Source organism: Bacillus sp. FSL K6-1218 (assembly GCF_038006445.1).
GTDB classification, from domain to species: Bacteria; Bacillota; Bacilli; order Bacillales; family Bacillaceae_G; genus Bacillus_A; species Bacillus_A thuringiensis_S.
The window spans coordinates 155,001-212,671 of the sequence record NZ_JBBOVE010000001.1 but is presented as its reverse complement, the minus strand read 5'-3'; the positions used below and the strand labels follow the sequence as shown (position 1 = coordinate 212,671).

Genomic DNA, 57,671 nt, shown 5'->3' with positions numbered 1-57,671 from the left:
TACCAAAAAGGGGGCGAAAATATGGACAACCTATTCCAATACGTCCTGCACTACGTATTATTAACAATTATGATAGTCGGGGCGCTATTACTATTCCCGTTCTTCCCAAAGTTCGTCCTCTTTTTAGCTTTTTTTATCATGCTCGGGATCGCTATTATAATTTCAACAAGAGAAGATGCCACGCAGAAAGAGAGCAGAGTTCAGCGCGTAAAGCTGTAACTTTGCTCTCTTTTCGTTTTCAATCACTAGTCTCTGTTACACATATTTATCCCGCTATTTGCCGGGCAGTAAAACCCCCACTGATTAAAGTTTCACTTTATCTCTCGGGAAATAATTAGCCTTTGTTTTTGTGATTACTCCTATTGAAAAGCCACTAATGACATTTATTTTTCACCTTATCATTTCATACGCTTCACAAGCTATGCAAATTGAGGAACACGGATTTATCTAAGTTACTGTTTCACGTGAAACACATCGCTTCATTTAATCTTTAAAGCAAAATATCATTATGAAAAAGCCACTTCCTCCAGCAAAACTGAAAGGAAGTGGCTTTCTACTCTTTACTCCACAATATTCTCTAACTCACTATATAACTTCGCTCGTAACAACTCTTTCATCGTTTTTTCCTCATATAATTTTTCAAGTCTTTCAACATCAGCTACATGTTCCATTTCACATTCTATTGCATATATATCTTCTTCTACATGCATTAACTCATTTTCAATCTCTTCAAGATTCCTAGCTTTTTTCTCTTTTACTGGAACCATTTCAACACTCTTTCTCCCTTGGCGTTTCTGCTTTATTACTTGCTTCTCAAGCTTTTCTTCCCATTTTTGACGAGCCCATGCATAGTTTCCTGCAAACTCAAATAATTTACATTCATCAATCCAGTACGTCTTTTCAAATAACTTATTTAAAAAATAACGATCATGTGAAACAGCTAGGATTGTTCCATTATATTGCTCAAGGGCTTCCTCTAAAACTTCCCTTGATTCAATATCAAGGTGGTTTGTCGGCTCATCTAAAATTAGAAAATTGATGTCTTGATACATAAGTTGCGCAAGTCTTAACCTCATTTTTTCTCCACCGCTCAGTTGCGTTACTTTCTTAAATACTGCTGGACCATAAAATAAAAACTTAGCCAATATATGTCTTGCTTCTCCTTCGGTTACAGCTACATACTCTCTAAACGCTTCCAATACATTACTCTTCACATTTCCATACGTATGCTGTGATAAATAACCAATTTTGACACTACTACCAATTCGAATTTCACCAACGTCTGGATTTATTTCTTCTAATAGTAGTTTTAATAATGTAGTCTTTCCTGTACCATTACGACCAACGATAGCCGCACGCTCTTGAAAACGAACATGTAAATTCGCTTGTTCAAATAAAGGTCGGCCAGCAAAACCTTTACTCACTTCTTTCATTACAACAACATCTTTCCCGCTTCTCTCTTGCCCTTCAAACTGAAGACCCATCTGTTTTCGTTCTAAAATTGGCCTCTTTAATTTCTCTATACGTTCTAACGCACGTTCCATATTTCTCGCTCTTTTATGCAATCCTTCATTCGGAGGGTTCGCTTGATTTGCCCATTCACGTAGACGCTTAATTGCTTCTTTCATTTTCTTTATTTTCTTTTGTTGCTCCTGATAAGCTTGAAACTCTTGAAGTAATTTTTCTTCCTTCTCCTCAACGAACTGAGAATAATTCGTATGGTACACGTGAATCTCTCCATCTTCCAAATCAAAAATTTTCGTTACAACTTCATCAAGGAAATAACGATCATGTGAAATAACCATAACTGTTCCAGTGTATTCTTTTAAAAATTGCTCTAACCATTCAACTGCAAATAAATCTAAATGATTTGTTGGTTCATCTAATAGAAGTAAATCTGGTTTCTGCAATAGCATATATGCAAGGCTTACTTTCGTCTGTTCTCCTCCACTTAATTCCGTAAACACTCTTGAAAATAAGTCTGTCACTTGTAAGCCATTTGCTACCTTCATTATATTTGCCTCGATTTCATAACCACCGAGAAACGCAAATTTTTCTTGAATGACTCCATACCTCTCCATTAACTTTTCCAAAGCAGATTGTTCCTGTTCCACCGCCATATTTTTTTCTAAAGCATGCATTTCTTTTTCTAATTCCTTTTCTACTTTAAAAGCAGAACTCAATACATCATATACAGTCATAGCCTCATCAAACTTCGGAATTTGTGCGACATGACCAATACGTGTACCTTTCTTCATATGAATGGCTCCTGCATCCAAACTCTCCCTTCCCGTCAGAAGCCCAAAGATTGTTGTCTTCCCACTACCGTTACGACCAACTAATCCAACACGTTCACCATTCTTTATTTCAAGCGATATATTTTCAAATATGGTGTTTCCACCAAAAGATTTCGTTACATTATTTACACTACAAATAGTCATTTTCCGTACTCCTTTCAATATAAAAAACCATGAGAAAGAAACATTCCCCATGGTTTTCGGCATAGAAAAAGGAAGCCAAACAGCTCCCTTTTCACACGTTTATTAAAAATGGGTGAAGAGATTTCTATCGTTCAATAGTCACTATGCAATTGTTAAAAAAGGGCATACGTATCCCGTTAACAACTACATCATGAAAAATCGCACGACAAAAATAGATAAAATCTAAAAATTTGGCACGTGCAGCTAAAGAACGTTTCATCTCATTCACCCCTTTCGTACGGAATTTAATACTTACTTCTTTATTATACTTTCCAATTTCATGTTTGAATAGTCATTTTTCTGAAAATAATGAAGATAGACTAAACATTTCAATAAGTGACATCAAATCTTACAAAACTGTTATGTTCACGTAATGGAAAGCGATAGTACGAAAAGATGCCTCCCTATACAATAAAGATGTAAACAAGAGAGACAAACAAAAGGAGGAAACAAACATGATGAAAGAAATCGTAAAAGCAATCTTTGAGGTATTAGTGAACGGACAAGCAGTTGTAAAAGAACTAAATGAACTATAAAAAGGAGTGAAGAAATATGATGAACATGGTGAAAATGATTTTACACGCTTTAGTCGATGCAAAAGCAGTTAGCCAAGAATTAAACCAACAATAAAAAGGGGTATATGAATATGAAGAAAGCCATTATTATAATTGCAAGCACAGCAATTACTTTATACACAATAAAAAATAGAAAAAAGAAAAATACTGAAAATGTTCTATATTATCCATACACACTATTAGAGAAAAAATAAAAGACAAGGTACCCTATCGTAATGAGGATATCTTGTCTTTTATTTTTTCCATATTGCCTTTAGAGGATTTCCTCCTCCTTTTCCCGAATGTATTAAGCGGGATTTTTACACATATTTTAAAGGGGCATATATACAAATGGATACACAACAACTATATTTTTTAAACGATATCGGTAAACAAAAACCAGAAAGTATTCGGAATAGAAGCGCTGCATGTCCATTTTGCGATAAAGAACATTTAACGGATATTTTAGCAACTGATGGTTCTATTATTTGGTTAAAAAATAAATTTCCTACATTACAAGATACATTTCAAACAGTGTTAATCGAAACCGGTAATTGCGAAGATCATATCGCAACATATACAGAAGAACATATGCGGAAATTAATGCAATTTTCTATTCAACATTGGTTACACTTACAGAAGAAAGAAGAGTTCGCATCTGTGATTTTATACAAAAATCACGGTCCATTTTCAGGTGGAAGTTTGCATCATGCACACATGCAAATTATCGGAATGAAATATGTAGATTATCTTGAAAATATTGAAGAAGAAAATTTCCAAGGGGTAATTGTTCAAAAAAACGAACGCATTGAGCTTAATATTTCAGAGCGTCCCATTATCGGCTTCACTGAATTCAATATAATCATTGATAATATTTCATATATAGATGATATGGCAAATTACATTCAGCAAACTGTACGTTACATACTGACAGATTTTCATAAAGGATGCAGTAGTTATAACTTATTCTTCTATTACTTAAATAGAAAAATTATTTGTAAAGTTGTTCCTAGGTTTGTCGTTTCACCGCTGTATGTAGGATATAAAATACCTCAAGTTTCTACAAAACTAGAAGAGGTGAAAATACAACTCACGCAGTATTTTACGAAAGAAAAGGCTGAAATTATTCATAAAAAAACAGAGTAGGTATCAAAACCTACTCTTTAATTACACCTTTATTTCGATAGTACACATCTTCTAATCCGATGTTATACTTCATGTTATTATCCGTCCACTCTGGCCCTAAATTCCCTGGCCACCCAGATGTATTCGCTATATATTTCAGTAATGCAAAATCAGTTAAACCTTTTTGCACCCCGCGCTTATATCCTTTCATCAAATGCGGCATTGCAATTTGTGCATTTGTACGTGGATCTTTCAGCTCATCATCAGTTAAATGTTCTGGTGCAAGCCCGCCGCCGCGGTGTAGTTGAAACAATCCGAATGAAGTTCCATTATCTCCAACACTTCTTGGATTTAATCGACTTTCATGCTCAGCAATTGCAAGAGGTATCCATTCCGGAAGATTTACTTTCTTAGCTTCCTCTATAATGATTTGTTTCATCTGTTTTGCTTCTTCTGAATCAACATAGCTTGTTCCATTCACTAGCTTATCCATTCCTTCAGACTTTCCTTGGAAATATAAATATACCCCAAGAACAACTAAAAATCCTACAAAGAATTTCTTCACTACCTCTACCTCTTTCTCCGCTGAAATTTGTCCCCTTTCAGCCTTCCCTTTACAATTACCTACATTCTACTACTCTTTTATCATAGCAAATAACTATACATATTATCATCATGCTTTAGACCGATTTTGTGAAAAAAAAGCTGGTAAATACGTACAAAAATGTAACTTTCATAGACTATAACGCATTCATTGTATATAATTGTAAATTGAATTCTAAATATAAACTAGGAGAATAATAATATGAAAAAATGGCTGTTACTCTTATTTAGTTTACTACTATTAATTCCTGTCCCTATTTCTGCACAAAAAACTGAACAACCAAAAACCCTTATTTTATACAGTTCAAACGATGATCAAATTACAAGCGATATCCAAATACTTAATACACAAGTAGGGCATTTCACTAATAATATAACAATTAAAAACATAAAACAGTTAGCTGAAATAACTGATAAATCTTCGTATACACATGTTATTTACATGGGTGAAAAACAAGAAGAACTTTCTACTGAAGCAAAGGAATTTCTAGAAGGCTTCCCAGGACCATTACTAGTTTTAGGTCAAAATATAGAACAGTTATCTACTCGTTTTTCATTTATCACACTTAAAAATGAAGATATAAACTCTGATACAATTGAATATCCAACACGTAAACTAAAGAATATATTAGAAGAAGAAAGATCAATTAAACAACTTGATACAAACGGCACAATTCTCGCACATGCTTTAAGAGGAAATAATACTTATCCATTAATTGTACAGCAAAATAATTCTTATTATGTAGCAACTTCTAACCTCTTTGATTGGATATCTTATTATATTGGCGAAAGCCTATTTTCTTATTTTCGGCAAAAACCCGAAACCAATAAAAAATTAGCTTATTTACGTCTTGAGGATGTTCACCCAGCAGCAGATATAAATCAATTGAAAGAAATTGCTGAATTACTAAAAGAGAAGAAGATTCCTTACATGATCACTGTTATTCCTGTATATACAGATCCAGATACAGGTAAAACACTACATTTAAAAGATAAACCCAAACTAGTCGATCTTTTACGCTCTATGCAAGATGATGGCGCAGCGATTATTATGCATGGTTACACTCACCAATTTTATGATAGTGAAACTGGGGAAGGTTTTGAATTTTGGGACGTAAAGACGGATCAACCAATTCGCCAACCGAAACATGAAAAACCGAAGTCAAAAGATGAATTTCCAAATATAGAGTCATATAACCAATATGTAAAAAAAGGGGAAGAGTTTGAGGAAAAATATACGACAGATCACATCGAAAAGGGGATTCAAGAACTTGTAGATGCTAAACTATATCCTGTCGCCTTTGAAGCACCTCATTACACAATGTCTCAAAAAGGGTATGAAATATTATCAAGATACTTTTCAACTTATGTAGGACAACTACAGTTAAGTGATACAACTTGGAAATCCATGCACTCTCCAGCATATAGAAGTACACCATCATTTCTACATGGAATGAAATTAACGCCTGAAACAGTCGGTTTTATTGAAGAAGATAAGCCACAAGCTATTGCTAAAATGAAAGCAAATGCTTTATCTGTTGCTAAATTATCCGATGGGATTATTGGAGCATTCTATCATCCTTACTTAGGTGTGAAACCATTAAAAGAAGTGTTAAAGGATCTAGAGAGTATTCCAAATATAGAATGGATTGATTTACAAAAGGAAAAGAATGAAGTAAAAATGAAAGGTATTCATATTACTACGAATAAAGACGGCATTCACGTTAAAAAACCAACAAGTGCAAATGACATAATTGATTATATAAAGCAATATGGCTTCTTCCTTATACTAGGATTCGTTATTATTGTCTTTCTTTTATTATTAAAACGCGCGAAAAAATTAGAATCCTAATACAAAACCATCGAGCGGAACGCTTGGTGGTTTTTTGTCCTATATCAAACCGTGGCATTTTATTAAATACATTCAATTTTTACTTTTTCCGTTACATGATTAAAACTATAATTCTCCTATCCTTTCAAATAAAATCGACTTGTATTTTCATATATTGTTTCTGCAACCTTATCAATGGATATGTTTTTTATAGAACTAATTTCCTTTAATACCTCTCGAATCATTCTTGGATGCGTTACAACACCCTCTTGAAATTCCCACGGTCCATCTGTTTCTACCATCATATATTCAAGCGGATAATACGAAACGATTTTTCTAATCTTCTCCTTATGTAAAACATCCGGTGTAATCGAAATATAATAACCATTTCTCATCATCCGTTTCATTGTTTCATCGCTTCCTTTAAACCAATGGAAGTGTGCACGTGAAACTTTATATTTCTCTAGCAAATCACATACAATGTCAGCATCTTCATAAACTGCATGTAATACAATCGGCAAATTATACTTACTAGCTAGTTCTATAAATTTTTTCAATACAGCTATGTATAGACCTGCAGCAATTCTTTCATCTTCTTTTCTCAAATAATAGGGCAAACCTACTTCACCAATCGCAACAATTTCCTCTGCGTTCTGTTCAATAAGTTGATAAATCTGTTCACACTCTTCTTTATGAATCTGTTGCTCTGGATGAAACCCTATCGCTGGATATATAAAGGGATACTTCTTCGCTAAAGATAACGTTTCCTTACAAGATTGATAATTCATAGATACCGCAATAAGCCCCTTTATTTCATTACTATTTTCCACCTCTTTTAGTAATCTGCTCTTCTCTTCATCCTTATATTGATCAACATGTATATGACTATCAATCCATTTCATCTTTATGCCCCCATAAAAAAAACAAGAAAGGACTTCCTTTCTTGTTTTAGCATCTATATTATTTAACAATTAAGTTTGTTATGATATCAAATAATCCAATACACACTACGGCAACAGTAAAGTAGCTACAGAAATCTTTAATTGGTAACTTCACTACTTCTTCTTTACTCATCCCATTTTTCTCCCTTCTTACTAGATCCCTAATTATTTTTCTATTTGTATCTATTATGCAAAAAATATGACAAATTTACTATCGAATTAACTTACGTACACCTTACAATGTTGTAAGGTTTTAAAAAAGATCCCCATCTTGATTCAGATGAGGATTATTAAAAATTAGTTGGTTTTTCATTCTTCATTACAAACAGAAAGTAATACATTGAGACTTTCTAGTTACACTATATGAAAATTACTATCTTTTAACTATCGAATTACATTACAGAAGGCTTACATGTTTGTAAGTTATGTGTAATGTAATTCGATAGTTCCCCTTACTTATATTTCGTACAATAAAATTAGAAAGTAAGCCAAATAAGAAGAACAATCACATAACCAAATTACATTGCTAGTAGCTACTCTTCTTATACCTTTCACCCATGCTACTACAATGTACCCCCTTCCCCTTTATATAAGAAAAAAGCCTTAGTCTATATGGACTAAGGCTTTTTTGCTAACCTTAAAAATACCCTTACCCAGTATTTTTATTTTCGACAAAAAATAGCTGGGGGTATATTTCTCTATCTCACCGTTAAAAGTTTACTCTTCGCATTTATAGGAATATTTGCAACCTCAATCTCTTCAATGGACTCACCGTAACGCCCTTTTGCAAAAACCTTTAATGCTTCATCTCTCTTTAACATATGCTTAACCGTTTTCTTTATTTTCTGCTCTCTACCACGTTCATCGAATGCAATGAATTCATATTCATACCACTCATCACCGATATGCTGACCAATTGTATTCACAACCGTATAGTATTCTTTCGTCTTATAAAATGGATTATATTTATCGATAACCGGTCCAAGTTTCGTAGGCAGTAACATTACTACTATCACTATCATCGCTATTATAGTAGTGATCATTTTTTTCTTCATAATAAACATTCCTCCTCTGCAGGATATATATACATCCATTTTAAAAAGGGGGAATAAAATCTACTATTGAATCTCATTACATTACACTTACATTTTTGTAAGAATTAAAAAAGGTGAACGAATTTACTCGTTCACCTTTTAGCTTGCTTTAAAGCCACCGCCAAGTACATCACGTACATCGTGTATAACAACGAAAGCATCTTCATCTACCCGGCTAATAACTTGTTTTAACTTAACAAGCTCTTGTTTATTAATAACAACATATAAAACTTCTTTATTTTTACCAGTATATCCGCCGCGCCCTTCCAATACAGTAACACCGCGTGTCATATTTTTCGTAATGGCCTCACGAATTAAATCTGGTTGATTTGAAATAATCGTAACAGCCGTTTTTGTATCCATTCCTTCTACAATGAAATCAATCACCTTCGCTCCGATGAACACAGCTACAAGTGTATACATTGCCTTTTCTTGCCCTATTATAAATACAGAACCAGCAATTACAACAATATCAATAATTAGTACGCCTTTACCTACACTCCAACCTAAATATTGATTTGCTAACCGAGCTAAGATTGCTGATCCTCCCGATGTACCTCCGGCTTTGAACATACAGCCTAATCCAATACCCACAAATAAACCAGCAAATAAAGCTGCTAATAATGTATCACTATTTACATGATACTCAATATGTTCTGTAACGTATAAAAACAAAGATGTTTCTACAATCCCTAAAATTGTATAAATCATTGTTTTCTTATCAAAAAATTTATAACCAACAGCTAGTAAAATTGCATTTATAGCAAAATTCACAATCCCTGGTGACCAATCAAATAAGTAGTACGTAACAACCGTTAAACCAATAATTCCACCTTCCGATAAACGGTTTGGAATTGCAAAGTAATTAATACCAATTGCGAATAATAATGAACCAATTGTAATTAGTGTTATTTCCTTTATACGTTGATTAACCATAGTTCATACCCTCCCCCCATTTGACATTGTATCACTATCTCCTAGAGGTTTAGAAGTGGTTTTTATTCCGCATTTTCCCTCTTAAAAATTGAAATATTATGTTTAAACAGAGGGTTGATTAATTATTCATATTTGCTCTAACTACATGGACAAATCGCTCCACATTCCCTTTCTGAATATGCTTAACTCTAACCGTTTCATGATTATAAGTAAACTCAAAGTACGGATGAAAATCTATGCTATCTATATGCAAATATGAGTACTCTTTAAATGTTGAAGGATAGTACGGAAATTTCCCGTAAAACAGGAGACGTCTAGTAGTGGCAACAAAAATTCCATGTTGATAACATAACATGAAATTATCCTTCTCAAAGATCCCTACTACAAAGGCTAAAATTTTTTCGTCATCCTCTATATACTTGTTCACACTTAATAAAAGTTCATTCATGCATATCCCTCCAAATACTATTCTTGAAAAGAATCCATGGATTATTACAGACCGGTTTAACTCCTTTATAAAGTATGAAACGCGTTTCCTGTCAAAGATATTTCAAAAAAATAATCCGTTATGCGATTATACACATAACGGATTAAGATTAAACTGTAGAACGTTCCACAAGTTCGTATGGAATTTCCAGCTTTTCTTGTTCAGAACTCTCATCATTCACTTTTCTATGCAACATTTCAAAAGCAGTTTTCCCTATCTCCTTTAAATTTTGATCAATAGTTGTCAATTGTAACACTTGCGAGATAGGTTGATTATCCAAACCAATAATTGCTAAATCTTCAGGAACTCGAATACCTAATTTCCCAACTTCCGTCATAACCCCAATCGCAACTTCATCGCCTGCTACTATTAATGCTTCAGGAAGATCCTGCATCTCTTTTAACTTATGAGCCACTTTTACACCGTCTTCTAGTGTAAAACATTCTGTAAAAATCCATTCTTCATTAACCTCTTCGTCTATAGATTGCAATTGCTGTTTATAAACATCAAAACGCTTTTGACTACTCGGCCCTAATTTTCTTCCCGTACAATAACCAATTTTTTTATAACCTTTCTCAATCAAATAATCCATTCCTAATTGAAAGGCCGCTGAATGATTCGTATATACACTTGAGATGTTTGAAATATCATTGTCTTCACAAGCAATTATTGCGCCGTAAGAAGCATACGGTTCTATCGTTTCCCAATCATTTGCACGTGAACAAATAATAAGACCATCCAATTGTTTTGTTTTTAACATATGTAAACTTTTCATTTCTTCTTTTTTATTATAATTCGTTTGGCAAAGTAGCACCCTGTAATTATGAGTTAACGCTCCCTCCATCATTCCCCCTACCATTGCATCAAAGCTCGGGTGATTAATGTAAGGTAGAATTACACCAACAATATTCGTCTTTCCTTTTGATAAATGAACAGCATTTGCGTTTTGCGAGTAATTCAATTTCTCAACTATCTCTATAACCGCTTTCCTTTTTTCTTCACTTACATATGGGTGATCATTCAACACTCTCGAAACAGTCGTAACTGAAACTCCCGCCATCTTTGCAATATCTTTAATATTAGCCATACACTCACCTCTACCTTTAACTTAATGAATCTCATGAACATATGTCAAATCTTCTTATCATTACACCTTCATTCGTTTCTCTTACAAAAGTGTAATTTTTCTGTAAGCTAATTCGATAGTTACTTTCCGCAACATTTCATACAATTGAGTCAGAAACAGGGTAACAACTATTCGAAAAGGAGCGGATTAATATGATGAACAAAATGAAAACGAACAATTTCTTAAATACAATGGGCATGGTATTTTCCGCTCTTATCGACGCAAAAGCTGCTGCTTCTACATTAAACAAGTAAGGAGAATATATTATGAATAACATCACTTTTAACAAATTAGATTTTTTAGGACTAGCTAGTGGCTCTCTTCTTCTTACTGCTTTTATTTACGCCGCTACGCTTGTATAACTTTGTGTCCCCTTTCCCCTTTATTATAAATAGCAATAGAAAAGACGACCGTCTATGCCCGGTCGTCTTTTCTTATTTTTGATTTGATTGCAAAGCTTCTTTTAACTCCTCAAACTTCTCATTTAATTGATCTGTCATCATTTTCATAGCGGTTTTTCGATCTATTTGTTCTCCAGCCTCAATTTGAATTGGATCTCCAAAAATCAATTGTGCCTTTTTTCCCTTTATTAATTCTTTTACACTTGATGGACCAACATAAGCTGCTGGTACTAACGGAACATTAGAACGCATCGCAATTGTCACAGCACCCGCTTTTAATGAAACATCTTCCGCTGATCTTGTTCCACTCGGAAAAATCCCTACTACCTTTCCTTCTTTTAATAAACGTGATGGAATTTTAAGTGTACTTGGTCCTGGATTCGCACGATCTACAGGGAATGCATTTACATTTTTAAAGAACCAATTTTTGAATTTCCCTTCAAATAATTCTTTCTTGGCCATGTAATGAATTTGAGTTGGATACATCCCTGTAGCTAACATTAATACATCCATAAAACTTGTATGTGTACATGCAACAACATACGGTCCACCTTCTGGTAGCTTTTCTCTTCCTTGTACTTCTACTTTCCCAGCTGTTTTAAATATATATTTCAACAAAAATGTAATTGGTTTATACATTTGTTTCGTTCCTTTCTAAACATCCGAAGTATAATCATATTCTTACAATAATTATAACACTAAGTTTTAGGAGTTGGTAATAAAATTAAGAATGAATTGTTAAATTTCAATTCTTACAAAAGTGTAATTTTCTTGTAAGCTAATTCGATAGTTACTTCTTACTATATTTCATACAATTAAGTCAGAAACAGGGCAACAATTATTCGAAAAGGAGTCGATTAATATGATGAACAAAATGAAAACGAACAATTTCTTAAATACAATGGGCATGGTATTATCGGCTCTTTTCGATGCAAAAGCTGTTGCTTCTACATTAAACAAGTAAGGAGAATGTATTATGAATAACATTACTTTTAACAAATTAGATTTTTTAGGATTAGCTAGCGGCTCTCTTCTTCTTACTGCTTTCATTTACGCTGCTACGCTTGTATAACTTTGTGTCCCCTTTCCCCTTTATATAGAAAAAGACGACCGTCTATGCCCGGTCGTCTTTTTAATTTTTTCTTTCTTTCAACTCTTTTAAAAGCTGTATCAGCTCAGCTTGTTGTTTTATCTTTTTACGACCATTTCGATTAATTGCTGCAAGCTCACAGGCAACTCCGACGGCGAAGAAAAACAATAAACTTTCTAACATGTGAAATCCTCCATTTGCCTATTAAACAGCTTGACGTAATTGTTCTTCTTGTAAAACTCTCTTATTTATATTTTCTTCTTTTCTCTGGCAAACGTTATTGCGAATAAGTGCTGCAATAACAAGTACAGTCCCTATAATATCAAACATTGTGATCTGATACCCTTGCATCATCATAATAACTAAAGTCGTAATTGGTACAAAATTAATAAATAAAATCCCATTAATGGATGATAAAATTTTCACACCGTAGTTCCAAGCAAGTAGCGCTACAATACCTGGCAATGTCATCATAAATAACAAATCATACTTCACAATAGAAATCGTTCCCATACTAGGAACTGAAACATATCCAAGCGACGTAATAATTACCGTTATAATTCCTGTAACAGTCGTACCGAATACACACGTCAACGTAGAATAACGTAATGTTGACCAATCACTACACGTTTGACCACCCATCGTATAAATAACCCAGCCTACAACACCAATAAATATAAATGCTAATGAGAACATATTATCTTTCAATGTTACAAAGAAACTCATGTCACCTTTTGTAATAACAAACACAGCTCCTACAAAAGCAATAACCATACTCGTTATCATATACTTCTTCGGTTTTATATGCTTATATCCCCATAAAATACAAATAGAAATCATCGGCATAAGTGATTCCATAATGGAAGCTACCATTACACCCGACTTACCCATTAACATTTGCCCTAAAAATATGAGGACATTATATACTGTAAATGCCATCGTTCCAAAAAAGACGAGTAACTTTCCTCTTCCCTCTAAACGAAATGCCTGTTTTCCTTCTTTCATTAACAACAATACAATCAGCATTATCGCCACTGCTCCATAACGAATAAGCGAAAAATAAAATGGATCTATGTATTCTAGCGCATGATCAGCAACTGGAAACATCGCTCCCCATGACATACTCGCAATTAAACACGCTAAAGCCCCTATTATCATTTGACCTCTTCTCACCGCAATCCCCCGTTTCTTTCTATTTGCACAAAGAGAATTGTAAAAGAAAAAATATATCACGTAAAATGATTCAAAATGATGTTAACTATCATTTATAATGATAGTTAACATCAAGGGGGATTACAAAATGGAATTACGAGACTTACAAATCTTTAAAAGCGTTGCCGACCAGGGTAGTGTAAGTAGCGCAGCAAAGGAATTAAATTATGTACAATCAAATGTAACTGCACGTATTAAACAACTAGAAAACGAATTAAAAACCCCACTCTTCTACCGCCATAAACGAGGAATGACTTTAACAGCTGAAGGAAGAAAAATGCTCGTTTATGTTAGTAAAATTTTGCAAGATGTCGACGAACTAAAACAAGTATTTTTAGATAGCGAAACACCCTCCGGTATATTAAAAATCGGTACAGTCGAAACAGTAAGTACACTGCCTACCATTTTATCTTCTTACTATAAAAGCTATCCGAATGTCGATTTATCATTACAAGCGGGTCTAACAGAAGAATTAATTAGACAAGTACTTGATCATCAATTAGATGGTGCCTTTATATCAGGTCCTATTAAACATCCACTAATCGAACAATACGATGTTAGTACAGAAAAATTAATGCTTGTAACACAAAATAAAGCTTTTCATATAGAAGAATTTACAACAACGCCTCTACTCGTTTTTAACCAAGGATGCGGATACCGTTCCAAACTAGAACGATGGCTGAAAGACGAAGGTTTGCTACCAAAAAGAATTATGGAATTCAATATATTAGAGACAATATTAAACAGCGTTGCACTCGGCCTCGGAATTACACTCGTACCACAGTCTGCTGTCCATCATCTTTCTAAAGCAGGTAAGGTACATTGTCATGCAATTCCTGAAAAATACGGCAGTATTTCAACGGTTTTCATACGCCGTAAAGATAGCTATATGACGAATTCAATGCGTAGTTTTTTAAAAACAATTGAAGAACATCATCATATCAATATGCTGTGAAAGACATTCTTACATGAATGTCTTTTTTTCTTACAAAAGTGTAAGTCTTTCGTAAGCTAATTCGATAGTTGCAAGTGGACATATTTCCTATAATTAAGACATAAGCAGGGCAACAACAATTCGAAAAGGAGCGGATACGCATGATGAACAATATGAAATCAAATAAATTTTTAAATACAATGGGCATGGTGCTATCCGCACTTGTCGATGCAAAAGCTGTTGCAACTACATTAAACAAATAAGGAGAGATTATAATGAACAACATTACTTTCAACAAATCAGACTTCATCGGACTTGCAAGTGGAGCTACTCTTCTTACGGCTTTCATTTACACACTTGCTCAAGGTCTTGTTTAACACTTTGTATCCCCAAACCCCTTTATATAGAAAAAGCTGCTCGTCTTATAGACAAGCAGCTTTTTAGTTTGTTTCATATATAATTTGACCTGTTTTCGTAATATCATATCCACCAATCGCATTTAATTCATTATGAAATTCTTCCGATTGCAGAATGTCTTTCACGACTTCAATCAGCTCTTCATTTTCTTTATTCTTCAAAATTACTAAATCATACTGTTCTTTCATGATTGGAATAAAGTCCACATTTACAATTTGCGAAAACTTTTCTGAACCTACTCCTACATCAGCTTTTCCATTTGCAACTTGCGTGGCAACACCCAGATGATTCGATTCTTCCCATTCATATCCACTAATATCAGCTTTATTTAATTTTTGGATTCGTAATTGTTCATCCACTAACACTCTAATACCAGAACCCTTTTCTCGATTTATAAACTTTATAGTGGATCTGGATATGTCGGCCCATGTCTTTATTTTCTTCGGATTTCCTTTTTGGACATAAAATCCTACATTTCTGGACAATAAATTAATCATAATACATGGCTGGCCTACTAAAATGCGTTTTACATAAGGAACATTATATGTACCCGTTTCACCATCAAACAAATGCAAACTAACGATACTTCCTTCTCCTTGATACATTTTCACTAAACTTGTTAAGCTACCTTGATACGCTCTTAAAACATTAGAACTTGGCAAACGATTTTCTATACGTTTAGCTAACATATCTAACGTTAGTTCTTGACCACTAATAATACACGTGTTCAAGATACTACTACCATCGTTTTTTACAGGAGTAACTTGTACCTTTCCTGTTTTCATTTGTTTTATATATTGATCTAAATCTGCTGCATCAATGCGCATCTGTCTACCAACTCTATAAGAAGGAAGTTCTCCTTTTTTAATTAAGTCGTATACAGTTAATTTTGATACTTTTAATCGCTTTGCTACTTCTTCCGTTGTGTAGGAATGATGATCCATAGACGATTCCTCACTTTCTTCTTTCATTGTAACAAAGAAAAGAATATTTCTCCTATTTTTTAAAAATAGATATATGTTCAAATTATATTCAATTATAACTAGTTATATTTAGTTATATTTAGTTATAATTAGATGTGTCAAAACGAAAGGGGATTTTTTTATGAATAAATTTACATTACGTTCGATTGGGGCACTTATACTTTCTTTTCTTCTTATATTTAGTGTTGCATGTACAAACGGAGATAAGAAAGAGAAATCAACTGCTAAAGAAGGAAAAGCAGTTGAACTTACTATCTCAGCTGCTGCAAGCTTACAAGATGCATTAAAAGAAATTGAAAAACAATATAAAGAAAAAGAACCCAATATTAAACTTTCTTTTAACTTCGGTGCTTCTGGAGCACTTCAACAACAAATTGAACAAGGTGCACCTGCTGATTTATTCTTCTCTGCAGCAGAAGATAAATTCCAAACCCTTGTAAAAAAAGGATTCATTAATGAAAAAGAAGGGAAAAATCTTCTTGGAAATGAACTAGTTCTAGTCATCCCTAAAGATAGTTCTCTTACAAAATTTCAAGATTTAAAAGATGAGAAAATCAAAAAAATTGCACTTGGTACACCTGAATCTGTACCTGCTGGAAAATATGCAAAGGCTTCTCTAACACACGAAAACCTTTGGAATGATGTTCAAAATAAAGTCGTATTTACAAAAGATGTTCGCCAAGTGTTAACATATGTAGAAACAGGGAATATCGATGCTGGTATCGTATACAAAACAGATGCTCTCATTTCAGATAAAGTAAAGATTGGTGAAACAGCAGCAGCTACTTCTCATGAGCCAATCCACTATCCTTTAGGTGTTATAAAGGAATCTAAACATAAGAAAGAGGCGACTTCATTTTATGAATATTTGCAGTCAAAAGATGCACAATCTATCTTTAAGAAATATGGATTTACAGTCCTGTCGTAATTACTATGAGCATTGATGCTATTATATCGCCTGTCTTTCTATCTTTAAGAGTAGCTGCGTGTGCCACTATTCTCGTTACAATTTTAGGGACGATTGTCGGGCGAGCACTAGCTCGCTCCTCATGGCGATATAAAGTACTATTAGAAACTATATTTTTATTACCAATGGTACTTCCACCAACTGTTATCGGCTTCTTTCTCATTATCATCTTTGGAAACAACAGCCCGATCGGAAGGTGGGTTGAATCATTATTTCAGCAGTCTATTATGTTCACATCTACCGCTGCGATCATCGCTTCTACAGTTGTTGCATTTCCGCTTATGTACCAATCAGCGAAAACGGGATTTTCTATCGCAAATGTACAAATTGAAGAAAGTGCTCGTGACCTTGGCGCAAGTGAATATCAAGTTTTTCTGCACGTTACACTTCCGCTCGCATTTCCTGCATTACTAAGCGGGATGATTTTGAGCTTTGTCCGCGCGCTCGGTGAGTTTGGTGCTACACTCATGTTTGCCGGGAATATCCCTGGTAAAACACAGACAATCCCGACTGCAATTTACATGGCCATTGACGCAAGTAATATGCAACTCGCCTGGACACTTGTGGTTATCACTATTAGTATGTCACTCCTATTTCTGCTATGTATTCAGCTTATTAACAAAAGAATTACTAACCCTTAAAGCAGCTTTTTTGGAAGCTGCTTCTTTATTTCTTAGGAAATAAAGAAGCAGTCGGGAAATAACTGAATTTTACCTCTTATTTAAATATACATTTTATTTGAATTCACTTTCTAAAATAGGCAATTTCCTGTTATTATATGGAGGTGTTTCAAAAAATGAAGAAATGAAAACGCATTTATATCGTGAATTCTTCATCCTGTTTTAGCGATCGGTAATCTTCTACTCTATTAGTGGGGCATTACCGATCGTTAGAACAATATGTAACTATATTGGTATAGCAAACCGAAGGGAGTCTTGTAATGGACATTTTATTAGCGCTTCTTCCTGCAATTGCATGGGGAAACATCTTATTAGTAAGCGTAAAAATGGGCGGTGGTGCATATAGCCAAACGGTAGGTATGACAATCGGTGCTCTATTCTTCGCAACAATTATGTATGTATTTACTCAACCAGCTTTAACAATGACAGTCTTAATTGTTGGGTTTATTTCAGGTTTATTCTGGGCTTTAGGACAAGTAAACCAATTAAAAACAGTTGAAAAACTAGGTGTTTCAACTACCGTAACAATTTCTACTGGTATGCAACTTGTTGCAACTTCTATCTTTGGGGTTATCGCTTTCCGTGAGTGGACTACTACTACAACGATTATTCTGGGAACGATTGCAATCCTATTAATCGTAGTTGGTGTTGTATTCACATCATTAGATGATAAAGAAAATGCTCAGCCACCAGGACGATTGAAAAAAGGACTTCTTACTTTAATTGTTTCTACTTTCGGCTATCTTGTATATGTAATTATTATTCGTTGGTATAATATCGATGGTTGGTCTGCTATTTTACCACAAGCAGTTGGTATGTTTGTTGGTGCGGTTGTACTGACGTCTAAACATAAACCATTTAACAAATATGCAATCCGTAATGCTTTATCTGGTTTACTATGGGGAACTGGAAATTTATTCTTACTCCTTTCATTACCACGTGTTGGAGTAGCAACAAGCTTCCCATTATCTCAAACTGGAATCGTTATCTCAACATTCGGTGCGATTGTATTCTTAGGTGAAAAGAAAACAAAACGTCAATTGATCTTTATTGCACTAGGTAGTGTTTTAATTATCGGCGGCGCTGTATTACTTGGTATGACAAAAGCATAATCTTACATTCTATTAGTAAACCCCTGAAGCATATGTGCTTCAGGGGTTTTTTAATTCTAATTATTTTCTAGATATAATTATTTGTATGTTCTTGCTCCTTATAATTGCTCTTCCACTCTAGCAAACCAGCTACACATATAAAGAGATTAATAATAGCTAATATTAGCATGACGTATAAAGTAATAGCCCTTTCCTTTACCATGAATTTCCGCCTTCTCATTATCCATTCCACCTACGATAAGTCTTTTCTTTTTACAAAATTCCCTTAAAAATGATATCGTTTTTATAACATATCTCTACTAGAAAGGAATAAAGGATATGGCAACTAAACATCGAATTTTATTTATTGGCGCCGGTCGTATGGCAGAAGCTATATTTTCCGGATTACTCAAAACAAGCAAAGAATACATCGAAGAAATTATCGTCTCTAACCGAAGTAACGTAGAAAAGCTCAAACAGTTACAACATCGATATAATGTGTCTACTGCAACAGATTGGAAGCAGCATATTACATCTGTTGATACGGTTGTTTTAGCAATGCCACCTTCTGCTCATGAAGAGTTATTAACTGAGCTATCTCCGTTAATATCAAATCAACTTGTCGTAACAGTAGCAGCTGGCATTGGACCATCTTATTTAGAAGCTAGACTCCCAAAAGGCACGCCTGTTGCTTGGATTATGCCTAATACAGCTGCTGAAATTGGAAAGTCTATCTCCTTATATACAATGGGACAATCAGTAAATGAGTTGCATCAAGAAACCCTGCAACTGCTTTTAAGAGGCATTGGTACTTCACAGCTTTGCACCGAAGAAGAAGTTCATCAGCTTACTGCAGTTACTGGAAGTGCGCCAGCCTTCCTTTATTACTTTGCTGAAAGCTTAATTGAAGCAACAAAAAGTTATGGAGTCGATGAAGAAACCGCAAAACATCTTGTCATTCAAATGATTTCTGGCTCTGCTTCTATGCTTGAACAAACGCAAAATCCAGCTAACCTCCGAGAACAAGTAACAACACCAGGTGGTTCCACAGCTGAAGGTCTCAAAACTTTATATGAATATAATTTTTCAGAGGCAATTCAAAAAGCAGTAGAAGCAACAAATAAAAAAGCTAGGGGGAAATAATATGAATTTAACAAATTTAAAAGACTATACAACATTACATAATGGTGTGAAAATGCCTTGGTTCGGTTTAGGTGTTTTTAAAGTAGAAGATGGTTCAGAAGTAATTGATTCTGTAAAAGCAGCAATTAAAAATGGCTACCGCAGCATCGATACTGCAGCAATCTATCAAAATGAAGAAGGCGTTGGACAAGCGATCCGTGAATCCGGTGTTTCACGTGAAGAATTATTTATTACATCAAAAGTATGGAATAGCGATCAAGGCTATGAATCAACACTTCAAGCATATGAAACTACATTAGAAAAATTAGGGCTAGAATATTTAGATTTATATTTAGTACATTGGCCTGTAAAAGGGAAATATACTGAATCATGGAAAGCGCTAGAAAAACTTTATAAAGATGGCCGTGTTCGTGCTATCGGTGTGAGTAATTTCCACATTCACCACTTACAAGACGTATTTGAAATTGCTGAAATTAAGCCAATGGTCAATCAAGTGGAATATCACCCACGCTTAGCACAAGAAGAATTACATACTTTCTGTAAAGAACATAACATCCAGCTTGAAGCTTGGTCACCATTAATGCAGGGCCAACTATTAGATAACTCAACATTACAAGAAATTGCGACAAAATATAATAAATCAACTGCGCAAATTATTTTACGCTGGGATTTACAAAACGAAGTTGTAACAATTCCTAAATCAATTAAAGAATATCGCATTATTGAAAATGCAAACATCTTCGACTTTGAATTAAGTGCTGATGATATGAAAGTAATTCAAGCTTTAAATGAAGATCGTCGCGTTGGTCCAGATCCAGATAACTTTAACTTCTAGTAGAAAAACCACTGCCATATGCAGTGGTTTTTCGTTTAAGAAAACTGAAAATTTAAACTATATTTTATTTAGTTGACACTTCATTATTCAAGGTGTAAGATTTTGAATTATCAAAGAAACACAAAAATTAATAAAATTTATTCGTTTACTCATTGTATCAAGAGAGGTGGAGGGACTGGCCCTTTGAAACCTCGGCAACAGGTTCATTTTGAATACTGTGCCACTTCCTGCAAGCTTTATGCTTGAAAGATAGAATGAGGGACTTCGTTTATATACGGGTGCATAACTTGTACGTAAAAATCCCTCTTTCTCAATATGAAAAGAGGGATTTTTTATTTTTCATTTCCCTCATCATCATCCAAACTTAATTATTTAGGAGGAAAATCAAATGAAAAAGAAGTTTGTACCCGGTATTGCATCAGTTGTAGGAGTAAGTATTTTATTAGCTGGTTGCGGTAGTTATAAAAACGAAGCAAGCGGAGCAAATGCAAAAGACGAGGCACCTAGTAAACAAGTTTTAAACTTATCTTCACCTACTGAAATACGAACAATGGATACGGCTCGTGCTACAGATACTGATTCTGGTCAAGTAATGAGAAACGTATTTGAAGGTTTATATAATCTTGGTGAAGGTAACAAACCTGTTCCTGGTGTTGCACAATCTCATGAAGTAAGTGGCGATAAAACGAAATACACATTCCATTTGCGAGATTCAAAATGGTCAAACGGCACTCCTGTTACAGCTAAAGATTTTGTGTTCGCTTGGCAAAGAGCCGTAGATCCAGCAACAGCCTCTGAATATGCATTTCTATTCTTTGATATTAAAAACGCAACAAAAATTAACAACAAAGAACTTCCAGCCGACCAACTTGGTGTAAAAGCAGTTGATGACCATACGTTTGAGGTAGAATTAGAGCGTCCTGTTCCTTATTTTATTAGCTTAACAGCGTTCCCAACATTTCTACCAATTAATGAGGAATTCTTTAAAGCACAAGGTGATAAGTACGCTTTAGAAGATAATACAATCTTGTACAATGGAGCTTTTACACTAAGCGATTGGAAGCACGAACAAAGCTTTAAATTTAAGAAGAACCCTACCTATTGGGATAAAGATACTGTTAAACTAGAAGAAATCAATTTTAACGTCGTAAAAGAAAAATCAACAGAAGTAAATTTATTCGAGTCAAAACAATTAGATCGTATAAAACTAACATCTGACTTCGTTGATAAATATAAAAAAGATGCTAACTTTAAAGAACGTCCAAACGTAGGCGTACAATTTTTACGTATGAATCAACAAAACAAAGTACTTCAAAACGTTTCTGCACGCCAAGCAATCGATCAAACAATTGATAGAAAATCCTTTGTAAATACGTTATTAAATGATGGCTCTACACCAACATTTGGTCTCGTTCCAAAAAACTTTGCAAAAGGACCTGAAGGAAAAGACTTCCGTACTGCAAACGGCGATTTAACAAAAGTTGATACAAAATCTGCACAAGAGTTATGGAAAAAAGCTAAACAAGAGCTTGGTTCTGAAAAGATAACATTAGAATTATTAACGAGTGATGCTGACCTTGATAAGAAAACTGGTGAATTCTTAAAAGGACAACTAGAAAAGAATTTAGATGGCTTAACAGTAAATATAAAACCGCAGCCGCGTAAGCAACAAGTTTCGCTTTTATTAAAAGGTGACTACGAAATCGGAATTGATGGCTGGAGCCCTGACTTTGCTGATCCAATCACATTCCTTGAGCTATTTACAACGAATAATCCTTACAACTTAGATCATTACTCTAATAAGGAATTCGATGAAACAATAGCAAAAGTGAAAACAACCTTAGCTGGTGATGAAAAAGCTCGCTGGGAAGCATTACTAGAATCAGAGAAAATATTATTTAAAGACTCTGTTATCGCTCCTCTTTATCAAAAAGGAGAATCTTATTTAGAACGTTCTTACGTAAAAGGAATTGTGCAAGTAGATTTTGCTGGTCAGTTAAACTTCAAATGGGCAAAAATTGAAAAATAAAGTGAAACTTTAATAATTGGGGTTTCTTCATCCCCAATTATTATTAGCCCACACCAATTGTTTTTTTAGCAAAATATATTAAAAGCAGATTCTCTCATACAAGAGAATCTGCTTTTTTAATATATTATTCTAAGAAATTAACAATCTGTTTTTATTATTGACATATAGTTCTTTCCAGTGTTAATATTCTAAATAATCAAATAAACAAAATATTTCACCATCAAAATATAACGTCCACTACGTTAAAAGATATAACGATAGATTATAGTTCAACATGTATATACATATAGAACACCTGATTACCTACATGCACATATCTATAATGGGTTTTATCTCCTTCTATAGCTACTTCAAGACATGGACATTATGACGTTACGAACAACACATTTAGGGAGGACCGAACAATGAAGAAAAAAATTGTACCTGTTGTTGCATCTGTTTTAGGGGCAAGTCTATTACTAACTGCTTGCGGGGGAAATAAAGATAATACAAGCGGAGCGAAAGCAAACGATAAAGCACCTGATAAACAAGCAATTAACTTATCATTTGCTTCAGAAATTCCAACAATGGATGTTGCCAAAGCAACGGATGGGGAATCCATGAATGTAATGCGAAATGTTTTTGAAGGTTTATATGCAATGGGAGAAGATAATAAACCTATCCCTGGTGTTGCTGAGTCGGTTGACATTAGTCCCGATAAAACAAAATATACATTCCACCTGCGTGATTCAAAATGGTCAAACGGTACTCCTGTTACAGCAAAAGACTTTGCCTTCGCTTGGCAACGTGCCGTAAGTCCTGAAACAGCTGCCGAATATGCATTCTTATTCTTCGATATAAAGAATGCAAAACAAATAAACCAAAAACAATTGCCAATTGATCAATTAGGTGTCAAAGCTCTTGATGATAAAACGTTAGAAGTACAACTAGACCGTCCTGTTCCCTATTTCTTAAGCTTAACGACATTTTCAACATTCTTACCAATTAATGAAGATTACTTAAAATCTCAAGGCGATAAATACGGTTTAGAAACAAATCATTTAATTTACAACGGTGCTTTCACATTAGATAACTGGAAACACGAACAAAGCTTCCAATTAAAGAAGAACCCTAACTATTGGGATGCTAAAACTGTAAAATTAGAAGAAATCAACTTCAATGTCGTTAAAGATAAGTCTACAGAAGTTAACTTATATGATTCAGGACAAATTGATCGTGTTGCTTTAACTGCAGAGTTTGTCGATAAATATAAGGGCGATCCAAACTTCAAGGAACGCGCTGAAGTTGGCATTCAATTTTTACGACTAAATCAAAAGAATGAAACATTAAAAAATCAACATGCACGTCTTGCTATTAACGGCGCTATGAATAAAAAAGCTTACGTAGAAACAATTTTAAATAACGGCGCTATTCCAGCTGAAGGAATGGTTCCTGCGAAATTCGCAAAGAGTCCTGAAGGCACTGACTTCCGTAAAGAAAATGGAAACCTAGTTAAAGATGATGTGAAAACAGCAAAAGAAAACTGGAAAAAAGCAAAGCAAGAACTTGGTACTGACAAAGTAACAATTGAGCTATTAACAAGTGATAATGCTTTAGCTAAAAAGACTGGTGAATATTTAAAAGGTGAATTAGAAAAGAACTTAGATGGATTAACAGTGAATTTAAAACCGCAACCACGTAAGCAACAGTTGAAACTACTATTAAGTGGTGACTATGAAATCGGAATTGACGGCTGGGGCCCTGACTTCGCTGATCCAATTACATTCTTAGATTTATTTACAACAGATAGCGCTTATAACTTCGATAAATACTCTAACAAAGAGTACGATGAGCTAATTCATAAAGTAAAAACAGATTTAGCTGGTGATGAAAAAGCACGCTTTGAAGCAATGAAGCAATCTGAAAAAATCTTATTACAAGACGGTGCTGTCGCTCCGTTATACCAACAAGGTCGCTCTTACTTACAACGCTCTTTCATTAAAGGACTTGTAACGACTGACTTCGGCGGTGAATTTAACTACAAGTGGACAGAAGTTGCAAAATAATAAGTACTAATAAAAGGTATCCAATTGAAGGATACCTTTTTATTTTATGCTTCTTTAACTACAGAGCTTCTTCTTCCCTTTACCATTCCTTTTATAGCTAAAGTCGTCACTGCTACTAATTGTGTAACCAATACAATAACTAATAATGAAATAATATTTCTCTCTAAACTAACTCCTCCGAATATTATTGTATAATAGCCATTTGCTGCATATGTTGCGGGAAATAATTCACCGATCGTTTGATATGTTTTAGGAAGCATTTCAGTACCTCCTCACAAATTCAATTTACCATATACATACAAATCGTTTTTGATTTAAATTGCGGATTAGCCCTTGTGACTGCAGGATAATAATTTATTTTCAACACATACATAATTACATGTTTTTGGGAAAAACTTGTATAGAACGAATTTACATAAGGAGGAATTTATAATGAGAATTCTACTATCAGTTTTATTAGCTCTTATGCTAGTACCTGCATTAACAGGATGTAAAGCTCCTGCAAAAGAAGACACAACTTCTAATAAAAAGACGACTGAAGAAGCAAAAAATGAGGCTCCTGCAGATTTAAAACTAAACTTCAATGAATTCGATTTAAAGGCAGACTACCAAGATACAAAGAAAGACTACGAAGCAGACTATAAAAATGTAGCAGCTGATAAGAAAATGGAAGCAAAAATTGAAGATCATAAAGCAGATGTAAAATTAACAGGAGACGAGGCTATCACAAAATTAAGCCCACTTCTACAAGAATTAAAATTTGATAAAGATACTGCTGACCAAGAAGTAATCGATCAAGTAGTAAACGTGTTCAAACTTGATAAAGACTATCAAAAATTCGATTTAGAAGTTGTCTTCTCTGATGGAACGAAAAAAGAATATAAAAGAGAAATAAAATAAAGAAGTAGGCGATTGCCTACTTCTTTATTTTTTAATTTTTGCGTATCTTAGTTCTGGACTAGAACCGATAATGAACTGAACACCAGATACTGATGGTTTTTGTAAATATGAAGCACTTGGGAAAATAATTGGGATTAATGGTGAATCTGTAAACATAATATCTTCCGCTTTATGCAATAAGTCAAAACGCTTATCTTCGTTTTGTTCAACTTTTGCTTCTTTTACTAAAGCGTCAAATTCTTTATTATGCCATTTTGCATAGTTATTCGGACCATCACCTGCATATAAATCTAGTTTGGTAATTGGATCTAATAAAGAGCCGCCCCATCCCATATAAGCTAATTGGAAATCACTTTGCTTGTATGTGTCGATGTAACTCTTCCACTCTTTATTTTCTAATTTAATATCTACGCCAAGATTTTTCTTAAACATTTCTTGCATTGCTTCTGCTACTTTTTTATGTTGTGTATCTGTAGTGAATTTTAATGTTACTTCAGGTAATGTAGACCACCCTTGTTCTTTCATACCTTCTTCTAATAATTTTTTCGCTTCTGCTGGATCAAATTTAACGTAATCACCTTTTTCTTTACGAAAATCACGACCACTTTGTGTTTTTGCTCCTTCTGGAACGAATGCATATGCTTCTTGCGCATTATTTTTATACAGTTTTTCAACGATAAATTTACGATCAACCGCTAATGAAAATGCTTTACGTACCTTCGCATTTGTAAACGGCTCTTTTTCTACGTTAAACGAATAAATATAAGATGAGAATCCTGCAACACGCTTATATTCTTTATTTCCTTTTTCTTTTTCAATCATCTCTTGTGGTAAACCACTTAGTAAATCTAATTCTTTTGATTTAAATAATTGATACGCTGTTTTAGAGTCTGGAATAATACGAAACTCAATTTCTTTTAGAGTTACCTTTTTATCGTAGTATTCTTTATTTTTTTGTACTGTAATAGCCTGGTTATGCTTCCACTCTTTTAACTGGAATGGTCCATTCGTAATTAGCTCTTTTGGATCTGTTTTTAATTTATTATTATCATCAATCGACTTTTTAGCTAATGGAATAAATAATGAGCTTGCTAATTTTTGTTTAATAGAAGCAACTGGATGTTCAAGAGTTACCTTTAATGTTTGAGGATCAACGACTTGAATACCAACTTGTCCCTCTTCACCTTTTCCAGTATTATATGCCTCTGCCCCTTTAATGAAATACATTTCTGTCGCATTCATAGAACCCGTTTTCGGATTTAATAATCGCTTCCATGCAAATTCAAAATCATTTGCCGTAATAGGAGAACCATCTGACCATTTAATATCTTTCTTCAAATGGATTGTATATTCAGTTCCATCAGCATTTACCTCTTCTTTCTCTGCTAATTCATTTTGATATTTCCCATCACTATCTTGCGTATATAAACTTGAAAACAACTGCCCAATTATATAACCTGACGTGCTATCTGTTGCAATAGCAGAATCAAGTGTGTATGGATCACTACTAATATTCGTTACTAATCGATCGCCTTCTCCCTTACCAGCACTCGCCTTTTGCGTCTCTTTCTTACCACAAGCGACCGAAGTAATCGCTAAAACAGTCATAATGATAAACAGTAAAAACTTCTTCATCCTACATTCTCCTTTAACCCGAAATTTTTGGTGTTGATGCTAACAATGTTTTTGTATAAGAATGTTGTGGATTACGGAACACTTCGTCCGTATTTCCAAATTCAACAAGTTCTCCTTTATATAAGACAGCCACTTTTTCACATAAATAGTGAACCATCGGCAAATCATGTGCGATAAATAAATATGTATAGCCTTGTTCCTTTTGAATTTTTTGCAGCAGATGTACAATTTGAATTTGCAATGAAACATCTAATGCTGAAATTGGTTCATCAAGGATCAATACTTCTGGCTCACACAATAACGCTCTTGCAATAGTGATACGTTGACGTTGTCCTCCGCTAAATTCATGCGGATATCGATCAATATATCTTCTATCTAATCCAACACGTTCTAGCGCATCACCTGCTACTTTATCCTTCAATCCTTTATCACCTAAACCGAATGAAATATAACCTTCCGTTACGCTATCGCGTACTTTCCAGCGCGGATTTAATGCTGCCGTGGAATCTTGAAAAATGAACTGTACTTTCTGTAAAAAATCTCTCTTATGAGCTGATTTCAGCTTGTGAACGACTTGACCGTTATAATTAATTTCACCAGACGTTGGACTCTCAATCCCTGCTATGAGCTTTCCAAGTGTTGTTTTTCCTGAACCACTTTCACCAATAATGCCAAGTGTTGTTCCTTTCGGGATAGAAAGTGATATGTCTTTTAACGCTGTGATTTCTTTACTTTTACTTCCATACGTTTTCGTTACTTGCTTTACAGTAATTAAATCTGTCGTCATGAGGCATTCACCTTCTCTTTTGATTTCGCTTTATTATGCTCTAGAACATGTTGCCAACAATGTGAACTATGCTCCTTAGAATATGTGGTTCTCTCTGGAAAACGATGAATACATTCTTTTATCGCTACTGGACAACGATTTACAAAAGGACAACCGAAGCTATTTAATGTTTCAATGGAAGGTGTCGTTCCTTCTATAGCACGTAATACCTTTTCAGAATCATCCATATTCGGAATTGCTTGTAATAAACTTTTCGTATATGGATGTTTAGGAGAGCCTATTACCTCCTGTATCGTTCCTTTTTCAACGACACGTCCCCCGTACATAACAACTACTCGATCAGCTACTTCACGTACAAGTGCCAAATCATGTGTAATTAATAAAATACTCGTATTTTGTTTTTCTTTTCTTTCTTTTAATAGCCCCATAATTTGTTTCTGAATCGTTACATCTAACGCTGTTGTCGGCTCATCTGCAATTACAAGCTTTGGATGACAAGCAAACGCAATTGCTAAACAAATACGCTGCCTCATACCTCCACTTAATTGATGTGGGTACTGTTCAAAGCGTTTCTCTGCTTCATGTATCCCTAAATCTGTTAACAAGTTAATCGCAATTTCCTTTGCTTCTCTTTTCGATTTTTTCTCATGTTGCAAAACTACTTCTGTAATTTGTTTGCCTACCTTCATCGTTGGGTTTAAAGATGAAAGCGGATCTTGAAATATAAAGGAAATATCTTTTCCACGAATTTGATTCCATTCTGACTCTTGTAAATTCGTTAATTCCTTTGCTTGGAAAGCTATATTTCCATCATCGATATGAATTGATTCTTGATTTAGTCCGATAATAGATTGTGCTGTAACACTTTTTCCTGAACCACTTTCTCCTACAAGTGCAACTATTTCACCTTCGTTAATAGAAAAAGAAACATGTTTCACAATCGCTTGCTTACTATTCTCTTTTTCAACGGCTAACGTTACGTTTTCTAAAGATAAGATTTGTGCCATGTTTTTTCTCCTTTCGATTCCGTTTGACGATTTTCGGATCAATTGCATCTTGCAAACCATCACCAATTGCATTAAATGCGAACATAATGAGTGCAATCATGATTGCCGGGAAAAATAACTGCCACCATTCTCCGCTCAATAATGTCCCGAGTGCATCATTCGTCATCGTCCCCCAACTTGCCGCTGGTGATTGTACTCCAAGTCCTATAAAGCTTAAAAATGATTCTGAAAAAATAGCTGCTGGAATTGTAAATGATAAATTTACGATAATAATCCCTGTTAAATTCGGAATTAAATGCCCATATATAATTTTCATATGTGATGTACCTAATCGCTCTGCTGCAATAACAAACTCTCGTTGTTTTAAAGACAATACTTGTGCTCGAATGAGACGAGCCATTCCAATCCATCCCGTTAATGCAAGGGCGATAATAATGGTGAAAAGACCTGGTTTCATAACAATTAATAGTAAAATAACAATTAACAAATATGGGATGCCATATAATACTTCAATTCCCCTTATAATCCACTCATCAATTAACGTTCCAAGGCGATTACGCCCTCTCACATATCCACTAAATCCACCAATCAGTACACCAAGCCCTATATCGAGGGCAGCTGCTACTAATCCAACTGTTAGTGAAATCTTCCCACCAGCCCAAGTACGTGCCCAAATATCTCTTCCTAGATCATCTGTTCCAAACCAATGTTCACTACTCGGCGGTAAATTTGTTGCCTCTTTTACTTGTTCACTCGCAGTAAATGAAGTTAAACTTTCGCCAATAAGCGAGAAAACAATAATTAGCAATAACGTCACTGTTCCTAAAACTGCGATTGGATTCGATATAAACTTACGAAACACTTCTTTCTTTCTGCTAATCGTTTGCTGATTTTTATTTATCGTTAATTCTTTTTTCTCTTCTTTCGTTAATAACTGTTCATTAATTTCATAAGCTCCCATTTAAATATCCCCCCTCCTTATGTAATAGAACGAATACGCGGATCAACAATGCGGTGAATAATATCTGTAATGAAAATACAAGCAATTAATAATGCACTATAGAAAATCGTTGTTCCCATAATCACCGGATAGTCTCGGTTAAAAATACTATCTACAAAATATTTTCCTAGGCCAGGAATTGAAAAGATTTTTTCAATAACGAAAGTCCCTGTTAAAAGTCCAGCCATTAACGGTCCCACAAATGTAAGTACTGGAACAATCGCATTTCGAAGAGCATGTCTTATAATAATCTTCTTAATTGGTATACCTTTTGCTCTTGCTAGCTTAATATAATCACTCTGCAGTACTTCGATCATATTAGAACGAACAAACCTCGTAATAACCGCGATTGGCCCTAACGCTAATGCAAAGGATGGCAATACCGTATGTTCGAATGTTCCCCAAGAAGCTACTGGTAAAAGCTCAAATTGGATAGCGAATACTTGTATAAATAGTGGTGCTAAAATAAAACTTGGAATAGAAATACCGAGAATTGCAAGTAAACTCAGACTATAGTCAATTACTTTTCCATGATATAGAGCAGCAAATGTCCCTGCCGCAATTCCTACTAACAACGAAATAACAAGTGCTTGTAGACCAATAATTGCCGATGGACCAAAGCCAGTTGTTATAATTTCTGATACCCCTTGTCCGGTTGATTGAACAGACTCACCAAAATCAAAATGAACTACACCGTCTAAATAAGCAACATATTGATTCCATAACGGTTCATCAAGGTGATACTTCGCTCTCATGTTTTGGATCACTTCTTCAGGAAAGATTTTTGCATCTGATGAAAATGGATCTCCCGGAATAATATGCATAATTAGAAATGTCACTGTCGTAATAACCCATAGTGTGAACACCATAACCGATAATTTTTTAATTACATACACTCTAATAACCCCCTAAACACATATATTTACTTTGTTTTATGAACGTACTTTTTCAATTACTCCCTTTTCTCTTTTTAGAATACAAAAAGCCTTGATCTTAAAAAATAAGATCAAGGCTTAATAAACAAAGGCCCATCACTTATCTTTCAAGACTTGCTTGCTGGAATTAGCACGGTGTTCCTATTACAGAACCCGCTGCTGAGGTGTCATAGGGCCAGTCCCTCTACCTCTCTGGATAAGTAAATTGCTATATTATTATTTGGTTCAAATTGTATATTTCGAATTATAATTCTGAAAAATTAAAAAGTCAATCGAATTGGATAATTTTAGAAAAATCAGTTTTTAATCCTTTTATCGAAATTACAGTTTTCGGCTTATCATAAAAAGAAATGATGATAAAGGAGTTATAAGATGGACCCCTTACTTCTTGCTACTATAGGATTCCCCTTAACAATCGTTATACTTGTCATCATTGGCTTCTATAAACTCTTTATTAAAAAGAAAAGTATTACTTCTTTTTATACCCCTTTCGATAATATTACCGGGCAAACTATTTCCGAATTTTACGAAGAACAGAAGGTATTAGTATCCGAGGATGAAGACGGAGATGGCAAGAAGAAAAAATAACCTTGCACAGGCAAGGTTATTTTTTCGTTTCTGCTTGAAAACGTTTATAGTATGTCGATGCTGTTGCAAAATTAATTTCTATATCACGAATCAACGATGAATCTTCTTCTTTAGCTAACTTCTGTAATTTTTTCATTGCTTGTTCCGATTCATTTAAGAAACCAACATATACCTCATGTTCTTGCTCTTTCGACTTCGGAACACGAATTTCTTTACGTATATTATCAATATCTTCTAACATGCTCGTTGTTACCTTTTGCACATCTTCTTTATATGTAGCCTTCGTTATTTCCTTACCGCCCTTTTCCTTTGCCACTTCAAATAGCTGCAGTGCTTTATTAATTTCTTTATTCATTTTTATATCGTATTTTTCATGTACTGCACGGTATTCTTTCATCTCTTCTGTTTGTTCTGTAGATTGCTCTATCTTTTCTTTCGGTTCTTTCGTATCTTTATTTCCATCACATCCTGCTAGAAGGATCATACTTCCCATTACAGCAATACCTAAAACCTTCTTCATCTCTTCTTCTCCTTTTATCTACAACTACTACTCATTATAGTTTCTTTTATCTCCACTTGTTATTATACCGAGAACATCCTACTTTTTACACTTAAGACGACATCGTAATATATATACCAACATGTTTGTCACAGTATCGTCACTTTATACAAATAACTTTTGCAATGCTTTACTACATCACCTTACAAAACTGTAAGCACACATAAAGAACAAACCATGCTAGACTTACATATGCATAACGCAAACATATGTAAGTTTTTAAGGAGAATCATCTATGTACAACACAACGCCTTTTATGGGAGAAGATATTCGTGTCCTTATTCGCGAAAAATCACTTCATATCGAAAATACAGAGAGCCTTCGCCGCGTATTAAAGAAGAAGCATGCTCCATTTAAGTTAGCCCAATATTTAAAACAACAACATACAAATCAATTTCATACCGTGCTAAATATATCGGATAAATCATTAACAATCGAAATCATCGGTCATGTCTACATTGGAAACTTCGCAGATATCTTAAAAGAAATCCCACGTATACCGAAAATTACTCCTATTATCGTTAAAAAAGCATATAAAATTACCGGCCATACCGATATTATCGACTGCGGGGAAAAAGAGGTCGATAGTAATCGCTGGGTGTGGGATAAACTTGCTGTTTTATATGATACGATCATGAATAATATGTATGAGGTATTTCAAAAAAATGAAAAAAAGAACTGATTCAAACATTCCCTTTGAATCAGTTCTTTTTTGTTAAACCTCTAGATTTTGTTTTTGCTGCAGTTCAAACTGCTTCTCACTTCTTCTGGCCATAAATAGATAACATAACACTGCTCCTACTTCACAAAGCGCAATAACAACACCCATCGGTAATGCTGTATTACTTCCACCGATACCTACTAGCGGAGCAACAAGAGCTCCTGAAATAAACTGTAATAAACCTAATAAAGCTGATGCTGTTCCTGCAGCTTGTTTCTGATTTCTCATCGCTAATGAGAACCCAGTTGTTGATACAACCCCGACACTTGATACGACAAGGAATAACGAACATAAAACACCAATTAAACCTATTCCTAGTACGATTGTCAGTAATAAAGATAGGCCACCAACAGCTGCGATAATAATACCAGCAATAAATAATGTCTTCTCATTCACTTTCCCCGCTAAACGCCCCGTTACCTGACTAGCAATAATAATACCGATGCCGTTAATCGCAAAGAATAAACTAAATTGCTGTGGTGATGCTCCGTATATGTTCTGTAACACAAATGGTGAGCCCGAAATGTATGCAAACATTGCCGCTGTTACTAATCCTTGTGACAATGCATATCCCATAAATAGACGGTCCTTTAACAATTTTCCGTACGTCGCCAAAGTCCCTGACAAACCACCCGTTTCTCTTTCTTCAGGAGGTAATGTTTCACGCAATACAAAAGTAGCTGAGATTAACATGAATACGCTAATTGCTCCAAGAACGATGAAAACACCGCGCCACGTTGTAAACTGTAACAATTGCCCTCCAATAATTGGTGCCAAAATAGGTGCTGCTCCGTTTACTAACATAAGCAGTGAGAAAAACTTCGTCATTTCAGAACCTGAGTACATATCACGTACCATTGCACGTGATATAACAATCCCGGCTGATCCTGAAGCTCCTTGTAGGAAGCGCAATAACACCAATGTCCAAATAGATGGCGCAACAGCACAAAGTAAAGAAGAAGCAACGTAAATAATAAGAGCAATAATAAGTGGTTTGCGTCTTCCGTAAATATCACTAATTGAGCCAACAAATAATTGTCCTACTGACAGCCCAAGCAAACAAGCTGTTAATGTAAGCTGCGCTAGGGATGCACCTGTTTGCAAGTCATCCGTTAACTTCGGTAATGAAGGCAAATACATATCAATAGATAATGGCCCAATCGCCGTAAGTGTTCCTAATACAAGAATCATCCATAACCTGTTTGCCTTTACAGGTTTATATATTTCGTGATTAACTTCATTCACTTTTTCAATTCACCCTTTCCTATACACACTGAATCGTAACAATTATAGTTACATCATAAACATACGTCAAGTACAGCGCATTTTCCTCTTTCATAATGTAAAAAAAGCGATAGAAATTCTATCGCTTTACTTTTTAACATTGCTATTCGTAAATTTAGATACCGAGGCCATCGTCTCTCCTGTATCTAAATATGTAATTTGAATTGGGTCTCCTACTTCTGTAAACATAGCATACGGGAATTTCTTCACCGGTATCATAAATACCTTTTGTTCATTCTCTAAAAGTACGTACACGATTGTATTTTCACCTGATTTCTCTTTATATACACGTTGTACAATACCTTCTTTTTGCGCTTCTTTTCCTGTTGAGGTTGGTCTAAAGGTATCACCATTACCGCTCATTACGTTTTTATAATTCTCAAGCGCTTCTTTCTGCGAAGAACCTGTCGCAAATATTTTTGCATTAGCAGCATAAACAACTGTATGTGCACGTACTAGGCCTCCGTCATCAACAACCGGAATAATCCAAGCTGGTTTACCGTATACGTTATAAATGACAGGCATTGTCCCATGCCATTTCTCTCTCTTAAAGGAATTATCCACTACTTCTGTAGCTGCTGAACCATCCATAATCCCCTTTACTTCTTTTCCATTATAGTAATATAGCTCGCCTGTGCGTGCATCTACTAATGAATAGCCTAGGGCTGAATCTACTCCTTCTTTTGGAGAAGTAAAGTCTGTAAAATAATACAGTGTTCCATCTTTACCAAAGATCGGGGTCACGCCTTCTTTCGTTCCCCACTCAGTCGGAATCTTCATATCAGTTTGCGAAAATTTCGTATTCCAAAATCCGTGAATATATTTACCAAAGTACGTATTTAACGTAGATGCAGTCTCATGATTTAATACACCATCAACAAATTTAGGTGCCTTTCCTTTATCATACCTTTTCACTTCACCTGTTTGTGCGTCTACTACGACAACACCTTCTACCTCAAATCCAGATCTTCCTGAAATAAATTCACCATACGTCATTGTATAATATGGTTTCCCTTTATCATCAACCTCAAATTTAGGTTTTCCTTTAAAGATTAAATCTGGTTCTGCTTGCCTTACCACACGCTCTAAATTATTACCAAAAAACATGCTTGGCACATATTTCATTTTATAACCGAGGTGCAGTTTCGCTTCCGCATCAGGATTCGTACCTGACATCGTTACATACCCTGGAATTGTCTCAGCTTTACGCGCTTTAAAAAATCCTGAAACTTCAATCGGCGCTACATATAAAGCTTCGCCGTTTACCATTTGTGGCGTTAATTCTCCTAGCTCAAAATAAGCTACTTTCGGAATATCACCAAATACTTTTTTCATCTTATTCTCCGCTGTCTTTGGCGGCACTGTAAACGGCTGGTCATTTTCAGTAAATGGCTCTGAAATATCTTTCTCTACCTTAACAACAGAATCATATTTCTTTTGCGAGATTACTATATCGTGCAAATAACCAAAGTAACCGTAACTTGCGAGTAAAATAAACATTAGAAGTCCTTTTAACGCACCTTCTAATTTACCTATTTGATCTTGTGAAAATAAAACAAGCCCAATTAAAATTGCTACTGCAACAGAATAATGAGTAAGAATCGAATCTACTCGATCATCAATTAGCCAAAAGTATTCATAGATTGCAATACCTATCCAAAATAAAACAGGAATAACTAAAATAGATGATTTCTTACCCTTTACAACCTTCTTATCTCCCTTCTTATCCACCGCTCGAAGCTTACTACTACTTCTTGTCCATGGAATCAAAAACAAAGTAAGAATAGCTAAAACTACAAATTTCATCAAAGGCACTGTCCCCTTTTCTTTTGTATTCCCTTTTAGTATAACAAATAAAGGGTATTAAGGTGAAAATAGGAATAGTTATATTTTTTTACTACTTAATACAATCCCGCTCACTACATATAGAATAGATGCAATATAAAAAATTGTACCAATCGTAAAGAAATCTACTAAATATCCCGTGGCAATAACCGCTATTGCTCCGCCAATGGATGTCCACACATGGTATTTTCCAATCTCATAACCAGCCTTTTCCTGCGCAACCTTTCGTGCTAACGAAGTCTTCTCAGTATTACGCTGCACAGCACCTAAAACACCCATTACAATTTGAAGAATATACACATGCCAAACTTCCGTGGCAATTGGAAAGCAAAGCATTAAGATTGCCATGGACCAAGCGTATATGATTAATAATTTTTTATCACCTACTTGATCAGATACCTTTCCCACTAGTGGATATACAAGTGCTGATGTTAAAGCAAATAAGCCATACGCCCAGCCAAATTGCGAGAAGCTATTTCCAACGTTTCGAAGCAATAATATATAAAAAGGAAATACCATACTTCCTGCCATCATGATGATACTTTGCGAAGCCACAAATCTTCTATATGTCATTTCGTATACTCCCTATAAAATAAATTCACAAATCTCTCTTCTGAATCTACTTCCTTCTTTTTCTTGAGAAATTCTTCAATGCGAGGATATGCCCTCTTTAACTGCTCTTTCGTTGGATAAGAATAATACGGCAAATAGTAACTACCATTATGCTTTAAAGTAACATCAATCATCTTTCGAATGACATCCTCTGTTTTCTTTATCTCACTCTCTGAGCGTCCCTGGTTAATCAAAAGAACCAGCGCAAACATATCATCTTTCGCATAGGACAAAACTGCATTTTCATTCTTTTCCACGTAACGAATCGTAATGTTGAGTAAATTAAACTCTTCTTCATTTAATACGTTACGTAAATCATCTATATACTCTGTAAAAGCATCTATAGGCACAAAGTATTCTTGTAACACTTCGGTCCTATTTGGATTTTCATATTCCATAAAAGCACTATCTGATCTCATAACGTTATTACGCGTCTCATACTTTCCATCTGTACGTTCAAAATAACCTCTTTGTATATCCCAAAATGTATTCTTTCCCCAATCACTATAACGTGATAACCCAAGTAAAAATTTCGGTGCAGCTATAATATTTTCTTCCTTTAATTCACTGTACTCTTCTCTCATATTTTGATTTTGTACCAAAGTATAATTTGTCACATACATCTCTTTTAAAAATGAATTTGGAGCAACAGAAATACGCGCTAAGTGCATACGAACATTCTCATCTCTTTTCACTTTCTCTTTGAAATAAGATGCGTATTCTTTATAATCTATCATTCTCGTGTGCATTTCATATAATTCATCATCTGTTAACTTCAGCGTCACATCTAAAATAACTCCAAATAAACCGTAACCCCCAATGACATATGGAAATAACTCTGCATTTTCTTCTCTACTTACATTACGCACCGTGCCATCTGCCATTAACAATCTGAATGACTCTACTGTATCAATTAGTGCCTCATGACGAATATCACGCCCATGTACATTCACACTTAATGAACCACCAACAGTAAAAATATTTTGAGACTGCATGACCTGTACCGCAAGGCCATAAGGATTTATTTTCTTCTGAATATCATTCCACGTGACACCACTTTGAACTGTAATCCGCTTCTTCTCTGGATCAAATTCTAATATTTTATTATATCCTTTCATATCGAGCATCGTGCCATTCGGATAATATGTCTGTCCTCCTTGGCTATGTTGCATGCCTGCAATGGAAATTTTCTCTCCTGAAACTTTTGCATCTCGCACTAATTTTATTAACGAGTGCTCTTCCGTAGCACTTTCAACACGTTTTATTTTTGTCGGAAGCAATTTACCTACATCACTCATAATAGGATGATCAATTTGTTTTTTATACGTATGTACAGACGTTGCAAGCAAAACCGTATATGTGACAATGACCACTGCTATCTTTCTTTTTTTCAAAGGACACTCTCCTTATTAGCAACAAAAAGAGATACCCGTTCTTTCAGGTACCTCTCTTGACAGTGATTACTTTGCTGCTGGCAATTGTATTGGATCAAATTTATCATACGATGTAAACTTTGCATCCGTAATAATGTGCGCTTTATCCTCACCATTGCTACTCATAACCATATCTATCTTTGCTGATTCATATTTAAAATCTTTTGTAATAATATATTCCCCATCTATTTCTTCTATCTTTGCATTTTGGCCTTGTAGCATTTTTTTCTGCTTTTCATCCATACTAGCTAGCATACTCTCTGTCTCTTGCCCTTTTAATGCAAACTTCAGCTTATAATTATCTCCACTTTTCTCCATCTTCACTTTATTTAAAATTTCCGATGGAATCTCTAAATTATCTACCATTCCTTGAGTCGCGTTCATTCCGTTAGCATTTAATTGTTCCTCTGGTACAGACATAACTTCACCCGTATTAGGATTTTTCAACTGACCAGCAATTTTGCCACCCACATCATAAACAACAACCTCTGTACCAGAAATATTCATTTCAGAACGAGAATTTTTTTTCTTCGGCTCTAGTTGCATTTTGGCCTTTATTACATTCATCTCTGTTCCTTCAGCCTTTATTCCCACATCATATGTCATCGTTACATTTTCTTCGTTTTTAAAAGCTTCATTCGCTTTATTGAAAACATCCTTCGCTGTTAATTCCTTTTCTTTCTGCACAGCTTCTTTTTTCGGTTCATCAGTCTTTTTTGTTTTCTCATTACTACACCCTACTCCTAGACCGACTGCAAGTACTAAACTTGAAATTAAAATAAGTTTTTTCATAACGTCCCCTCCTTCCCCAAAATAATATCATCTCTTTTCCTATTAAATCTATATAATTCGTAATATTTATCTTTAAATTTATTTCCTATATAACAACATGTTTGAGAAAAATTTTAAATATGATGTAAATAATAACAACTCATTTCAGGAGGTCATTATGAAAGCGATTATTTGTACAAAGTACGGACCACCTAATGTTCTCCAGCTTCAAAATGTAGAAAAGCCTAAACCTAAAAAAAATGAAGTATTAGTTAAAATTCACGCAACAAGTGTATCGACTGGAGATTGTAGAATACGTGGCTTTAATAGCCCCCTCTTATTTTGGATTCCTATGCGGATCATATTAGGTTTCAGAAAACCGAGAAAACCTATACTTGGCGTAGAGTTATCCGGTGAAATCGAAGACATTGGAACAGATGTAACACAATTTAAAAAAGGAGATCAAGTTTTTGCATTAACAGAACTAAACCTTGGTGGTTATGCGGAATACACATGCGTGCATGAAAGTGGATTAATAGCATTAAAACCTACCAATGTGACATATGAAGAAGCTGCTGTTATTCCTTTTGGCGGAACTTCAGCATTGCACTTCCTTAGAAAAGGACAGATTAAAAAAGGACAACGAGTACTTATATACGGCGCCTCTGGGTCAGTAGGGACAGCTGCCGTACAACTTGCTAAATACTTCGGGGCGACTGTCACAGCCATTTGTAGTAGTTCGAATTTCGATTTAGTAACAGCTTTAGGGGCAGACAACGTAATTGATTATATGAAAGAAGATTTTACTAAGCAGGGCGAGCACTACGATATTATATTTGATGCAGTTGGAAAATATAAAAAGTCTCTTTGTACAGATGCATTAATGCCTAATGGAAAATATGTATCTGTGAACGGAATGATGGCAAAGGTCAGTAAAGAAGATATGAACCTACTAAAACAACTAGCTGAAACAGAAAAGCTAAAACCTGTTATTGATAGAACTTACCGATTAGAAGAAATTGCTGAAGCTCATATATATGTAGAAAAAGGACATAAAAAGGGGAACGTTTCGATTACCTTAAAATAAAATATATTCTGAAAATACCATTGACAATTTTTTTTGTACGATTTACTATTAGTACCATATTCAAAACTACATACACATACTCTTATCAAGAGTGGCGGAGGGACTGGCCCGATGATGCCCGGCAACCGAGCTTATGACGTATAAGCTAAGGTGCTAATTCCTGCAAAACGAGTTTTCGTTTTGGAAGATAAGAGAGGAATCTATTTCGTCTATTCGGCACCTCTCTTATTTTTGGGAGGTGCTTTTTATTTTGGAATGTATATGAAGGGGGATTTATAGATGAAAAAGGTATTATTAAGCATCGTAAGCGGAGCAGTATTGTTATTAGGCGCATGTAGCGTGAGTTCAGATAAAGAGGTAAAAGCATTAGACGAGAAAAAGATTACTGTCGGTGTAACAGGTGGACCACATGAACAAATTTTTGAAAAGGTAAAAGAAGTTGCAGCAAAAGATGGTCTCGAAATTGATATAAAAGTATTTAATGATTATGTAGCGCCAAACGTATCATTAGATGAAAAAAGCCTTGATGTAAATAGCTACCAAACGAAATCGTATTTAGATGTATTTAAAGCTGAACGCAATATGAAATTAGCTGAAGTATTTTCAACAGTAACATTCCCTATGGGCGTATATTCTAAAGATATAAAAGATGTAAAAGACTTAAAAGAGGGCGATGCAATTGCTGTACCAAATGACCCAACGAATGAACTTCGAGCTTTAAAATTATTTGAAAAAGCAGGGGTTTTAAAAGTTGATCCAAAGGCTACAGAAAAAGCGACTGCAAAAGATGTAATTGAAAATCCCAAAAAATTAAAGATTGTCGAATTAGAGGCATCTCAATTACCAACGCAACTAAGTGAAGTGAAAGCAGCTGCAATTAACACAAACTTTGCATTAGGTGCAAAATTAAGTCCGGCGAAAGATTCTATTTTCCGCGAAGGAAAAGATTCACCATATGTGAACTGGGTCGTTGTTCGTACTGAAAATAAAGATGATGCCGTTGTAAACAAATTAAAGAAAGCTTATCAATCTAAAGAAGTAAAAAAGTTTATCGAGAAAAAATTTGATGGTTCAGTTTTACCATCTTGGTAGGAGCTGACGATAATGATTGAATTAAAAAACATATCCAAAGTATTTACAACAAAAAAAGGGAATGTTGAGGCTCTTAAGTCTACTTCCCTTAAAGTAGAAAAAGGCGAGGTATTTGGAATCATTGGGTATAGTGGCGCTGGTAAAAGTACATTGATTCGATGTGTAAATTTATTAGAAAAACCAACGACAGGAAATATCATTGTAAACGAACAAGACTTAACAACGTTATCGACAAAAGAACTCGCAAAAGCGAGACAAAAAATCGGAATGATCTTCCAAGGATTCAATTTACTTAAAACTGTTACCGTTTATGAAAATATCGCATTACCGTTACGGCTTACTGGCATTCCAAAAGCAGAAATTGAAAAAAGAGTAGAAAAGTATTTACGCATTGTCGATCTTTTTAATCGAAAAGATGCGTATCCAAGCGAACTTTCTGGTGGGCAAAAACAGCGTGTTGCAATTGCTCGTGCGCTATCACATGAACCTGAAGTGTTATTAAGTGATGAAGCAACGAGCGCATTAGATCCAGAAACAACCGATTCTATCCTTGATTTGCTATTAAAGATTAACGAAGAAATCGGAATTACGATTTTACTCATTACACATGAAATGAATGTCATCCAGCGTATATGTGACCGCGTTGCTGTTATGGAACATGGATCTGTAGTCGAAAGTGGGACTGTAAAAGATATTTTCACAAACCCACAACATGTAACAACAAAGAAATTTGTAAATAGCGCATTTGCAGCGAAAATTCCAGAAGAGGTACAGAAAGAACTACAAAGTACTGGAGAAATTGTAACACTTTCGTTTATTGGCACTACTTCAGGGGAACCTGCCTTAGCCGTTGCCACAAAACGTTTCCAAGTGTATCCGAATATTTTATCCGGTAATATTACGCAGTTAAAACATGAAGCATATGGGAAACTAGTCGTTCACATGCAAGGGGGACAAAATGAAATCCAACGTGCTTTATCATTTTTACAAGAGCAAGGAATCATCGTAGAAGGAGGTAGAACAGATTATGGGAAACAAGCCCTTTTTGGATGAATGGGGTAAAGTCATATGGGAAGCCACAATCCAAACCTTTCAAATGACATCTATTTCATTACTCATCTCTATCCTTATTGCACTGCCACTTGGCGTCACACTTGTTTTAACGAGACCTGGTGGGCAGCGTGAAAATAAAATCATCTATCCTATTCTTAATACAATTATTAATATCATTCGCTCTCTTCCATTTATCATTCTATTATTCTTTATTTTACCTTTTACAAAGTTTCTAATGGGAACGTCCATTGGCGTGCAAGGTGTTATCGTACCGCTTGTCGTCTTCACAGCCCCTTATATCGCACGTTTAATGGAGACAGCTTTACTAGAAGTCGATCGAGGTGTCATTGAAGCCTACCAAGCGATGGGCGTTTCTACTATAAAAATCATTTGGCACGTTATGGTGAAAGAAGCACGTCCCTCCCTTGTACTCGGATTAACAATCGCAACAATTGGCTTAATTGGCGCAACAGCAATGGCTGGCCTTGTAGGTGCTGGCGGGCTAGGGGATTTAGCATATCGCTTCGGACATTTACGCTACGAGCCTGAAGTAATGTATGCAACTGTCTTTATTTTAATTATCCTCGTTCAAGGATTACAGTCTTTAGGGAATGGTGTTGCACGAAGACTGAAGAAAGATTAAAAAAGAAGGTATCTCCTCAGGGTGAGATACCTTCTTTTTATCTTTTAAATCCACCTTCTGAATGAATAACTTGCCCAGTAATCCACTCAGCTTCTTCACTTACTAAAAATTTAATGAGTCTAGCTGTATCCTTTGGCTCACCAATTCTGCCGAAAGGAAACATCGGCTTTAACCCTTGTTTTATCTCTTCAGTCATCCATCCTGTATCGGTTGGTCCTGGATTAATTGCATTCACTGTTATGCCTAAATGAGCTACCTCTGCTGACAACGTACTAGTAAGAGCATCAATAGCTCCCTTCGTTGTCGCATAAGCTAGTTCTCCTGCCATAGGACCTTGAAATTGCCCCGAAGTAATATTAACAATTCTACCACCAGATTTCTTATCAAATCCCCGGGCAAATTGACTACTTAACAATGTAGTCGCACGGATATTTACCATGTAATGCTTATCTAATTCTTCAGCAGTCAACGTAGAGAAATCATTATTCGTAGAGTACGCTGCATTATTAATTAATATATAAGGGTACCCTAATTGTTCAGTAACTTTATTTATAAGCTCTTTCGGTGCATCATTCCGACTTAAATCTAACTCCATGCTCGATACTCTAACACCGCTTTGCAATAGCTCTTCTTTTAATTGTATTTGTTCATTTTTATCAACGCCCCAAGGCATCTCTTTATCGTAAGCTGTCCAATAGGTAAAAAATATATCGTATCCTGCTTCAGCTAATTCTTTACAAATCGCTGCCCCAATACCATCTAGACGACTTACCCCTGTAACAACTGCTACTTTATTTTTTAATTGATTCATCATATACTCCTCCAAGTTTAAAGGGCGCATACTTTATATAAGAGATATAAAATTTCCCACAAAAAAAGACAGATACATAAAATAGGCATCTATCCTTACAAAAGGGATGTACAAGCCAAATATGCAGTCCTTGAATGATTTACAGATAGCTAAATAAACCCTCACTTATGAGAGAAAAATTCATCTATCTAATTTCTAATCATTACAATTTCATCCACATATTAAGTCTTTGTCCCCTTTACATATATCTCTATTCTTAGTTTACCAAAACAGATAAAATGTTACAAAAAATAAAACAATTACTCACAACCTATCCTTGTTCACATTCTCTTCATTGTGAATCTTTTCACATTGAATATATAATAAACTTGTAAATACAATATTGGAGGGATTTCAATGATTATCAATTTTTTAAGAACTGATAAACGTGCTACTTTCATATTATTACTTTTACGTCTTTACATAGGATATACATGGCTCGCTGCTGGGATAGGCAAAGTCTTCGGACAATCTTTTGACGCAAGTGGTTTTCTAAAGGGTGCTATTGCTCAAGCATCAGGTGACCACCCTGCAGTACAAAGTTGGTGGGCAGATTTTCTTCAACATTTTGTCCTTCCAAACGCAGACCTATTTAGCTTTTTAGTTCAATGGGGAGAAATTTTAGTAGGTCTAGGTTTAATTTTAGGCGGATTAACAAAAACAGCTGCATTTTTCGGAATCATAATGAATCTTTCATTTTTATTAAGTGGAACTGTTAGTGTAAACCCAAACCTGCTTATTTTGACTATGTTCATTTTAGTTGCAGGGCAGAACGCTGGACGTATTGGATTAGATGGCTATGTTTTACCTAAACTTTTCCGTAAAAACAACCACGGAACATATAAATTAAGTAAAACTGCGTAGTAACAGTTTACTTTTAAAATATAAATAAGAAAAAGAGCCTGAGTATAGGCTCTTTTTCTTATTTATCCTAATTTAAACTTTTAACGAGCCACGAAAACCTCTGGCAGCATAGTAAGAGTCTGCTCCATTGTGGTACACGAAAACATGTCCGAAGCGATAATCGCAAAATAGAGCACCACCGAGTTCTCGAATATCTGAAGGTGTTTGCACCCAGCTTGATGATTTCATGTCGAAATCCCCAAGTTTTTGCAATTCCCGATATTGTTCTTCAGTTAATAGTTCAATGCCCATAGCATTTGCAACATCAATAACGTTATTTTCTGGTTTATGTTTTTTTCTTGATTCTAACGCTTCAAGATCATAACAAAGACTCCTGCGGCCTTTAGGACTCTCCTTTGAACAATCATAGAAAGTATATTCGTCCTTTTCTTCATCATAACCAACAACATCCGGCTCACCGCCAGTTACTTCCATTTCGTTAAGTGACCACAATTTTTCATTATTAGTAGTCAGCTTCGCTTCAACTTTAGCCCATTCAAGACCTTCATGACGGTTCATGTTTTCCTCAAAACGAGCTTGTAATACTTTCAATAGCTCTTCACGTTTTTCTACTAGTAAGTCATTTTTATTTCCTGTCATATTAGTCCTCCCTGATGTGTGTACTGATAGTAGTTTAAGTATATATTTTATAATAAATCATCTCAATATGAAGAGCATTTCAACCTTATGTCTTGTACAAACATCCATTATAAAGTCCTAAAACCCTCCATACTCTCTCCAAGAATATAGTGTGAAAACCACATCAAGTTCTGCTTCATAATAGCCACATGAACTCCTGGTTGGTCAGAACTATATGCCATTCCTTTAAATATAATTAATTCTGTATCAACTTCCATATCCATTAATCCTTGATATAGATCATATGCATTTGTAATTGGAATTCTTGCATCCTTTTCCCCATGTTGAATTAAGGTAGGCGTACAAGCTGATTTAATATACGTCATAGGTGATGTCTTCGTATATATATCTGGATCATTCCATGGAGTATTTCCCAAATACATTCTAATAAAGTAAGGTATATCTGTATTTACATAATGGGTACTCCAGTTAGTTATTCCACCGCCAACTGAAATAGCTTTAAACCTGCTACTAAATGTAGAACAGAAAGCTGATACATATCCACCGTTGCTCCATCCCATAACTCCTACTCTATCTTTATCTACTATCCCTTGATCAACTAGTTTATCCACTCCTGATATAACATCGTCGTAGTCAGCAATCCCCTGTTTTCTATAGTTAGCTTTTAAAAATTCATTACCATAACCTGAACTTCCTCTGTAATTTGGTTCTAAAACGATAAAGCCTTTTTCAACAAACTGTTCAATTGGATATTTCTCATTGAAGCAGTCTGAAAATATCGGAAAAGATGCCCAAGCCGGACCGCCATGAATTACTACTAATAAAGGATATTTTTTATTAGTGTCAAACTCTACTGGCGTTGATAAAACACCTTCTATTCCAAGACCATCACTACTTTTCCATGAGATGATTTCCCTGTTACTTTTAAGTTTCCCTTTGAAAAAGCTATTTTCATCCGTTATTTTTTTATCGTCTAAATAGATTTCAAAGGTTTCATTTATTATAGCCTTATTATAGGATATATGTTCTCCATCCTTTGTTATAGAAGCATCCATTATAAAGCCATCTACTTTTTCGCTTAATGCTTCCACAGTGCCATCTTCAGCTAGCAAACCAATAAGATAATTTGTTTTATTCTGCCATCTAATTAAAATTCCTTTAGCTGTCCACTGTAGTGGCATAACTGTACTATCAAAATCTGTTAAAGGTTGAATTACCTCTCCGGTATTCATATCATATATCTCTAACGTACAATCTTGTATATGGTTTCTATAGTAATCCCTCCCTCTTATGCTTGCTGTGTAACATATTTTACTGCCGTCAGGAGAAAAGCAGACGCTACCGCCCAACAACTTATCCACATTCAGCTTTTGTAGCTCTCCAGCTTTAGTATGGAGTATGTATAAATCTCCATTTATATAATCCGCCATATTTGAGCTTGGTGTCGCCATAAACACAATCTTCTTCCCATCATTTGAAATATCAAATTCATGGATATGAAAATCCTTACCATCAGTTAATTGATAAACAACTCTGTTCTCGTGTTCATCTGTATCACTTTGTATTACCTTTTCTATTTCAATGTAATATAAACAATTATTCTGGTGTTCCTTACCTATATGTTGAAAATCTCCATATAGGTCCTTACGTTTCTTTATCTCCTCACATTCTTTTAACTGCGTAACATAATAAAGACCCTTGCCAGTAGGATCCCATTTGAATGTACTAATTCCTTCCTTCTCATCAGTAATTTGAACCTCGCTATAACCACCTAGTGACTTAACAAATATCTGATTTTCCCCATCACCAACTGGACTAAGATATGCGATACACCTAGCATCTGGAGACCATAATGGGTGTGTACTATCTATATCCCCATTTGATAATTGGGAACTCTGCTTCTTATCTTTTTCATATATCCATACATGATTTCTATAAGTATTGTCTTTCCAATCAGCCGTCTTCTTAACAAATGCTACGTTTTTACCATCATCACTTATGTTTGTACTTGATAAGGTTGGTAATGAAATAATCTCTTCTATACTTAGATATGTTTTTTCATTCACTTTCATCAATATACCCCCTTGAAATGTCCATAAATCCCTCGTCTCTTTTTGTCGTAATAAAGGAGATTTTTCACAGATACTTAAAATGATAACGGAAAATTCAGATAAATAAAAGTAAAACATTAATCTATAGGTTTCTATCCACTTACCAATTCTAGATGTTCTTTTTCGGCACAAAAACACCCCTTTAGATAAAATATCTAAAGGGGTGCAAATTTGTAAATTTATTTTAAAGCTATAACTATATTTATTAACCTACCAATCTCCTACTCAACAGTAACAGATTTAGCTAAGTTACGTGGCTTATCAACATCACACTCGCGGTGAAGTGCTGCGTAGTATGAGATAAGTTGTAATGGAATAACTGCTACTAGCGGTGCTAGTGCTTCGTGTACAGCTGGTAATACGAAGCTGTCACCTTCCATTTCTAAGCCTTTCATTGAGATGATACATGGGTTAGCACCGCGTGCTACTACTTCTTTCACGTTACCGCGAATTCCAAGGTTTACGTGCTCTTGTGTAGCAAGTGCGATAACTGGTGTACCATTTTCGATTAAAGCGATTGTACCGTGTTTTAACTCTCCTCCAGCGAATCCTTCTGCTTGGATGTAAGAGATTTCTTTTAGTTTTAACGCACCTTCTAATCCTACGTAGAAGTCTACGCTACGTCCGATGAAGAAACAGTTACGCGTTGTTGCTAAAAATTGTTTTGCTAATGCGTCCATTTCTTCTTTTTGATCACAAAGTTCTATCATTGCATTTGCTACAAGTCCTAGTTCGTGTGTTAAATCGAAATCAAGAACTTCACCTTTTGCTTTAGCAATATCAGCTGCTAAAATTGAAAGTACTGCAAGCTGTGCTGTATAAGCTTTCGTTGATGCAACTGCAATTTCTGGTCCAGCGTATAATGGAAGTGTATAATCAGCTTCACGAGAAAGAGTAGAACCAGGCACGTTTGTAATTGTTAATGCTTTATGACCCATTTCATTTGTTTGTACAAGTACTGCACGGCTATCAGCTGTTTCACCACTTTGTGAAATGTAAATGAAGAATGGTCTTTCTGTTAATAATGGCATGTTGTAAGAGAATTCACTTGCTACATGTACTTCAACTGGCATTTTTGCAAACTTCTCGATAAATTGTTTTCCAACAAGACCTGCATGATAACTCGTTCCACATGCAATGATGTAAATACGATCGCTATCTAAAATCGCATTGCGGATGTCTTGATTTAATTCAATTTCGCCATTTTCATCTTGATACTTTTGAATTATATTACGGATTACAAGTGGTTGCTCATCGATTTCTTTAAGCATGAAGTGAGGATATGTTCCCTTTTCAATATCACTTGCGTCTAATTCCGCTGTAAAAGGTGCACGTTCAATCGTTTCACCTTGTAAGTTTTTAATTGTAATACTTTCTTTCGTTACGATTACGATTTCTTTATCCATTAACTCAATAAATTGATCTGTAACTTGTAACATCGCCATAGCGTCGCTTGCCACAACATTAAAGTTGTCACCAACACCTACTAATAGCGGGCTTTTGTTTTTAGCAACATAAATCATGTTTGGATTTTCAGCATCAAGTAATCCGATTGCATAAGAGCCATGTAAAAGAGATAGCGTATTACGGAACGCTTCTTCTACACTTAATCCTGTGCTCACTTGTTGTTCCATAAGCTGTACGATAATCTCTGTATCTGTTTCACTTACGAACGTTACATCTTGTAAATATTCCTTTTTCACTAATTCATAGTTTTCAATTACACCGTTATGAACTAGTGTAAAGCGTTTTGATGTACTTTGATGCGGATGCGCGTTTACTTTACTTGGAACACCGTGTGTAGCCCAGCGTGTGTGTCCGATACCTACGCTTGCTGCTACGTTCTCATCTACGATTTCACGAAGTTTTGCGATACGGCCTTTTTCTTTGTATACAACAACACCGTTCTCTGCTTGTACTGCAATACCTGCTGAATCATATCCACGATATTCTAGCTTTTCTAAACCTTTTAATAAAATTTCCTTTGCATCTTGCTCTCCAATAAATCCTACGATTCCACACATGTTTAGTCGCCGTTACAAATGCTTACACTGCTCTGCGAACATGTAACGACATAGTCCGATACCATTTTTATTTATACTAAAAAACGGATTACATATTGCTAGCCCTGTAAGCTTGTAACGGCTTTCACCTTCCTCTCGATTGGGTTTAAGTCCGTATATACTTATACAGCTAGTTTTCATCCGTTCCTCTTCTCTCATCACACTTTCACCTTTGTCCACTAAGTCACCTTAATGATTTAAGTAAAAGTTTGCGGTTGTGATGAACAACCGGGAGTCATCCGCCGAAATCTCGATAAACCCCACCTCGTCAACTACACTATTTGTAGTTCTGGCGCTTTTATAATTTACAATATTTCCTTTGAGAAAAAGAACAAGACCATCTTATAACAAACATGGATAAACCGTCAATGAAATTTTTTTCATCGTCTATAAAACATATGAAAAAGGAGCACTTTTTGTGCTCCTTTTTCATATAAATTCAGCTAATTATTCAGCGCCAACTTCGGCTTTCACAACTTCTACAATTCGATGTACATATGCATCACAAACTTCTTGTGTTGGTGCTTCTGCCATTACACGAATAAGTGGCTCTGTTCCAGATGGACGAACAAGAATACGGCCATCACCGTTCATTTCTTCCTCTACAACACGAATAATTTCTTTAATTTTTTCATTTTCTAATGCTAATTTTTTATCTGTTACACGAACGTTTACTAGCAATTGTGGGAATTTCGTCATTTCTCCTGCAAGCTCAGATAATGGTTTTTTCGTCATTTTCATGATGTTTACAAGTTGAAGTGCACTTAACATTCCGTCACCAGTTGTAATGTAATCAAGTAAGATAATATGGCCTGATTGTTCTCCACCTAAGTTGTAACCACCGCGTTTCATCTCTTCCATTACGTAGCGGTCACCGACTGCTGTTTTATCACTTGTAATATTATTTGCTTCAAGTGCTTTGTAGAAACCTAAGTTACTCATAACAGTTGAAACAACTGTATTATGTTTTAATTGACCAGTTTCTTTCATGTATTTCGCACAAATAAACATAATTTGATCACCATCAACGATATTTCCTTTTTCGTCTACAGCAATTAAACGGTCGCCATCGCCATCAAAAGCAAGTCCGATGTCAGCACCTTTTTCTTTTACTAATTCAGCTAATACTTCTGGATGTGTAGATCCTACACCTTCGTTAATATTCATACCGTTCGGTGAAGTCCCCATTGTTGAAATATCAGCTTCTAAATCTGCAAATAAGTATGGAGCTAAAGAAGATGTGGCACCATGTGCACAATCTAAAGCAATATGTAGGCCAGAGAAGTCTTCTTCAACAGTTTGTTTAATGTATTGTAAATATTTTTGTCCACCTTCAAAGTAATCGCTCACTTGTCCAAGGTTAGTACCTGTTGGACGTGGTAGTTCATCAACTTCTTTGTCTAATAAAGCTTCAATTTCAGCTTCTTGCTCATCTGTTAATTTAAAGCCGTCTGAACCAAAGAATTTAATACCGTTATCTTGTACTGGATTATGAGATGCAGAAATCATAACACCCGCTTGTGCGTCTAGTGCTTTTGTTAAATAAGCAACACCCGGTGTAGAAATAACGCCAAGGCGCATTACTTCTGCTCCAGTTGATAATAGACCTGCTACTAAAGCTCCTTCTAACATATGGCCAGATACACGTGTATCACGACCGATAATTACTTTTGGACGATCTGTATCTTTTGTTAATACATAACCACCAAAACGCCCAATTTTGAAAGCTAATTCAGGTGTTAACTCCTTATTTGCAACTCCGCGTACTCCATCTGTACCAAAATATTTACCCATTATGATTCGCTCCTTTTTCTTGCTCTTTTTGATTATGGTTATCTACTGTTGGTTCTTGACTAGTTTCTTTATCTTTATCTTGATTTTGGTTTTGATTATTTTCCTGTTCCGTTTCCTTTTCTGGATCGGGTTCAGGATTTTTTGGCTTCTCATTTTGATTTTCTTGATTGGTGTTTGAATCCGGTTGTTGACCGTTACCCTGTACTTCTTTATCTGGTTTTTCTTTTTTTACAATAGTAACTTTAGCACTTTTTTGTTTTGGCTCTATTGAAATATTACCAGGACCACTCACTTGAATAGAAATATCTTTCGTCCCTGAAGATACATTTTGCAGATTAATTACCGCTGTTATTTGGGCAGCTGTTATTTTATCTACTATACTTGCTTCTCCTGAAATATCAACACTTATCTTTTCATCTTGCGGCGAAATTAGCTGAGCCGTAACATCTTTAGAAAGTCCATTTTTTTGGATTGGGATACCATCAATCGTTTTTGTTTTCGTTTGCTTTGTTTTTTGTACTCCCACCGAAACCTTCACTTGATTCGGTTTTGCACTTGTTACACCCTTGGGTAATAAAACAGAGGCATCGAATGTTGTAGACTCTGTCAATTGACTAAAATCTACTTCGACCCCCTCTAGCGATTGTATATTATCCAAAATATCTTTTGGACCAGCTATCGTTACTTCTCTCGGCTCGACACTGATATTTGTAACTGCCAACCCTTCTGCTAAACTCCCCTTCTTCGTATACGTTACAGGAACAGTTTTTTCAGTATTATTGGCTGTAGTTTGCGTTGCCACATTCAACGTTACACTAATCTTAGATGGACTTGTTCTTACATTTAAACGTTTTCCTTCTTTATTGTATAATGTAACTTCGGGCGTTTTTGTAACAGTTTTATTAACACCTTTTAAATCAACATACGCTTTGGCAGATGAAATGCTTTCAATTTCTTCTTTCGTCCCAACTACCTCAACAGTATCCGGTTTAAGGCTTGATTTTTCGAGAGTAGCCCCCGCTGGCATCTGATCCTCATTTGATAATTTCAAATCTACATGAACATATTTTCTCGCCTTTTCATGAAGAGTAACTTTAATTGTTGATGGCTGAACTGTTCCTTTCACATCATCTGGAAGCCCGTTCGTTTTTAAAGAAATCTCATAAGTTCCTTTTGGACTATCTCGCAAATCAATTGGTATGTCAAATTGTTTTTTTGCTTTTGCTGTAGCAACTGATGCTTTTGGGCCTTCTAACTTCACCTTAACGCCCTCTGCTGGAATACCACTTACAATATATTTCTCCTCATCATACTTAAGGTTAATCGCATAATTAGTTAATGTTTCTTTCGTATCATTTGCAAAAGGTAATATACCTGATGTCGTATTTTTTTCAGTTAACGTCGCTGACATAAAAAGCATACACGCCAATAGTAATGAGATCCCTTTTAAAAACCAATGATTCTCCATTAACTTATCCATGACGCTTTCTCCTCCAATTCCATAAAGACGAAGAAGTCGTTTTTTCGTTCCCACTAAATTCAGCTAATAACATATCCTTCAGCTGTTCTGTCTTCAAATCACGATGCAACTTACCATTTTTCGTTAAAGAAATTTGACCAGTTTCTTCAGACACAACTACTGTAATACTATCAGTAACTTCACTAACTCCCATTGCAGCACGATGTCTAGTTCCTAATTCTTTAGAAATAAACGGACTTTCTGATAATGGAAGATAGCATGCTGCTGCTTTAATTGTACTTCCTTGCATAATTACCGCTCCGTCATGAAGAGGTGTATTTGGAATGAAAATATTAATAAGTAATTCCGATGATACGTTTGCATTCAGCGGAATACCCGTTTCCACATAATCACCCATACCGGTCTCTTTTGACAAAGTAATCAATGCACCAATTCTACGTTTCCCCATATATTCGGTTGCTTTTGCTATCGCTGTTGCAACCATTTCAGGTTCATCATCCTCATGCGTTCCAACACGCGAAAATAAACTCCCGCGCCCTAGCTGCTCAAGTGCTCTTCGCAATTCTGGCTGAAAGATAATAATAACGGCTAAAAATCCCCACGTTAATACTTGTTCAGTTAGCCAAGATAGCGTATGCAATTCAAGGAAAATACTAATCATCTTAACGACAATGATAACTGTAATCCCTTTTAAAAGTTGAACAGCTTTCGTCCCTCGGATTATAAGAATTAGCTTATATATAATAAACCATACAATGGCAATATCTAATGCCGTACTAAGATATTTCAAAATGGTCGTATCTTCAAAAGGCATGCTATCCCTTCCTCCTACTTACGAGCAATTCTATCCATATATTGAAATATTGTTTTATGCTCTATCTGTATGTATTTCCAACAACTAGTTAATTATACCATACATGAAATAAACGACAATTACAAACAACCCCCTTTAGCTCAAATTGGTAAGATGTCAAACATTTTTATCTTACAGTATAATATAAATCATTATTATACGCCTATTTTCAAATAAAAAAAGCAACTTCTCAGTTGCTTTTCTTACATTTATTTTAGTTTTTCACCGAATAAAGAACCCATTAAAGCAACTGCTGTTGTTGCCGTTCTATTTCTCTCATCTAAAATCGTATTTACCTCAACAAATTCAGCAGATGTGATAATATCAGCTTCCGCTAACATTTCCATCGCCAAGTGGCTTTCACGATAAGATAGACCACCAATTACAGGCGTTCCAACACCTGGTGCATCATGAGGATCAAGACCATCTAAATCTAATGATAAGTGTACACCATCAGTATGAGATAAATATGCGATTGTTTCTTCCATAACAGCCGTCATCCCCATACGATCAATTTCATGCATCGAGAACACTTTAATACCTTCGTTGCGAATGAAGTCTTTTTCTCCTTCATCTAATGCACGCGCACCGATAATTACAACATTCTCTTTTTTCACCTTTGGATATGCTCCGTATAAATCTACAAGTGAAGAATGTCCATAACCTAAACTTGCTGCAAGTGACATACCGTGAATATTTCCAGATGGTGAAGTTTCCTCTGTATTTAAATCACCGTGTGCATCATACCAAATAACACCTAAGTTTTTATAATGTTTGGCTACACCAGCTAATGTACCGATAGCAATACTATGGTCACCACCTAATACAAGTGGAAAACGACCTTCTTCTATAATATGATCCACCTTACTTGCTAATTCATTACATACAGTTGCAACTTGTGTAAGGTTTCTTAATTTTGTATTTTCATCTACCTCTTTTTCTCTCTCTATACATATATCTCCCATATCTTTAACGTCATATCCAATTTCTTCAATTCTTTCAATTACCCCTGCATAACGGATCGCGCTCGGTCCCATATCAACTCCACGACGCATCTGTCCTAAATCCATTGGAACTCCAATAACTGAAATTTCTTTTTTCATAGATAGTATCCCCCTTTTATGCCTTCACTAAATATTTTAAATCTTTTATATAGTCTGACTCAACTCGACATTTTTTTGTATGGATATACAATTTATTCACTTATATTCACGTTGAAAATCAAATTTCAAGACTATTCTATGTATAAAGTTAACTTAATGAAACAATCGCAATCACTATTATCAAATAATAATAATAAAACACTCCTACATTTAGAAGTGTTTTTCTGACGCTATTTTCCATACTGCTGCAATATTCTTCGTTGTCATTTCAATATTTTCTTCTGCTACTCTATATGCTTCCTCTAGTGTCATCGGTCTCGTTGTAATACTAAATACCGCATCTATTCCTTTCTCGTAAACAGCTGGATAATCAGATGATACAGACCCTCCAATAGCAATTACAGGCACAGAAAAACGTTTCGCACGCCCCGCAACACCAACAGGAGCCTTCCCATATGCAGTTTGTTCATCTATTCTACCTTCACCAGTTATAATGAGATCTGCATCTTCTATATGTTTATCGAAATTTGTATAATTCAATACAATTTCAATGCCCCTTCGCAAGTCCCCCTTTAACACTGAAATAACAGCTGCTCCCATTCCTCCCGCTGCCCCTGCACCAGGTATTTCAGATACATCAAAAGATACATATCGTTTAAGGATATTCGCGTAATGTTTTAAATTCTCATCTAGCTCTTTCATCATCTCTACATTCGCACCCTTTTGTCTCCCAAATACGAAAGATGCTCCCTGCATTCCGACTAATGGATTATCCACATCACAGGCCGCTTCTATCTTTACCCCCTTTAAGCGTGGGTCCAGTTGTGAAAAATCAATAGCAACAATTGAATGTAATGTGCCTCCAGATGGATTTATTACTTCATCCTTGTCATTTATAAATCTTACTCCTAAAGCTGCTAACATACCTGCCCCACCATCATTTGTAGCACTTCCTCCAAGTCCTAAAATTATGTACTTCACTCCTTGATCTAGCGCATGTAATATAAGTTCTCCTGTTCCTTTTGTCGTTGTAATAAGTGGATTGCGCTTTTCAACTGGAACGTGCTGTAATCCTGATGCTGCTGCCATTTCAATAAACGCTGTCTTTTTATCTTTAGAAATGCCATAAAAAGCTTGTACACCTTGTCTAAGCGGTCCTGTCACACTAATTGATATAATTCTCCCCCCTGTAGCATCAACAAGTGATTCAACCGTCCCTTCTCCTCCATCTCCAATTGGTATTTTTACATACTCTGCATTAGGAAAAATCGCTCTAAAACCTTTTTCAATAGCTCCACATACTTCTATAGCTTTTAGGCTTTCTTTATATGAATCAGATGCAATAACAACTTTCATAATTATCCCCCCATCCCTTATTTTTACGTTTTCTTCATTTTAAACGATAAATATAAAAGTTGTCTTTTTAAACACAAAAAAGCTTACATCGTATGATGTAAGCTTTTTCTATTTAGATGGAGCCTAGCGGGATCGAACCGCTGACCTCCTGCGTGCAAGGCAGGCGCTCTCCCAGCTGAGCTAAGGCCCCTTAGTAATAAAGCGGAAGACGGGATTCGAACCCGCGACCCCAACCTTGGCAAGGTTGTATTCTACCACTGAACTACTTCCGCGAAAATGGTGAGCCATGAAGGATTCGAACCTTCGACCCTCTGATTAAAAGTCAGATGCTCTACCAACTGAGCTAATGGCTCGTAAATGGCTGGGCTAGCTGGATTCGAACCAGCGCATGACGGAGTCAAAGTCCGTTGCCTTACCGCTTGGCTATAGCCCATTAATATTTACTAGTATGGTTATCTTCTCAAAAAAATAAACCCTTTCAGGTTATTTTAAAGAAAATGGTGGAGGGGGGCAGATTCGAACTGCCGAACCCGAAGGAGCGGATTTACAGTCCGCCGCGTTTAGCCACTTCGCTACCCCTCCGACATTTAAACATATATGGTGGAGGATGACGGGATCGAACCGCCGACCCCCTGCTTGTAAGGCAGGTGCTCTCCCAGCTGAGCTAATCCTCCAAAAGTGGTGACCCGTACGGGATTCGAACCCGTGTTACCGCCGTGAAAGGGCGGTGTCTTAACCACTTGACCAACGGGCCAAAAATTTAAAAACTTTTCCAAGCTTCCAACCGGGCTTGAACCGGTGACCTCTTCCTTACCATGGAAGTACTCTACCAGCTGAGCTATGGAAGCATAATGGCTCCGCAGGTAGGAATCGAACCTACGACCGATCGGTTAACAGCCGATAGCTCTACCGCTGAGCTACTGCGGAATAATACAAGCCTGGCAACGTCCTACTCTCACAGGGACAAGGTCCCAACTACCATCGGCGCTAGAGAGCTTAACTTCCGTGTTCGGTATGGGAACGGGTGTGACCTCTCTGCCATCATTACCAGACTTTTATCATTATACACATTCTTTTCAGAATGTCAAAAGGAATTTTAAATATATATTCCTTCAAAACTAGATAACATTGCTACATATTATATGGTTAAGTCCTCGATCTATTAGTATTCGTCAGCTCCACATGTCACCATGCTTCCACCTCGAACCTATCAACCTGATCATCTTTCAGGGATCTTACTAGCTTACGCTATGGGAAATCTCATCTTGAGGGGGGCTTCATGCTTAGATGCTTTCAGCACTTATCCCTTCCGCACATAGCTACCCAGCTATGCCCTTGGCAGAACAACTGGTACACCAGCGGTGCGTCCATCCCGGTCCTCTCGTACTAAGGACAGCTCCTCTCAAATTTCCTACGCCCACGACGGATAGGGACCGAACTGTCTCACGACGTTCTGAACCCAGCTCGCGTACCGCTTTAATGGGCGAACAGCCCAACCCTTGGGACCGACTACAGCCCCAGGATGCGATGAGCCGACATCGAGGTGCCAAACCTCCCCGTCGATGTGGACTCTTGGGGGAGATAAGCCTGTTATCCCCGGGG

58 protein-coding genes, 9 tRNA genes, 2 rRNA genes and 3 riboswitches (1 of these 72 only partly in view) are annotated in these 57,671 nt (G+C 35.6%); of the genes, 23 read left to right on the top strand and 46 right to left on the bottom strand.

The features are described from left to right. Positions 1–21: 21 nt before the first annotated feature. On the top strand, positions 22–219 hold the full coding sequence (locus MHI26_RS01225) for a hypothetical protein (protein WP_000369254.1): 198 nt from the start codon (positions 22–24) through the stop codon (positions 217–219). Between the two features lie 341 nt (positions 220–560). Here MHI26_RS01225 and abc-f read toward each other — a convergent pair whose 3' ends face one another. Both abc-f and MHI26_RS01215 read right to left on the bottom strand, forming a co-directional pair. After that, positions 561–2,492, bottom strand: a complete 1,932-nt coding sequence (gene abc-f / locus MHI26_RS01220; protein WP_141526881.1) for a ribosomal protection-like ABC-F family protein — start codon at positions 2,490–2,492, stop codon at positions 561–563. A 73-nt stretch (positions 2,493–2,565) separates the two neighbouring features. Next, the gene (locus MHI26_RS01215) at positions 2,566–2,700 is read right to left on the bottom strand and encodes an RAxF-45 family protein (protein WP_000830643.1); all 135 of its coding nucleotides are present in this window, start codon (positions 2,698–2,700) and stop codon (positions 2,566–2,568) included. A 420-nt stretch (positions 2,701–3,120) separates the two neighbouring features. Between MHI26_RS01215 and MHI26_RS01210 the strand changes: the two genes are divergently transcribed. Then, entirely contained in the window at positions 3,121–3,249 is a 129-nt protein-coding gene (locus MHI26_RS01210) for a hypothetical protein (RefSeq protein WP_002083998.1), read from the top strand. Positions 3,250–3,385: 136 nt separating this feature from the next. Next, positions 3,386–4,180 (top strand): DUF4931 domain-containing protein, encoded by a 795-nt coding sequence (locus MHI26_RS01205; RefSeq protein ID WP_061666731.1) that lies wholly within the window; start codon positions 3,386–3,388, stop codon positions 4,178–4,180. Between the two features lie 10 nt (positions 4,181–4,190). On the opposite strand, the gene MHI26_RS01200 is transcribed toward MHI26_RS01205, so the two are convergent. Next, on the bottom strand, positions 4,191–4,724 hold the full coding sequence (locus MHI26_RS01200; protein WP_000713249.1) for a transglycosylase SLT domain-containing protein: 534 nt from the start codon (positions 4,722–4,724) through the stop codon (positions 4,191–4,193). A gap of 240 nt (positions 4,725–4,964) precedes the next feature. On the opposite strand from MHI26_RS01200, the gene MHI26_RS01195 reads away from it, so the two are divergent. Then, complete coding sequence (locus MHI26_RS01195; RefSeq protein ID WP_061666732.1) at positions 4,965–6,614, top strand: DUF2334 domain-containing protein; 1,650 nt, start codon at positions 4,965–4,967, stop codon at positions 6,612–6,614. Positions 6,615–6,730: 116 nt separating this feature from the next. On the opposite strand, the gene MHI26_RS01190 is transcribed toward MHI26_RS01195, so the two are convergent. The 5 genes from MHI26_RS01190 to MHI26_RS01170 form a co-directional block, all read right to left on the bottom strand. After that, entirely contained in the window at positions 6,731–7,495 is a 765-nt protein-coding gene (locus MHI26_RS01190; RefSeq protein WP_061666733.1) for a TatD family hydrolase, read from the bottom strand. A gap of 737 nt (positions 7,496–8,232) precedes the next feature. Beyond that, positions 8,233–8,589 carry a YxeA family protein gene (locus MHI26_RS01185; protein WP_000728423.1) on the bottom strand — a complete coding sequence of 119 codons (357 nt, stop codon included), beginning with the start codon at positions 8,587–8,589 and terminating at the stop codon, positions 8,233–8,235. Between the two features lie 138 nt (positions 8,590–8,727). Further along, positions 8,728–9,564, bottom strand: a complete 837-nt coding sequence (locus tag MHI26_RS01180; protein WP_000248046.1) for a YitT family protein — start codon at positions 9,562–9,564, stop codon at positions 8,728–8,730. 118 nt (positions 9,565–9,682) lie between these two features. Beyond that, the gene (locus MHI26_RS01175; RefSeq protein ID WP_061666734.1) at positions 9,683–10,012 is read right to left on the bottom strand and encodes a PH domain-containing protein; all 330 of its coding nucleotides are present in this window, start codon (positions 10,010–10,012) and stop codon (positions 9,683–9,685) included. A gap of 148 nt (positions 10,013–10,160) precedes the next feature. After that, a complete protein-coding gene (locus tag MHI26_RS01170) occupies positions 10,161–11,138 on the bottom strand; it encodes a LacI family DNA-binding transcriptional regulator (RefSeq protein ID WP_061666735.1) in 978 nt (325 codons plus the stop codon). Positions 11,139–11,443: 305 nt separating this feature from the next. Here MHI26_RS01170 and MHI26_RS01165 point away from each other — a divergent pair, with 305 nt between their 5' ends. Continuing rightward, the gene (locus MHI26_RS01165) at positions 11,444–11,539 is read left to right on the top strand and encodes a DUF3948 family protein (protein ID WP_001060007.1); all 96 of its coding nucleotides are present in this window, start codon (positions 11,444–11,446) and stop codon (positions 11,537–11,539) included. Between the two features lie 72 nt (positions 11,540–11,611). Here the strand turns inward: MHI26_RS01165 and MHI26_RS01160 are convergent, their stop codons facing one another. Next, positions 11,612–12,217 carry a lysophospholipid acyltransferase family protein gene (locus MHI26_RS01160; protein WP_000277778.1) on the bottom strand — a complete coding sequence of 202 codons (606 nt, stop codon included), beginning with the start codon at positions 12,215–12,217 and terminating at the stop codon, positions 11,612–11,614. A gap of 337 nt (positions 12,218–12,554) precedes the next feature. Here MHI26_RS01160 and MHI26_RS01155 point away from each other — a divergent pair, with 337 nt between their 5' ends. Next, complete coding sequence (locus MHI26_RS01155) at positions 12,555–12,650, top strand: DUF3948 family protein (protein WP_001060007.1); 96 nt, start codon at positions 12,555–12,557, stop codon at positions 12,648–12,650. Positions 12,651–12,710: 60 nt separating this feature from the next. On the opposite strand, the gene MHI26_RS01150 is transcribed toward MHI26_RS01155, so the two are convergent. Continuing rightward, positions 12,711–12,851, bottom strand: coding sequence for a YrzO family protein (locus MHI26_RS01150; protein WP_000894065.1), 141 nt, complete (start codon positions 12,849–12,851; stop codon positions 12,711–12,713). Positions 12,852–12,872: 21 nt separating this feature from the next. Next, the gene (locus MHI26_RS01145; protein WP_002004285.1) at positions 12,873–13,841 is read right to left on the bottom strand and encodes a DMT family transporter; all 969 of its coding nucleotides are present in this window, start codon (positions 13,839–13,841) and stop codon (positions 12,873–12,875) included. Positions 13,842–13,968: 127 nt separating this feature from the next. Between MHI26_RS01145 and MHI26_RS01140 the strand changes: the two genes are divergently transcribed. Together MHI26_RS01140 and MHI26_RS01135 are read left to right on the top strand one after the other, a co-directional pair. After that, on the top strand, positions 13,969–14,835 hold the full coding sequence (locus tag MHI26_RS01140; RefSeq protein ID WP_061666736.1) for a LysR family transcriptional regulator: 867 nt from the start codon (positions 13,969–13,971) through the stop codon (positions 14,833–14,835). A gap of 254 nt (positions 14,836–15,089) precedes the next feature. Further along, on the top strand, positions 15,090–15,191 hold the full coding sequence (locus MHI26_RS01135) for a DUF3948 family protein (RefSeq protein WP_001060018.1): 102 nt from the start codon (positions 15,090–15,092) through the stop codon (positions 15,189–15,191). A gap of 63 nt (positions 15,192–15,254) precedes the next feature. On the opposite strand, the gene MHI26_RS01130 is transcribed toward MHI26_RS01135, so the two are convergent. Then, the gene (locus tag MHI26_RS01130) at positions 15,255–16,175 is read right to left on the bottom strand and encodes a substrate-binding domain-containing protein (protein WP_002094235.1); all 921 of its coding nucleotides are present in this window, start codon (positions 16,173–16,175) and stop codon (positions 15,255–15,257) included. A gap of 160 nt (positions 16,176–16,335) precedes the next feature. On the opposite strand from MHI26_RS01130, the gene modA reads away from it, so the two are divergent. From modA to MHI26_RS01115, 3 genes are all read left to right on the top strand, one after another. Next, the gene (modA, locus tag MHI26_RS01125; protein WP_001032241.1) at positions 16,336–17,142 is read left to right on the top strand and encodes a molybdate ABC transporter substrate-binding protein; all 807 of its coding nucleotides are present in this window, start codon (positions 16,336–16,338) and stop codon (positions 17,140–17,142) included. Between the two features lie 5 nt (positions 17,143–17,147). Continuing rightward, positions 17,148–17,822 carry a molybdate ABC transporter permease subunit gene (gene modB, locus MHI26_RS01120; RefSeq protein WP_002152004.1) on the top strand — a complete coding sequence of 225 codons (675 nt, stop codon included), beginning with the start codon at positions 17,148–17,150 and terminating at the stop codon, positions 17,820–17,822. Between the two features lie 299 nt (positions 17,823–18,121). Then, positions 18,122–18,973: a GRP family sugar transporter gene (locus MHI26_RS01115; protein WP_061666737.1), complete on the top strand. Its 852-nt coding sequence runs from the start codon at positions 18,122–18,124 to the stop codon at positions 18,971–18,973. A 67-nt stretch (positions 18,974–19,040) separates the two neighbouring features. Here MHI26_RS01115 and MHI26_RS01110 read toward each other — a convergent pair whose 3' ends face one another. Continuing rightward, positions 19,041–19,193: a hypothetical protein gene (locus tag MHI26_RS01110; RefSeq protein WP_001254374.1), complete on the bottom strand. Its 153-nt coding sequence runs from the start codon at positions 19,191–19,193 to the stop codon at positions 19,041–19,043. A 98-nt stretch (positions 19,194–19,291) separates the two neighbouring features. Here MHI26_RS01110 and proC point away from each other — a divergent pair, with 98 nt between their 5' ends. The 4 genes from proC to MHI26_RS01090 all read left to right on the top strand — a co-directional run bounded on the left by proC (position 19,292) and on the right by MHI26_RS01090 (position 25,004). Continuing rightward, positions 19,292–20,095, top strand: a complete 804-nt coding sequence (gene proC, locus MHI26_RS01105; RefSeq protein WP_000201593.1) for a pyrroline-5-carboxylate reductase — start codon at positions 19,292–19,294, stop codon at positions 20,093–20,095. Position 20,096: 1 nt separating this feature from the next. After that, entirely contained in the window at positions 20,097–20,930 is an 834-nt protein-coding gene (locus MHI26_RS01100) for an aldo/keto reductase (RefSeq protein ID WP_001054776.1), read from the top strand. 151 nt (positions 20,931–21,081) lie between these two features. Then, positions 21,082–21,186, top strand: a riboswitch (SAM riboswitch). Positions 21,187–21,318: 132 nt separating this feature from the next. Continuing rightward, on the top strand, positions 21,319–22,959 hold the full coding sequence (locus MHI26_RS01095) for a peptide ABC transporter substrate-binding protein (protein WP_000726437.1): 1,641 nt from the start codon (positions 21,319–21,321) through the stop codon (positions 22,957–22,959). Positions 22,960–23,363: 404 nt separating this feature from the next. Then, positions 23,364–25,004: a peptide ABC transporter substrate-binding protein gene (locus tag MHI26_RS01090; RefSeq protein WP_000727298.1), complete on the top strand. Its 1,641-nt coding sequence runs from the start codon at positions 23,364–23,366 to the stop codon at positions 25,002–25,004. 44 nt (positions 25,005–25,048) lie between these two features. On the opposite strand, the gene MHI26_RS01085 is transcribed toward MHI26_RS01090, so the two are convergent. Then, positions 25,049–25,264, bottom strand: a complete 216-nt coding sequence (locus tag MHI26_RS01085; protein WP_000937087.1) for a hypothetical protein — start codon at positions 25,262–25,264, stop codon at positions 25,049–25,051. Between the two features lie 172 nt (positions 25,265–25,436). Between MHI26_RS01085 and MHI26_RS01080 the strand changes: the two genes are divergently transcribed. Then, positions 25,437–25,904, top strand: a complete 468-nt coding sequence (locus MHI26_RS01080; protein WP_001221551.1) for a YusW family protein — start codon at positions 25,437–25,439, stop codon at positions 25,902–25,904. 24 nt (positions 25,905–25,928) lie between these two features. Here the strand turns inward: MHI26_RS01080 and MHI26_RS01075 are convergent, their stop codons facing one another. The 5 genes from MHI26_RS01075 to MHI26_RS01055 are packed head-to-tail and all read right to left on the bottom strand — an operon-like array spanning position 25,929 to position 31,229. Then, positions 25,929–27,539 (bottom strand): peptide ABC transporter substrate-binding protein, encoded by a 1,611-nt coding sequence (locus MHI26_RS01075; RefSeq protein ID WP_000714088.1) that lies wholly within the window; start codon positions 27,537–27,539, stop codon positions 25,929–25,931. 13 nt (positions 27,540–27,552) lie between these two features. Continuing rightward, positions 27,553–28,326 (bottom strand): ABC transporter ATP-binding protein, encoded by a 774-nt coding sequence (locus MHI26_RS01070; RefSeq protein ID WP_061666738.1) that lies wholly within the window; start codon positions 28,324–28,326, stop codon positions 27,553–27,555. Next, positions 28,323–29,333 carry an ABC transporter ATP-binding protein gene (locus MHI26_RS01065; protein ID WP_000057270.1) on the bottom strand — a complete coding sequence of 337 codons (1,011 nt, stop codon included), beginning with the start codon at positions 29,331–29,333 and terminating at the stop codon, positions 28,323–28,325. Before MHI26_RS01065 ends, MHI26_RS01070 begins: the two co-directional genes overlap by 4 nt. Then, positions 29,290–30,294: an ABC transporter permease gene (locus MHI26_RS01060; protein WP_016083992.1), complete on the bottom strand. Its 1,005-nt coding sequence runs from the start codon at positions 30,292–30,294 to the stop codon at positions 29,290–29,292. Before MHI26_RS01060 ends, MHI26_RS01065 begins: the two co-directional genes overlap by 44 nt. A gap of 17 nt (positions 30,295–30,311) precedes the next feature. After that, a complete protein-coding gene (locus MHI26_RS01055) occupies positions 30,312–31,229 on the bottom strand; it encodes an ABC transporter permease (RefSeq protein WP_000289317.1) in 918 nt (305 codons plus the stop codon). 136 nt (positions 31,230–31,365) lie between these two features. Then, positions 31,366–31,471: riboswitch (SAM riboswitch) on the bottom strand. 169 nt (positions 31,472–31,640) lie between these two features. On the opposite strand from MHI26_RS01055, the gene MHI26_RS01050 reads away from it, so the two are divergent. Then, positions 31,641–31,856: a DUF3951 domain-containing protein gene (locus tag MHI26_RS01050; protein WP_000371382.1), complete on the top strand. Its 216-nt coding sequence runs from the start codon at positions 31,641–31,643 to the stop codon at positions 31,854–31,856. Between the two features lie 16 nt (positions 31,857–31,872). Here MHI26_RS01050 and MHI26_RS01045 read toward each other — a convergent pair whose 3' ends face one another. Next, positions 31,873–32,376 (bottom strand): hypothetical protein, encoded by a 504-nt coding sequence (locus MHI26_RS01045; protein WP_000756519.1) that lies wholly within the window; start codon positions 32,374–32,376, stop codon positions 31,873–31,875. A gap of 274 nt (positions 32,377–32,650) precedes the next feature. On the opposite strand from MHI26_RS01045, the gene MHI26_RS01040 reads away from it, so the two are divergent. Further along, a complete protein-coding gene (locus MHI26_RS01040; protein ID WP_000282892.1) occupies positions 32,651–33,097 on the top strand; it encodes a hypothetical protein in 447 nt (148 codons plus the stop codon). Positions 33,098–33,130: 33 nt separating this feature from the next. Here the strand turns inward: MHI26_RS01040 and MHI26_RS01035 are convergent, their stop codons facing one another. From MHI26_RS01035 to MHI26_RS01015, 5 genes are all read right to left on the bottom strand, one after another. Further along, positions 33,131–34,390, bottom strand: coding sequence for a multidrug effflux MFS transporter (locus MHI26_RS01035; protein ID WP_225988085.1), 1,260 nt, complete (start codon positions 34,388–34,390; stop codon positions 33,131–33,133). Positions 34,391–34,507: 117 nt separating this feature from the next. After that, the gene (locus MHI26_RS01030) at positions 34,508–36,226 is read right to left on the bottom strand and encodes a DUF3981 domain-containing protein (protein WP_061666740.1); all 1,719 of its coding nucleotides are present in this window, start codon (positions 36,224–36,226) and stop codon (positions 34,508–34,510) included. 78 nt (positions 36,227–36,304) lie between these two features. Beyond that, positions 36,305–36,838, bottom strand: a complete 534-nt coding sequence (locus MHI26_RS01025; RefSeq protein WP_061666741.1) for an MFS transporter — start codon at positions 36,836–36,838, stop codon at positions 36,305–36,307. Next, positions 36,835–38,271 carry an FAD-binding oxidoreductase gene (locus MHI26_RS01020; protein ID WP_061666742.1) on the bottom strand — a complete coding sequence of 479 codons (1,437 nt, stop codon included), beginning with the start codon at positions 38,269–38,271 and terminating at the stop codon, positions 36,835–36,837. The genes MHI26_RS01025 and MHI26_RS01020 overlap by 4 nt, the downstream gene beginning before the upstream one ends. A gap of 66 nt (positions 38,272–38,337) precedes the next feature. Then, positions 38,338–39,102 carry a DUF6612 family protein gene (locus MHI26_RS01015; RefSeq protein ID WP_061666743.1) on the bottom strand — a complete coding sequence of 255 codons (765 nt, stop codon included), beginning with the start codon at positions 39,100–39,102 and terminating at the stop codon, positions 38,338–38,340. 157 nt (positions 39,103–39,259) lie between these two features. On the opposite strand from MHI26_RS01015, the gene MHI26_RS01010 reads away from it, so the two are divergent. The 4 genes from MHI26_RS01010 (at position 39,260) to MHI26_RS00995 (ending at position 42,956) form a co-directional block, all read left to right on the top strand. After that, the gene (locus tag MHI26_RS01010; protein WP_061666744.1) at positions 39,260–40,168 is read left to right on the top strand and encodes an NAD(P)-dependent alcohol dehydrogenase; all 909 of its coding nucleotides are present in this window, start codon (positions 39,260–39,262) and stop codon (positions 40,166–40,168) included. 79 nt (positions 40,169–40,247) lie between these two features. After that, positions 40,248–40,362, top strand: a riboswitch (SAM riboswitch). Positions 40,363–40,447: 85 nt separating this feature from the next. Beyond that, complete coding sequence (locus tag MHI26_RS01005) at positions 40,448–41,260, top strand: MetQ/NlpA family ABC transporter substrate-binding protein (RefSeq protein WP_061666745.1); 813 nt, start codon at positions 40,448–40,450, stop codon at positions 41,258–41,260. 12 nt (positions 41,261–41,272) lie between these two features. Next, the gene (locus MHI26_RS01000; RefSeq protein WP_061666746.1) at positions 41,273–42,313 is read left to right on the top strand and encodes a methionine ABC transporter ATP-binding protein; all 1,041 of its coding nucleotides are present in this window, start codon (positions 41,273–41,275) and stop codon (positions 42,311–42,313) included. Further along, positions 42,288–42,956 carry a methionine ABC transporter permease gene (locus tag MHI26_RS00995; RefSeq protein ID WP_061666747.1) on the top strand — a complete coding sequence of 223 codons (669 nt, stop codon included), beginning with the start codon at positions 42,288–42,290 and terminating at the stop codon, positions 42,954–42,956. Before MHI26_RS01000 ends, MHI26_RS00995 begins: the two co-directional genes overlap by 26 nt. Before the next feature lie 37 nt (positions 42,957–42,993). On the opposite strand, the gene MHI26_RS00990 is transcribed toward MHI26_RS00995, so the two are convergent. Beyond that, positions 42,994–43,770, bottom strand: coding sequence for an SDR family oxidoreductase (locus tag MHI26_RS00990; RefSeq protein ID WP_061666748.1), 777 nt, complete (start codon positions 43,768–43,770; stop codon positions 42,994–42,996). A gap of 393 nt (positions 43,771–44,163) precedes the next feature. Between MHI26_RS00990 and MHI26_RS00985 the strand changes: the two genes are divergently transcribed. Next, positions 44,164–44,670 carry a DoxX family membrane protein gene (locus MHI26_RS00985; protein ID WP_061666749.1) on the top strand — a complete coding sequence of 169 codons (507 nt, stop codon included), beginning with the start codon at positions 44,164–44,166 and terminating at the stop codon, positions 44,668–44,670. Between the two features lie 72 nt (positions 44,671–44,742). Here the strand turns inward: MHI26_RS00985 and MHI26_RS00980 are convergent, their stop codons facing one another. The 20 genes from MHI26_RS00980 to MHI26_RS00885 all read right to left on the bottom strand — a co-directional run. After that, on the bottom strand, positions 44,743–45,309 hold the full coding sequence (locus MHI26_RS00980) for a DUF4256 domain-containing protein (RefSeq protein ID WP_061666750.1): 567 nt from the start codon (positions 45,307–45,309) through the stop codon (positions 44,743–44,745). A gap of 107 nt (positions 45,310–45,416) precedes the next feature. Beyond that, positions 45,417–47,381, bottom strand: coding sequence for a S9 family peptidase (locus tag MHI26_RS00975; protein ID WP_061666751.1), 1,965 nt, complete (start codon positions 47,379–47,381; stop codon positions 45,417–45,419). Positions 47,382–47,641: 260 nt separating this feature from the next. Further along, a complete protein-coding gene (gene glmS / locus MHI26_RS00970) occupies positions 47,642–49,444 on the bottom strand; it encodes a glutamine--fructose-6-phosphate transaminase (isomerizing) (RefSeq protein ID WP_000334155.1) in 1,803 nt (600 codons plus the stop codon). A 12-nt stretch (positions 49,445–49,456) separates the two neighbouring features. Further along, complete coding sequence (locus tag MHI26_RS00965; protein ID WP_001206405.1) at positions 49,457–49,642, bottom strand: hypothetical protein; 186 nt, start codon at positions 49,640–49,642, stop codon at positions 49,457–49,459. A 288-nt stretch (positions 49,643–49,930) separates the two neighbouring features. Next, the gene (gene glmM / locus MHI26_RS00960; RefSeq protein WP_000521479.1) at positions 49,931–51,277 is read right to left on the bottom strand and encodes a phosphoglucosamine mutase; all 1,347 of its coding nucleotides are present in this window, start codon (positions 51,275–51,277) and stop codon (positions 49,931–49,933) included. Next, on the bottom strand, positions 51,270–52,757 hold the full coding sequence (locus tag MHI26_RS00955) for a CdaR family protein (RefSeq protein ID WP_000359593.1): 1,488 nt from the start codon (positions 52,755–52,757) through the stop codon (positions 51,270–51,272). The genes glmM and MHI26_RS00955 overlap by 8 nt, the downstream gene beginning before the upstream one ends. Then, positions 52,750–53,571, bottom strand: a complete 822-nt coding sequence (gene cdaA, locus MHI26_RS00950; RefSeq protein WP_001115695.1) for a diadenylate cyclase CdaA — start codon at positions 53,569–53,571, stop codon at positions 52,750–52,752. The genes MHI26_RS00955 and cdaA overlap by 8 nt, the downstream gene beginning before the upstream one ends. A gap of 248 nt (positions 53,572–53,819) precedes the next feature. Continuing rightward, positions 53,820–54,713 (bottom strand): arginase, encoded by an 894-nt coding sequence (gene rocF / locus MHI26_RS00945; RefSeq protein ID WP_000711565.1) that lies wholly within the window; start codon positions 54,711–54,713, stop codon positions 53,820–53,822. A 210-nt stretch (positions 54,714–54,923) separates the two neighbouring features. Continuing rightward, positions 54,924–56,069, bottom strand: a complete 1,146-nt coding sequence (locus tag MHI26_RS00940) for a glycerate kinase (protein WP_000869580.1) — start codon at positions 56,067–56,069, stop codon at positions 54,924–54,926. A 117-nt stretch (positions 56,070–56,186) separates the two neighbouring features. Then, a tRNA-Ala gene (locus tag MHI26_RS00935) sits at positions 56,187–56,259 on the bottom strand. Between the two features lie 10 nt (positions 56,260–56,269). Then, positions 56,270–56,341, bottom strand: a tRNA-Gly gene (locus tag MHI26_RS00930). 5 nt (positions 56,342–56,346) lie between these two features. Continuing rightward, positions 56,347–56,422 (bottom strand) — tRNA-Lys (locus MHI26_RS00925). A gap of 5 nt (positions 56,423–56,427) precedes the next feature. Then, a tRNA-Gln gene (locus MHI26_RS00920) sits at positions 56,428–56,502 on the bottom strand. Positions 56,503–56,567: 65 nt separating this feature from the next. Continuing rightward, positions 56,568–56,651, bottom strand: a tRNA-Tyr gene (locus MHI26_RS00915). A gap of 16 nt (positions 56,652–56,667) precedes the next feature. After that, positions 56,668–56,743 (bottom strand) — tRNA-Val (locus MHI26_RS00910). 5 nt (positions 56,744–56,748) lie between these two features. Further along, positions 56,749–56,823: transfer RNA gene (locus MHI26_RS00905), tRNA-Glu, on the bottom strand. A 21-nt stretch (positions 56,824–56,844) separates the two neighbouring features. Then, a tRNA-Thr gene (locus MHI26_RS00900) sits at positions 56,845–56,917 on the bottom strand. A 4-nt stretch (positions 56,918–56,921) separates the two neighbouring features. Continuing rightward, positions 56,922–56,996 (bottom strand) — tRNA-Asn (locus tag MHI26_RS00895). A gap of 9 nt (positions 56,997–57,005) precedes the next feature. Beyond that, positions 57,006–57,121: ribosomal RNA gene (rrf, locus tag MHI26_RS00890) — 5S ribosomal RNA — on the bottom strand. A 90-nt stretch (positions 57,122–57,211) separates the two neighbouring features. Then, positions 57,212–57,671, bottom strand: a 23S ribosomal RNA gene (locus tag MHI26_RS00885); it runs 2,462 nt beyond the window's last position.

What these genes read in the sequence shown, in the direction of transcription:
- MHI26_RS01070 (WP_061666738.1), bottom strand. Translation starts at nt 28,326, where the DNA reads ATGACGACAGATTTAATTACTGTAAAGCAAGTAACGAAAACGTATGGA.
- MHI26_RS00940 (WP_000869580.1), bottom strand. Translation starts at nt 56,069, where the DNA reads ATGAAAGTTGTTATTGCATCTGATTCATATAAAGAAAGCCTAAAAGCT.
- abc-f (WP_141526881.1), bottom strand. Translation starts at nt 2,492, where the DNA reads ATGGGGAATGTTTCTTTCTCATGGTTTTTTATATTGAAAGGAGTACGG.
- MHI26_RS01040 (WP_000282892.1), top strand. Translation starts at nt 32,651, where the DNA reads ATGTACAACACAACGCCTTTTATGGGAGAAGATATTCGTGTCCTTATT.
- MHI26_RS01030 (WP_061666740.1), bottom strand. Translation starts at nt 36,226, where the DNA reads ATGAAATTTGTAGTTTTAGCTATTCTTACTTTGTTTTTGATTCCATGG.
- proC (WP_000201593.1), top strand. Translation starts at nt 19,292, where the DNA reads ATGGCAACTAAACATCGAATTTTATTTATTGGCGCCGGTCGTATGGCA.
- MHI26_RS01075 (WP_000714088.1), bottom strand. Translation starts at nt 27,539, where the DNA reads ATGAAGAAGTTTTTACTGTTTATCATTATGACTGTTTTAGCGATTACT.
- MHI26_RS01130 (WP_002094235.1), bottom strand. Translation starts at nt 16,175, where the DNA reads ATGGATCATCATTCCTACACAACGGAAGAAGTAGCAAAGCGATTAAAA.
- cdaA (WP_001115695.1), bottom strand. Translation starts at nt 53,571, where the DNA reads ATGCCTTTTGAAGATACGACCATTTTGAAATATCTTAGTACGGCATTA.
- MHI26_RS01060 (WP_016083992.1), bottom strand. Translation starts at nt 30,294, where the DNA reads ATGGGAGCTTATGAAATTAATGAACAGTTATTAACGAAAGAAGAGAAA.
- MHI26_RS01100 (WP_001054776.1), top strand. Translation starts at nt 20,097, where the DNA reads ATGAATTTAACAAATTTAAAAGACTATACAACATTACATAATGGTGTG.
- MHI26_RS01080 (WP_001221551.1), top strand. Translation starts at nt 25,437, where the DNA reads ATGAGAATTCTACTATCAGTTTTATTAGCTCTTATGCTAGTACCTGCA.
- MHI26_RS01185 (WP_000728423.1), bottom strand. Translation starts at nt 8,589, where the DNA reads ATGAAGAAAAAAATGATCACTACTATAATAGCGATGATAGTGATAGTA.
- glmS (WP_000334155.1), bottom strand. Translation starts at nt 49,444, where the DNA reads ATGTGTGGAATCGTAGGATTTATTGGAGAGCAAGATGCAAAGGAAATT.
- MHI26_RS01175 (WP_061666734.1), bottom strand. Translation starts at nt 10,012, where the DNA reads ATGAATGAACTTTTATTAAGTGTGAACAAGTATATAGAGGATGACGAA.
- MHI26_RS00955 (WP_000359593.1), bottom strand. Translation starts at nt 52,757, where the DNA reads ATGGATAAGTTAATGGAGAATCATTGGTTTTTAAAAGGGATCTCATTA.
- rocF (WP_000711565.1), bottom strand. Translation starts at nt 54,713, where the DNA reads ATGAAAAAAGAAATTTCAGTTATTGGAGTTCCAATGGATTTAGGACAG.
- MHI26_RS00995 (WP_061666747.1), top strand. Translation starts at nt 42,288, where the DNA reads ATGGGAAACAAGCCCTTTTTGGATGAATGGGGTAAAGTCATATGGGAA.
- MHI26_RS01170 (WP_061666735.1), bottom strand. Translation starts at nt 11,138, where the DNA reads ATGGCTAATATTAAAGATATTGCAAAGATGGCGGGAGTTTCAGTTACG.
- modA (WP_001032241.1), top strand. Translation starts at nt 16,336, where the DNA reads ATGAATAAATTTACATTACGTTCGATTGGGGCACTTATACTTTCTTTT.
- MHI26_RS00985 (WP_061666749.1), top strand. Translation starts at nt 44,164, where the DNA reads ATGATTATCAATTTTTTAAGAACTGATAAACGTGCTACTTTCATATTA.
- MHI26_RS01025 (WP_061666741.1), bottom strand. Translation starts at nt 36,838, where the DNA reads ATGACATATAGAAGATTTGTGGCTTCGCAAAGTATCATCATGATGGCA.
- MHI26_RS01155 (WP_001060007.1), top strand. Translation starts at nt 12,555, where the DNA reads ATGAATAACATTACTTTTAACAAATTAGATTTTTTAGGATTAGCTAGC.
- MHI26_RS01095 (WP_000726437.1), top strand. Translation starts at nt 21,319, where the DNA reads ATGAAAAAGAAGTTTGTACCCGGTATTGCATCAGTTGTAGGAGTAAGT.
- MHI26_RS01090 (WP_000727298.1), top strand. Translation starts at nt 23,364, where the DNA reads ATGAAGAAAAAAATTGTACCTGTTGTTGCATCTGTTTTAGGGGCAAGT.
- MHI26_RS01005 (WP_061666745.1), top strand. Translation starts at nt 40,448, where the DNA reads ATGAAAAAGGTATTATTAAGCATCGTAAGCGGAGCAGTATTGTTATTA.
- glmM (WP_000521479.1), bottom strand. Translation starts at nt 51,277, where the DNA reads ATGGGTAAATATTTTGGTACAGATGGAGTACGCGGAGTTGCAAATAAG.
- MHI26_RS01085 (WP_000937087.1), bottom strand. Translation starts at nt 25,264, where the DNA reads ATGCTTCCTAAAACATATCAAACGATCGGTGAATTATTTCCCGCAACA.
- MHI26_RS00980 (WP_061666750.1), bottom strand. Translation starts at nt 45,309, where the DNA reads ATGACAGGAAATAAAAATGACTTACTAGTAGAAAAACGTGAAGAGCTA.
- MHI26_RS01215 (WP_000830643.1), bottom strand. Translation starts at nt 2,700, where the DNA reads ATGAAACGTTCTTTAGCTGCACGTGCCAAATTTTTAGATTTTATCTAT.
- MHI26_RS01045 (WP_000756519.1), bottom strand. Translation starts at nt 32,376, where the DNA reads ATGAAGAAGGTTTTAGGTATTGCTGTAATGGGAAGTATGATCCTTCTA.
- MHI26_RS01150 (WP_000894065.1), bottom strand. Translation starts at nt 12,851, where the DNA reads ATGTTAGAAAGTTTATTGTTTTTCTTCGCCGTCGGAGTTGCCTGTGAG.
- MHI26_RS01015 (WP_061666743.1), bottom strand. Translation starts at nt 39,102, where the DNA reads ATGAAAAAACTTATTTTAATTTCAAGTTTAGTACTTGCAGTCGGTCTA.
- MHI26_RS00965 (WP_001206405.1), bottom strand. Translation starts at nt 49,642, where the DNA reads ATGAGAGAAGAGGAACGGATGAAAACTAGCTGTATAAGTATATACGGA.
- MHI26_RS01205 (WP_061666731.1), top strand. Translation starts at nt 3,386, where the DNA reads ATGGATACACAACAACTATATTTTTTAAACGATATCGGTAAACAAAAA.
- MHI26_RS01115 (WP_061666737.1), top strand. Translation starts at nt 18,122, where the DNA reads ATGGACATTTTATTAGCGCTTCTTCCTGCAATTGCATGGGGAAACATC.
- MHI26_RS01010 (WP_061666744.1), top strand. Translation starts at nt 39,260, where the DNA reads ATGAAAGCGATTATTTGTACAAAGTACGGACCACCTAATGTTCTCCAG.
- MHI26_RS01210 (WP_002083998.1), top strand. Translation starts at nt 3,121, where the DNA reads ATGAATATGAAGAAAGCCATTATTATAATTGCAAGCACAGCAATTACT.
- modB (WP_002152004.1), top strand. Translation starts at nt 17,148, where the DNA reads ATGAGCATTGATGCTATTATATCGCCTGTCTTTCTATCTTTAAGAGTA.
- MHI26_RS01140 (WP_061666736.1), top strand. Translation starts at nt 13,969, where the DNA reads ATGGAATTACGAGACTTACAAATCTTTAAAAGCGTTGCCGACCAGGGT.
- MHI26_RS01110 (WP_001254374.1), bottom strand. Translation starts at nt 19,193, where the DNA reads ATGAGAAGGCGGAAATTCATGGTAAAGGAAAGGGCTATTACTTTATAC.
- MHI26_RS01190 (WP_061666733.1), bottom strand. Translation starts at nt 7,495, where the DNA reads ATGAAATGGATTGATAGTCATATACATGTTGATCAATATAAGGATGAA.
- MHI26_RS01000 (WP_061666746.1), top strand. Translation starts at nt 41,273, where the DNA reads ATGATTGAATTAAAAAACATATCCAAAGTATTTACAACAAAAAAAGGG.
- MHI26_RS01180 (WP_000248046.1), bottom strand. Translation starts at nt 9,564, where the DNA reads ATGGTTAATCAACGTATAAAGGAAATAACACTAATTACAATTGGTTCA.
- MHI26_RS00975 (WP_061666751.1), bottom strand. Translation starts at nt 47,381, where the DNA reads ATGAAAGTGAATGAAAAAACATATCTAAGTATAGAAGAGATTATTTCA.
- MHI26_RS01065 (WP_000057270.1), bottom strand. Translation starts at nt 29,333, where the DNA reads ATGGCACAAATCTTATCTTTAGAAAACGTAACGTTAGCCGTTGAAAAA.
- MHI26_RS01225 (WP_000369254.1), top strand. Translation starts at nt 22, where the DNA reads ATGGACAACCTATTCCAATACGTCCTGCACTACGTATTATTAACAATT.
- MHI26_RS01050 (WP_000371382.1), top strand. Translation starts at nt 31,641, where the DNA reads ATGGACCCCTTACTTCTTGCTACTATAGGATTCCCCTTAACAATCGTT.
- MHI26_RS01160 (WP_000277778.1), bottom strand. Translation starts at nt 12,217, where the DNA reads ATGTATAAACCAATTACATTTTTGTTGAAATATATATTTAAAACAGCT.
- MHI26_RS00990 (WP_061666748.1), bottom strand. Translation starts at nt 43,770, where the DNA reads ATGATGAATCAATTAAAAAATAAAGTAGCAGTTGTTACAGGGGTAAGT.
- MHI26_RS01195 (WP_061666732.1), top strand. Translation starts at nt 4,965, where the DNA reads ATGAAAAAATGGCTGTTACTCTTATTTAGTTTACTACTATTAATTCCT.
- MHI26_RS01135 (WP_001060018.1), top strand. Translation starts at nt 15,090, where the DNA reads ATGAACAACATTACTTTCAACAAATCAGACTTCATCGGACTTGCAAGT.
- MHI26_RS01165 (WP_001060007.1), top strand. Translation starts at nt 11,444, where the DNA reads ATGAATAACATCACTTTTAACAAATTAGATTTTTTAGGACTAGCTAGT.